At 43.4% G+C, this 57,671-nt stretch carries 47 protein-coding genes and 2 tRNA genes (1 of these 49 running past the window's edge); 29 read left to right on the top strand and 20 right to left on the bottom strand.

The window, feature by feature from the left end:
• The 3 genes from LAY57_RS11070 to LAY57_RS11060 form a co-directional block, all read right to left on the bottom strand.
• On the bottom strand, window positions 1–2,969 hold the 5' portion of the coding sequence (locus LAY57_RS11070) for an ATP-binding protein (RefSeq protein ID WP_249066480.1). The gene continues 268 nt to the left of window position 1, outside the view; the window shows 2,969 of its 3,237 coding nt (coding positions 1–2,969); its start codon is at window positions 2,967–2,969; its stop codon lies beyond the left edge, outside the window.
• A gap of 331 nt (window positions 2,970–3,300) precedes the next feature.
• Complete coding sequence (locus tag LAY57_RS11065; RefSeq protein WP_249066479.1) at window positions 3,301–5,571, bottom strand: glycoside hydrolase; 2,271 nt, start codon at window positions 5,569–5,571, stop codon at window positions 3,301–3,303.
• Between the two features lie 127 nt (window positions 5,572–5,698).
• Window positions 5,699–5,929 carry a NifU family protein gene (locus tag LAY57_RS11060; RefSeq protein ID WP_249066478.1) on the bottom strand — a complete coding sequence of 77 codons (231 nt, stop codon included), beginning with the start codon at window positions 5,927–5,929 and terminating at the stop codon, window positions 5,699–5,701.
• 15 nt (window positions 5,930–5,944) lie between these two features.
• Between LAY57_RS11060 and LAY57_RS11055 the strand changes: the two genes are divergently transcribed.
• Window positions 5,945–6,205, top strand: a complete 261-nt coding sequence (locus LAY57_RS11055; RefSeq protein WP_249066477.1) for a hypothetical protein — start codon at window positions 5,945–5,947, stop codon at window positions 6,203–6,205.
• A 282-nt stretch (window positions 6,206–6,487) separates the two neighbouring features.
• On the opposite strand, the gene LAY57_RS11050 is transcribed toward LAY57_RS11055, so the two are convergent.
• Both LAY57_RS11050 and LAY57_RS11045 read right to left on the bottom strand, forming a co-directional pair.
• Window positions 6,488–7,138 (bottom strand): DUF3386 domain-containing protein, encoded by a 651-nt coding sequence (locus tag LAY57_RS11050; protein WP_249066476.1) that lies wholly within the window; start codon window positions 7,136–7,138, stop codon window positions 6,488–6,490.
• 416 nt (window positions 7,139–7,554) lie between these two features.
• The gene (locus LAY57_RS11045) at window positions 7,555–8,844 is read right to left on the bottom strand and encodes an MFS transporter (RefSeq protein ID WP_249066475.1); all 1,290 of its coding nucleotides are present in this window, start codon (window positions 8,842–8,844) and stop codon (window positions 7,555–7,557) included.
• A gap of 476 nt (window positions 8,845–9,320) precedes the next feature.
• Here LAY57_RS11045 and LAY57_RS11040 point away from each other — a divergent pair, with 476 nt between their 5' ends.
• On the top strand, window positions 9,321–10,328 hold the full coding sequence (locus LAY57_RS11040; RefSeq protein WP_249066474.1) for a tetratricopeptide repeat protein: 1,008 nt from the start codon (window positions 9,321–9,323) through the stop codon (window positions 10,326–10,328).
• A 26-nt stretch (window positions 10,329–10,354) separates the two neighbouring features.
• A complete protein-coding gene (locus tag LAY57_RS35810; protein ID WP_275993849.1) occupies window positions 10,355–10,483 on the top strand; it encodes a hypothetical protein in 129 nt (42 codons plus the stop codon).
• A gap of 190 nt (window positions 10,484–10,673) precedes the next feature.
• Here the strand turns inward: LAY57_RS35810 and LAY57_RS11035 are convergent, their stop codons facing one another.
• The 4 genes from LAY57_RS11035 to LAY57_RS11020 form a co-directional block, all read right to left on the bottom strand.
• The gene (locus tag LAY57_RS11035; protein ID WP_249066473.1) at window positions 10,674–11,252 is read right to left on the bottom strand and encodes a hypothetical protein; all 579 of its coding nucleotides are present in this window, start codon (window positions 11,250–11,252) and stop codon (window positions 10,674–10,676) included.
• 13 nt (window positions 11,253–11,265) lie between these two features.
• The gene (locus LAY57_RS11030; RefSeq protein WP_249066472.1) at window positions 11,266–12,267 is read right to left on the bottom strand and encodes a protein kinase domain-containing protein; all 1,002 of its coding nucleotides are present in this window, start codon (window positions 12,265–12,267) and stop codon (window positions 11,266–11,268) included.
• Window positions 12,268–12,270: 3 nt separating this feature from the next.
• Entirely contained in the window at window positions 12,271–14,055 is a 1,785-nt protein-coding gene (locus LAY57_RS11025) for a hypothetical protein (protein ID WP_249066471.1), read from the bottom strand.
• 146 nt (window positions 14,056–14,201) lie between these two features.
• Window positions 14,202–14,879, bottom strand: coding sequence for a vWA domain-containing protein (locus LAY57_RS11020; protein WP_249066469.1), 678 nt, complete (start codon window positions 14,877–14,879; stop codon window positions 14,202–14,204).
• 199 nt (window positions 14,880–15,078) lie between these two features.
• Here LAY57_RS11020 and LAY57_RS11015 point away from each other — a divergent pair, with 199 nt between their 5' ends.
• The 5 genes from LAY57_RS11015 to LAY57_RS10995 all read left to right on the top strand — a co-directional run bounded on the left by LAY57_RS11015 (window position 15,079) and on the right by LAY57_RS10995 (window position 20,549).
• On the top strand, window positions 15,079–16,431 hold the full coding sequence (locus LAY57_RS11015; protein ID WP_249066468.1) for a helix-turn-helix domain-containing protein: 1,353 nt from the start codon (window positions 15,079–15,081) through the stop codon (window positions 16,429–16,431).
• A 121-nt stretch (window positions 16,432–16,552) separates the two neighbouring features.
• Window positions 16,553–17,176, top strand: a complete 624-nt coding sequence (locus LAY57_RS11010; RefSeq protein ID WP_249066467.1) for a type I restriction endonuclease — start codon at window positions 16,553–16,555, stop codon at window positions 17,174–17,176.
• A 129-nt stretch (window positions 17,177–17,305) separates the two neighbouring features.
• The gene (locus LAY57_RS11005; RefSeq protein ID WP_249066466.1) at window positions 17,306–18,058 is read left to right on the top strand and encodes a sucrose-phosphate phosphatase; all 753 of its coding nucleotides are present in this window, start codon (window positions 17,306–17,308) and stop codon (window positions 18,056–18,058) included.
• Window positions 18,055–18,681, top strand: coding sequence for a Holliday junction branch migration protein RuvA (gene ruvA / locus LAY57_RS11000; RefSeq protein ID WP_249066465.1), 627 nt, complete (start codon window positions 18,055–18,057; stop codon window positions 18,679–18,681). The genes LAY57_RS11005 and ruvA overlap by 4 nt, the downstream gene beginning before the upstream one ends.
• A 194-nt stretch (window positions 18,682–18,875) precedes the next feature.
• On the top strand, window positions 18,876–20,549 hold the full coding sequence (locus LAY57_RS10995) for an alpha-amylase family glycosyl hydrolase (protein ID WP_249066464.1): 1,674 nt from the start codon (window positions 18,876–18,878) through the stop codon (window positions 20,547–20,549).
• Window positions 20,550–20,745: 196 nt separating this feature from the next.
• Here the strand turns inward: LAY57_RS10995 and LAY57_RS10990 are convergent, their stop codons facing one another.
• Complete coding sequence (locus LAY57_RS10990; RefSeq protein WP_249066463.1) at window positions 20,746–22,656, bottom strand: ATP-binding protein; 1,911 nt, start codon at window positions 22,654–22,656, stop codon at window positions 20,746–20,748.
• A gap of 288 nt (window positions 22,657–22,944) precedes the next feature.
• Here LAY57_RS10990 and LAY57_RS10985 point away from each other — a divergent pair, with 288 nt between their 5' ends.
• On the top strand, window positions 22,945–23,142 hold the full coding sequence (locus LAY57_RS10985; RefSeq protein ID WP_249066462.1) for a hypothetical protein: 198 nt from the start codon (window positions 22,945–22,947) through the stop codon (window positions 23,140–23,142).
• On the opposite strand, the gene LAY57_RS10980 is transcribed toward LAY57_RS10985, so the two are convergent.
• From LAY57_RS10980 to LAY57_RS10970, 3 genes are all read right to left on the bottom strand, one after another.
• Window positions 23,126–24,250: a hypothetical protein gene (locus LAY57_RS10980; protein ID WP_249066461.1), complete on the bottom strand. Its 1,125-nt coding sequence runs from the start codon at window positions 24,248–24,250 to the stop codon at window positions 23,126–23,128. The two genes, LAY57_RS10985 and LAY57_RS10980, sit on opposite strands and share 17 nt — an antisense overlap.
• Before the next feature lie 62 nt (window positions 24,251–24,312).
• Entirely contained in the window at window positions 24,313–27,711 is a 3,399-nt protein-coding gene (locus tag LAY57_RS10975) for an acetate and sugar kinases/Hsc70/actin family protein (protein WP_249066460.1), read from the bottom strand.
• On the bottom strand, window positions 27,663–30,248 hold the full coding sequence (locus LAY57_RS10970; protein ID WP_249066459.1) for a dynamin family protein: 2,586 nt from the start codon (window positions 30,246–30,248) through the stop codon (window positions 27,663–27,665). Before LAY57_RS10970 ends, LAY57_RS10975 begins: the two co-directional genes overlap by 49 nt.
• 275 nt (window positions 30,249–30,523) lie before the next feature.
• On the opposite strand from LAY57_RS10970, the gene LAY57_RS10965 reads away from it, so the two are divergent.
• The 4 genes from LAY57_RS10965 (at window position 30,524) to aroF (ending at window position 33,520) form a co-directional block, all read left to right on the top strand.
• Window positions 30,524–31,351 (top strand): cyanophycinase, encoded by an 828-nt coding sequence (locus LAY57_RS10965; protein WP_249066458.1) that lies wholly within the window; start codon window positions 30,524–30,526, stop codon window positions 31,349–31,351.
• A 192-nt stretch (window positions 31,352–31,543) separates the two neighbouring features.
• A complete protein-coding gene (rpsO, locus tag LAY57_RS10960) occupies window positions 31,544–31,813 on the top strand; it encodes a 30S ribosomal protein S15 (RefSeq protein WP_249066457.1) in 270 nt (89 codons plus the stop codon).
• A gap of 5 nt (window positions 31,814–31,818) precedes the next feature.
• Entirely contained in the window at window positions 31,819–32,316 is a 498-nt protein-coding gene (locus LAY57_RS10955; RefSeq protein WP_249066456.1) for a PAM68 family protein, read from the top strand.
• A 145-nt stretch (window positions 32,317–32,461) separates the two neighbouring features.
• Window positions 32,462–33,520, top strand: coding sequence for a 3-deoxy-7-phosphoheptulonate synthase (aroF, locus tag LAY57_RS10950; RefSeq protein ID WP_249066455.1), 1,059 nt, complete (start codon window positions 32,462–32,464; stop codon window positions 33,518–33,520).
• Between the two features lie 164 nt (window positions 33,521–33,684).
• Here the strand turns inward: aroF and LAY57_RS10945 are convergent, their stop codons facing one another.
• The 3 genes from LAY57_RS10945 to LAY57_RS10935 form a co-directional block, all read right to left on the bottom strand.
• Window positions 33,685–34,038: a DUF1257 domain-containing protein gene (locus tag LAY57_RS10945; protein WP_249066454.1), complete on the bottom strand. Its 354-nt coding sequence runs from the start codon at window positions 34,036–34,038 to the stop codon at window positions 33,685–33,687.
• A gap of 140 nt (window positions 34,039–34,178) precedes the next feature.
• Entirely contained in the window at window positions 34,179–35,702 is a 1,524-nt protein-coding gene (ycf46, locus tag LAY57_RS10940; protein ID WP_249066453.1) for a stress-responsive protein Ycf46, read from the bottom strand.
• Between the two features lie 92 nt (window positions 35,703–35,794).
• Complete coding sequence (locus LAY57_RS10935) at window positions 35,795–36,142, bottom strand: slr0373 family blue light stress response protein (RefSeq protein ID WP_249066502.1); 348 nt, start codon at window positions 36,140–36,142, stop codon at window positions 35,795–35,797.
• 178 nt (window positions 36,143–36,320) lie between these two features.
• Here LAY57_RS10935 and LAY57_RS10930 point away from each other — a divergent pair.
• The 4 genes from LAY57_RS10930 to LAY57_RS10915 all read left to right on the top strand — a co-directional run bounded on the left by LAY57_RS10930 (window position 36,321) and on the right by LAY57_RS10915 (window position 40,942).
• A tRNA-Cys gene (locus LAY57_RS10930) sits at window positions 36,321–36,392 on the top strand.
• A gap of 197 nt (window positions 36,393–36,589) precedes the next feature.
• Window positions 36,590–36,838, top strand: a complete 249-nt coding sequence (locus tag LAY57_RS10925) for a hypothetical protein (protein ID WP_249066452.1) — start codon at window positions 36,590–36,592, stop codon at window positions 36,836–36,838.
• A gap of 221 nt (window positions 36,839–37,059) precedes the next feature.
• A complete protein-coding gene (locus tag LAY57_RS10920) occupies window positions 37,060–40,254 on the top strand; it encodes an HsdM family class I SAM-dependent methyltransferase (protein WP_249066451.1) in 3,195 nt (1,064 codons plus the stop codon).
• Window positions 40,247–40,942: a hypothetical protein gene (locus tag LAY57_RS10915; protein ID WP_249066450.1), complete on the top strand. Its 696-nt coding sequence runs from the start codon at window positions 40,247–40,249 to the stop codon at window positions 40,940–40,942. Before LAY57_RS10920 ends, LAY57_RS10915 begins: the two co-directional genes overlap by 8 nt.
• A 319-nt stretch (window positions 40,943–41,261) precedes the next feature.
• Here LAY57_RS10915 and LAY57_RS10905 read toward each other — a convergent pair whose 3' ends face one another.
• Entirely contained in the window at window positions 41,262–41,408 is a 147-nt protein-coding gene (locus tag LAY57_RS10905; protein ID WP_249066501.1) for a Mu transposase C-terminal domain-containing protein, read from the bottom strand.
• Window positions 41,409–41,695: 287 nt separating this feature from the next.
• Window positions 41,696–42,724, bottom strand: a complete 1,029-nt coding sequence (gene purM, locus LAY57_RS10900) for a phosphoribosylformylglycinamidine cyclo-ligase (RefSeq protein WP_249066448.1) — start codon at window positions 42,722–42,724, stop codon at window positions 41,696–41,698.
• Window positions 42,725–42,915: 191 nt separating this feature from the next.
• Here purM and LAY57_RS10895 point away from each other — a divergent pair, with 191 nt between their 5' ends.
• Window positions 42,916–45,588, top strand: a complete 2,673-nt coding sequence (locus LAY57_RS10895; protein WP_249066447.1) for a chloride channel protein — start codon at window positions 42,916–42,918, stop codon at window positions 45,586–45,588.
• 300 nt (window positions 45,589–45,888) lie between these two features.
• Complete coding sequence (locus LAY57_RS10890) at window positions 45,889–46,731, top strand: DUF4114 domain-containing protein (protein ID WP_249066446.1); 843 nt, start codon at window positions 45,889–45,891, stop codon at window positions 46,729–46,731.
• Window positions 46,732–46,949: 218 nt separating this feature from the next.
• On the opposite strand, the gene LAY57_RS10885 is transcribed toward LAY57_RS10890, so the two are convergent.
• Window positions 46,950–48,083 carry a cob(I)yrinic acid a,c-diamide adenosyltransferase gene (locus tag LAY57_RS10885; protein WP_249066445.1) on the bottom strand — a complete coding sequence of 378 codons (1,134 nt, stop codon included), beginning with the start codon at window positions 48,081–48,083 and terminating at the stop codon, window positions 46,950–46,952.
• Window positions 48,084–48,251: 168 nt separating this feature from the next.
• Here LAY57_RS10885 and fraC point away from each other — a divergent pair, with 168 nt between their 5' ends.
• The 4 genes from fraC to LAY57_RS10865 all read left to right on the top strand — a co-directional run bounded on the left by fraC (window position 48,252) and on the right by LAY57_RS10865 (window position 52,355).
• On the top strand, window positions 48,252–48,803 hold the full coding sequence (gene fraC, locus LAY57_RS10880; protein WP_249066444.1) for a filament integrity protein FraC: 552 nt from the start codon (window positions 48,252–48,254) through the stop codon (window positions 48,801–48,803).
• An 18-nt stretch (window positions 48,804–48,821) separates the two neighbouring features.
• The gene (locus tag LAY57_RS10875) at window positions 48,822–49,907 is read left to right on the top strand and encodes a DUF5357 family protein (protein WP_249066443.1); all 1,086 of its coding nucleotides are present in this window, start codon (window positions 48,822–48,824) and stop codon (window positions 49,905–49,907) included.
• Window positions 49,908–49,948: 41 nt separating this feature from the next.
• Entirely contained in the window at window positions 49,949–50,728 is a 780-nt protein-coding gene (locus LAY57_RS10870) for an ABC transporter permease (protein ID WP_249066442.1), read from the top strand.
• Between the two features lie 253 nt (window positions 50,729–50,981).
• Window positions 50,982–52,355, top strand: coding sequence for a sensor histidine kinase (locus tag LAY57_RS10865; RefSeq protein ID WP_338022391.1), 1,374 nt, complete (start codon window positions 50,982–50,984; stop codon window positions 52,353–52,355).
• Window positions 52,356–52,399: 44 nt separating this feature from the next.
• Here the strand turns inward: LAY57_RS10865 and LAY57_RS10860 are convergent.
• A tRNA-His gene (locus tag LAY57_RS10860) sits at window positions 52,400–52,472 on the bottom strand.
• A 110-nt stretch (window positions 52,473–52,582) separates the two neighbouring features.
• On the opposite strand from LAY57_RS10860, the gene LAY57_RS10855 reads away from it, so the two are divergent.
• From LAY57_RS10855 to LAY57_RS10830, 6 genes are all read left to right on the top strand, one after another.
• Window positions 52,583–52,963: a DUF4359 domain-containing protein gene (locus tag LAY57_RS10855; protein ID WP_249066441.1), complete on the top strand. Its 381-nt coding sequence runs from the start codon at window positions 52,583–52,585 to the stop codon at window positions 52,961–52,963.
• A 26-nt stretch (window positions 52,964–52,989) separates the two neighbouring features.
• On the top strand, window positions 52,990–54,408 hold the full coding sequence (locus LAY57_RS10850; RefSeq protein ID WP_249066440.1) for a serine/threonine-protein kinase: 1,419 nt from the start codon (window positions 52,990–52,992) through the stop codon (window positions 54,406–54,408).
• 256 nt (window positions 54,409–54,664) lie between these two features.
• Window positions 54,665–55,222 (top strand): DNA starvation/stress protection protein DpsA, encoded by a 558-nt coding sequence (gene dpsA, locus LAY57_RS10845; protein WP_249066439.1) that lies wholly within the window; start codon window positions 54,665–54,667, stop codon window positions 55,220–55,222.
• A gap of 133 nt (window positions 55,223–55,355) precedes the next feature.
• On the top strand, window positions 55,356–55,700 hold the full coding sequence (locus LAY57_RS10840) for a hypothetical protein (protein WP_249066438.1): 345 nt from the start codon (window positions 55,356–55,358) through the stop codon (window positions 55,698–55,700).
• A gap of 326 nt (window positions 55,701–56,026) precedes the next feature.
• Window positions 56,027–56,986, top strand: a complete 960-nt coding sequence (locus LAY57_RS10835) for a hypothetical protein (RefSeq protein WP_249066437.1) — start codon at window positions 56,027–56,029, stop codon at window positions 56,984–56,986.
• Window positions 56,986–57,330 (top strand): hypothetical protein, encoded by a 345-nt coding sequence (locus tag LAY57_RS10830; protein WP_249066436.1) that lies wholly within the window; start codon window positions 56,986–56,988, stop codon window positions 57,328–57,330. Before LAY57_RS10835 ends, LAY57_RS10830 begins: the two co-directional genes overlap by 1 nt.
• Window positions 57,331–57,671 lie beyond the last annotated feature (341 nt).

The following is a 57,671-nucleotide window of genomic DNA, read 5'->3' as shown; positions in this document are numbered from 1 at the left end:
CTTTTGAGGAGTTGAAGTGCTTCTGCTGCTGATGTAGCTCCGATCGCTTGGGCCCCGTACTGTTGGAGCATGAAAACGTGAAGTTCCAAGGTATCAGGCTCATCATCGACTACAAGTATCCGCAAACCATCGAGTTGTAGAGCATCGTCAAACGGTATCCTGGGTTCGATCGTCTGCGCCTGCACCTTCATCAGCGGCAGTTGCACTGTAAACGTTGCGCCTTTTCCCTCACCTTCGCTTTCTGCATAGATAGTGCCGCCGTGCATTTCTACCAGATGTCGTGCGATCGCTAAACCCAACCCCAGTCCGCCATGCCTTCTATTGATTGAGCCATCTGCTTGACGGAAATACTCAAAAACATGAGGGAGAAATTCTGGATTAATCCCTTTGCCTGTATCTCTTACTTGAATCTGAGCATAAGAGTTTTGAGTTAAGAATTCTGGACTATCGACTAATGAAAGTTCAACTTCGACGCATCCGCCGGGAGGAGTAAACTTAATCGCGTTGCCCACCAGATTCCACACTATCTGTTGTAAGCGGCTGGCATCGCCTGAAACGAGGAATTTTGGATTTTGGATTTGGGATTTTGGATTACAGGAAAATTCATCATATTCTATAGATACGAAGTTCTCAGGTGCATCCTCCAATCCAAAATCCTCTCTTGCGAAGGTGGGCATCGTGACGGGAACCGCCAAGACGCCCACTTCGCGCAAAATCGAAAATCTCAAATCGATTGATTTAGCTTCAGCAGCCAAACGTACAGTTTCGAGCGCTGATTCAATTGGGAATTTTAAGTTAACTGGGCAGACATTTAAGCTAATTTTGCCCTGCATGATGCGGGAGATGTCGAGTAAATCTTCTATTAGCCTAGTCTGCAACATGGCATTGCGCTCGATCGTTTCTAAAGCCTGGTCAGTCTTCACTTTGTCAAACTGACGGGTTCGCAGGAGCTTTGCCCAACCGAGAATGGGATTGAGAGGCGATCGCAATTCGTGAGAAAGCACTGCCAGAAATTCATCCTTAATGCGATTCGCTGCTTCAGCTTCGGCGCGTGCAGCTTGCTCTCTAGCCAAGATTTGAGCGCGTTCTGACTCAATTTGCTTAGCCAGAGTGATATCCGTGTGAGCGCCTACCCACTCTCGAATACTGCCATCTTCTGCAAAAACAGGTACGCCACGAGCAAAGAAATAGCGGTAATTTCCATCTGCTGTCCGCAACCGATGCTCAATCTCATAGATACTTTTCGTTTCTACTGCATCAGTCCAGCATTTTGCAGTGCAGTCTCTATCCTCTGGATGAACCGCGTTCAACCAACCCCATCCTTTAACTTCTGAAGCACTTTGACCTGTTAAACTTTGCCAAGATGGTAGGTCATCAATAATAAGTCCTTCAGCATTTGTTGTCCAAACCGCTTGCGAAGTAGCAATTACCAGAGCGCGATAACGCTCCTCACTTTCTTTTAAAGCTTTTTGTTCATGGCGCAAGTCTTCAGCCAGTAACTCAGCTTGTTGGCGTGACAAAACTTGATCGGTAACTTCAAATCCAAAAGCCATCACGCCTTCAATTTTGCCATCCAGACCGTACTTAGGCTGGTAGACGAAGTTGAAGAACCATTCGTCAATTGGTCTGTTGCCCCGCCTGTTCAGCTTGATGGGAAACTCTTTGCCTACAAATGGTATGCCAGTAGCAATCACGCCATCAAGAATTTCATAGATTTCTTGGTTTTCAAGCTCTGGAAACAATTCGCCAAGTGATTTACCGATCAGTTCTTGTTTACCCACAAGTTGATAGTAAAGTGGGTTGGCAAACTCATAAACAAGTTCAACAGCCTTACTCCCGTTTACGATCGCTATAGATGCTGGAGCCTCCATGAGTAATGAGTGCAGGTAAGTGCGCTGTAGTTCTGCCTCCGCTCGTGCTGCCTGTTCCTGTGCTAGCAGTTGGGCTCGTTCTGCTTCAAGTTGCTGGCGTTCCAATTCTGCTGCCACGCGGGTAGCAAAGATAGTAAGCAGAGATTCTGCTAGTTGGATATTCGCTAAAGGTTTTGCATCCATTATCCCCAGCAATCCCAATGGCATTCCTGTAGAGCTAAACAACGGCACAGCAATGTAGCTCTCAATTTCCATTTTTCTAAGCAGGTTAGCTTGTGGAAATTGGGCTTGAACTTCACGGGGATAGCAACATATTTTACGCTGCTTAATAACATCACTACAAAGTGTATTGCGGAGGCAATATTCAAAGTTATCTACTATCTGCCCCTCCAAGCAGACGGCAATAGTTTTGACGGTTTCGGTATCCTTATCAACTAGCTCACAAATGAAGGCGTTATCAACACCCAAGGCTTTAGTCAGGTGTTGTACCAGCGAGGAGAAAAACGCCTTTCCTGTCGCAGCGGAGACTCCCTGAGATACCTCTTGGAGCGCAGCATTCAAGTGGATAATTTGGCGAGAAGCTAGCCGTAGTTCTAATTCGTCAACTACCATCGCCGCTAAGTCAGCCAGAGTGGAGCGCTGTTCGGCACTAAAATCGTCGTGCGGCTTGGTGTCTAGAATACAGAGAGTTCCCAGATTAAAGCCATCCTGAGTGACTAGAGTAGCACCCGCATAAAAGCGAACGCCTGGTTCTGTCAGCGCCGCAGGGATGCAGGCGAAGCGAGGATCTTTTCTGGTATCTGGAACTACGAAAACATCATTAGCCAAGACAGCGAAGCTACAAATTGTGTCCTCGCGGCTGACTTCGCGGCCCTCAAAGCCGTATGAGGATTTAAACCAGGCTCGAAATTGGTCAACCAAGGAAACTAGAGCGATCGGTACATCAAACAGACGCGCTGCTAGAGTAGTGATGCGATCGAAGCTTTCTTCAGGTGGGGTATCGAGAACATTGTATCGACGCAGTGCTTCTAGCCGTTCTACTTCATTAGGAGGTAGGGGAGCAGTGGTTAAACGAACTGCAAGAGGCACTTCTGACATAGGGTTCGGGGTTGGGAAGCCTTTGATGTAGTTGTAGCAGAGAAGGTTCTATCATAGCCCGGACTTTTGGTGATTTTGGTAAAGTCGAAACTGTTTTTGCTACGACCTTGCCAAAGGTCTATTAGACATCTTCCAAAAAACCGAAATTTAGGATTTTTTTGACCACAGATATCCACAGATAAACACAGATGAAAACATAGATACATTTTACTTTTGCAATCTTGTCTATTGCCAAGAAAAATGGGCGCTGGAGGATTTCACCTCTTTCCTTTTTCTGCGCCCATTCGTGCTAACGCGCCTTTGCGGTTCTTTCAAAAAAAGCGATCGCTTCCTACGGTACTTCGATCGGAATCAGCGCATTTTCTGGCATATAACTAGAAAAACGTCCGCTCTCCGAAAGAACTAAGATCAGCCTGACCGGATAATCTGGCTCAATGTGCAAATCTGCCCAAGGTATCGCCAGCTCCAAACAACTCTCAAGTCCGACTTGAGCGCGAGTGGGGCGGGAATGCCATTGGTGATTATCTCCAGCTTCCTGAAACCAAAGTGAATTGGTCAGTAAATTAATTCCCAGATGATGGTGGAACAGATAATTTAACGGTGGTTCTTCTGGTAGATTTGCCAGCGGAATTGGACTGTTTGACATTGTTCGGTCAGGATAAAACCAGAGCAAATTTAACTCCGGCGGACAACCTTTCCCCGGCAGAATCCCGGTTTGAAAATCCAATCGCAAATAGAAATTGAGGTGATCTACCCCATACCAGATGCGCTGGATGGCACTGCTGCGGTGCATTGTACCCCTGGCTCCACCAATTTCGATGCGACCGGCTTTATCCCAGTCTTGCTCATCACCCACTCCATCTATAATCGGATGAATAAAGCTTTCGGGTCGGTGATCCCCTCGCGCTTCATGCACTTCTACTGGTCGGCGTACATTGTCTGGAACTGGTAAATTCAACGCCTGGTAAATACCCGCCAAATGTTCGCGGAACAGTTGATCGAATATGGCATCTTGATTGGAGGAATGACCTTCGCCAAACCACCAGAACCAGTCGGAACCTTCGGCGGCATATAATGCTTCCCAGACTTCTGGATTGTTCTCTTCTGTTACTTCTGGGCGGTCTGCCATAACTTGACGCGCCTCTGTCAGCAGATCCCAGGCGTGATTTTTGGCTGGGTCGCCTATCCAGGTGGTGAGATTGCCATCTACCCAGGAACCTGTGTGCAACTTCTCTGCGGTGAGGGTTGCTGTTGCAGGGAAGTTGTCGATAAATTCTGAGACGGTTACGAGTTTTATTTCTGAATGGTCGCTGAAAGTCTGATAAAGAGCTTCTAGGAAGGGCTTGCCATCGAGTTGGTAGTGTTCCCAGCAATTTTCGCCATCGAGGGCAATTGTAACCAGCCAAGGTTCTTGCAAGGCTGTTTCGCCACTAGATTGACGATGTTTCAGGGAACGTGCGATCGCTTCCAAATGGCCCACCAAGTCGGCTGCGGCCTGCTTCGGTTCCATCGACGCATAAGTAAAACCAATCAAATCGGAAAGACGGTGATCGCGAAATACGATCGCCAATTCACCTGCGGGTGTTTCCAAGCGATAGGGACGGTACAGTAACTCCGGTTCGCCAACATTACCAGAACCATCGCGGTGGAAAAAGTGGTTGATGGTATTGCCCAACACAGCTTCATCAGAAACTAGCCACTTAAATCCTTGTTTGGCTACGTAGGGCAAAATCTGGGGACTAACCGCTTCTTCCGAGGGCCACAAGCCACGAACCTCGCATCCAAAGCGTTCTGCATAAAAATCCCAGGCTTTTTGTAAGTGCCTGGGAATATCTTCTTCCCACTGGAATCGATAGCGCGGCAGATTCATGTTGGGCACCGCTACCCGTCCCACATCAGTATTGGCTAGCAGGGGCAAGATGGGATGGGTGTAGGGTGTTGTGGTTACTTCTAACTGCCCGTTCTCCTGCATTTTTCGGTGCTGGGGAACGATACGGCTGAGGATTTGTCGCTGCTTCGAGTAAATCCGCTGGCGATCGCTTAAACTAAAATCTCTCCCTCGTTCCAACCACTGAGCAATTTCTGGGTCATCCCAAAACAGCGGATCGAACCAAGCTAAGTTATGCCAAGCTAACAAATCGCTGTAATCTCTGGGCTGCCAATTTTCTCTACACCAGGACCTTCCTTCTTCTTGTCGTTGCGTGTATAGTTCGGCATAACGAGGATTGGGATCGATCAGAGTGTGGTGGTTGGCATCAAAAAAATGCTCAATGATAAATATTTTCTGCTCTTCGTTTAGCTGTTCTGTCGGTGTCAGCGCTACTGCTAGGTAAGGGTCCATCGCCGTTCCAGCGATATAATCTTCCAGTTGTAGAATCAGAGAAGGCACTAAATTGACTGTTTGATGCAGCTTGGGATAGCGTTCCAGCAGGAGTACTAAATCTAAGTAATCTTTAGTACCATGCAGCCGCACCCAAGGCAGATGGTATTGGCCCATATTAGGCACCAACGCCGTCGGATCGGCTAGAAAGTCTCTACTCCGACTTTTGTACAACGGTTGATGCTGGTGCCAAATGAAGGCGACGTATAGGGGATGAGACATAGAGGGAAGAGGGAAGGGGCTAGGGGATAGGGGCTAGGGGCTAGGGAAGAGGGAAGAGGGGGAAGATTCTGCTCCTCTGTTCCTCTGCTCCTTTTGCTTTTTGCCTTTTGCCTTTTGCCTTTAGACTTTACATGACCTGTTCGACTTCGGCAATTTCTGGGATAGCTTCGCGCAGGCGGCGCTCAATTCCCATTCTCAGGGTCATTGTCGAGCTGGGGCAAGAACCGCAGGCACCCTGTAGCCGCAGTTTGACGACGGGGCCATCCAATTCGACCAGTTCTACATTGCCGCCATCGGAAATTAAGTAAGGGCGCATTTCATCCAAAACTTCTTCGACGTTATCAATTGTAAGTTCCATAGTTAAAAACCTCGTTTGCTTGGAGAATATTTCGTTGAGTACCAGCTATCGTTGATTCTAGTGCAAGTGGTCAGTTGTCAGTTGTCAGTTGTCAGTTGTCAGTTGTCAGTGGTCAGTTGTCAGTTGTCAGTGGTCAGTTGTCAGTTGTCAGTGGTCAGTTGTCAGTGGTCAGTTGTCAGTGGTCAGTTGTCAGTTGTCAGTTGTCAGTGGTCAGTTGTCAGTTGTCAGTTGTCAGTTGTCAGTGGTAAAAATCAAGATTTCCAGAACAATCATTGACAATTTTTAGTGGTGAGTTATTTCCGCCATCCTGCACTAGGGTAGTAAACATATCGGAATGAAGAGTGCTGAGTTGAAAGTGCTGAGTGCTGAGTTAAAAGACCGCCCACTCGCTATGCGGGGTATCAACCTTCTCCTGATGATAAGATTCCGCCCACTCGCTATGCGGGGCATTTACCGAGTGCGAAAGTGCTGAGTACTCTTTTTCTTACTCAGCACGGCTTCCGTTGCACTCAGTACTCAGTACGGTAAAACTACCGCAGTTTACCTTTTGTGTTTAAGCTAAACAACGGCTGGTTCGAGCAGCTTTACGTTTGAGTAGTTAAATTCGGTTGTCGTTGGCTGACCTTGCTCCTGCGATCGCACGACTTGATGGGTCATGATGTAGTAGTTGCCAATTTTTTCGTAGGTATCCTCAAATTCTAATTGTTTAGTCACTTCATTGGTCTGAGGATTGCGAAAGACGGCATCATAACGGCTGGAAAGGTAGCCTTCAGAGGTGTTTAGACTTTGATGGGTGTCGATCGTGAAAGCTATACGGCCCATTACCCGGCTTACCTGGCAAATTTCTGTGCCTCTGATCTTGTAGTTCGATCCCATCGCGTCGCCTTTAACCAGAATTTCGATCGCATCTGTGGCGTCTTTTTCCCCCAGGCTAAACTGGTTCTTGCCATGAGACTGCTCGAATGAACCTCGTTTGCGATGGGTGACGACATCGCGCATTTGGGTATAGATGCTTTGTTGCACTTCTTCGTTTTCTATACCCGTGACTTCTACGCTGAAGTCGCCGTTAATACGAACTTTGCCGGTGTAAACTTCATCGCCTTGCTTGAGTTCAATATCGGCACTGTAGCCGGGAAAGTTGGTGTCCCATGTGTAACGGTTTTCGTAAGCGGCTCGAAATAATTGGCTAGCGCTCGTTTGCTCGGTCACAGAATTCTCCTTGATGAAGGTCATCGACCTATTTTAGGATAACACAAATACAAACACAATCTTCGATTTGCGATCGCTCAATTAGAAAGTTGGTTTTATTTATCTTGCTACCAAGATATCGCTATGGTAAAACACCGATTCAGTAATGTTATATGATAGTTATTAGGTACGTTGTTGCGCTTTAGCGCTAAAGCGCAACAACGTACCCATGAGCAGCACTAGATAAATTATCTTAGTCAATTATAACGTTAGGAATATCATCCTCAAGGCGGATGCAATAAAGATGCGATCGCTAATGCTAAAGGGATTGACTTGTGCGATCGCTTCGATTTTAAAGATATTTGTTGGTAACGTGGATTTTTTTTACCACAGATGAAGACGGATGAACGCAGATAAACACAGATGAAGATCTAGATTTATTGTGAGGTGAAAATTTTGTCTAGATATTGCAAAATCGCCACAACTATGACTACACTCAATGCTAAAGCCAGCCAAAAGCTGTTTGCTATTATTGGGGGTCGATCCATTGCCCATCCACCCAAGGGAGGCCCAATAGCGTATCCAATTGCCCAGCACAGGGAGTTGATGGAAAGGTAGACGCCGCGCAGGGATGCTGGTGCAATGTCGGCGACGAGGGCAGATGCCGACGGTGTGTAAGAGACGGTTGCGATCGCCAATATTCCCATTGCCAATATAGTCCAGTATAGTTGGCCGACCGGGACGATCGCAGTAGCCCAGATGAAACTAAATCCTACTGCCCACAGTATGGCTGAAACTGTTAAAGTCTGCGGATGGCTAAACCTTTTTAAGAAGCGGGCAATTGGTATCAAAGTAACTATCGCTATAATCGTATGCCAGGTAAATAAAGCGCTGATAGTTGTGGTGGAAAATCCTACTTTTGAGTTTCCCATTTGCACAAACTTGCTCAAGTACAAAGGAAGGGTGCTATGTAGCTGAGAAATGTAAGTTGTGAAGATAATATTGACGCAGATAAAGACTAGGAGACGTCGATCGCTTAGTGCTGTAGTCCATGAAATAGGCAAAAGAAAAAATGCTTTATTTTTTACTTTTACTTTTTTATTTTTTATTTCTTCTGCTGGTCGATAAGTTTCTGCAATCGCAAAATAAATTACTCCAAAAAATACCACAAAAGAAATCGCATCAATTATAAACAGAGAGCGATAAGCGCCGGTTGTGCCAATTAATATTCCACCCAGAATAATGCCTACTCCCAAACCGAGATTATCTGCAAATCGCACGATCGCATAAGTTTCTTGACGATGTTCGGGCGCTGTTAAATCTGCTACTACGGCTTCCGTAGCAGGCCAATACAAACCCATACCCAAGCCCATCAACAAGTTACCCGCAGTAAAGCTGGAAAAATCACTGGTTACCGCTAATACTAAAGATGCGATCGCAGATACAGCTGCCGATAATAACATAGTACGCCGACGGCCCCAAAACCGAGAATCAGCAAAAGAACCGCCAAGTATACGCCCCAGCACTCCAGAAATAGAAGCGCTACCCAAACCAATACCCACCTGGGTTGCTGATAAATGTACTTGATTAACAAAAAAGATGGGGGCGTAAAAAAGAGTGAAACCACTGCCAAGATCGGAAAGGAATCTGCCCATAGCTAGAATCCAGACTTGAGGATTTAGCTGAGGTAACCAAGATAGCCATCTGGTACGATTTGAAAATTTCATTCAGGCTTCAGAATCAACGCAAATAATTGAGGTTGTAGTCTCGATCTGTAACTGTCTAGGCATAATACTTTTTCTAGAAGTCTGCGTAGTCGCGACTTTAGTCGTCAGTCAAGCTCAGTCAAAAATAGTATAGGTCATTGGCATTTGGAACAACAAGCAGGTTTAGTTCGTCTCGATCGGCATTACGCCCAATATCTATTCTGTCTGATGGCATTAAAAAAGTCATCTACTTAGACAGTTTATGAAAGAAATTTGGCATAAGCTTGTAGCAGCTAAGTCAACAGAATTGGGTATTGCTTAGATTGTCCTTGCGATTCAGAGATGCTAGCAAAAAAGACAAGATAGTGACGCATCTCTCTGAAGAAGCCGATCGAAGTGGAATAATAGTTACAAAATTCTGATATCCTATTAGGCTACAAGAAGCGCTTTTTTTCACACCTGGATTTATACTGGCATCAAGTCAATGGACTAAAGTCATGAACCGTATTCACCGAACGATCGCAATTTTAGGCATCGCCACTACACTGGGTAGCATCTCACCTGTTGTTCAGGCGCAGTCAAAGCCAAGCCAGTCCCAGTCACCAACGCCAACCGAGGCGCAGTCAAAGCCAACTCGCAGCAACGAGTCAACCCCAACCGAGGGTCAGTCAAAGCCAACTCGCAGCAACGAGTCAACCCCAACTAGCGATCGGCCCAAACCAACCCAAGATGGGTCAACAAAACCAGCCCCCAGTACAGAGTCTACTCCAGCCGACACAGAATCAAAACCAACTCAGGCTCAGCCAACAACCCCAGCCGGGGGTGAGTCACAACCAAACAGCACAGAGTCAACCCCGCCAACTACTCCCACTACCCCAACTCCCAGCACAGAGTCAACCCCAGGAACCAATCCCGGAACGCAAATGAGTGCTGTGGACTTGTATAACCGGGGTATAGAAAAGGCTAAGCAAGGCGACTATAAAGGCGCAATAGAGGATTACACTGCGGCTATAAAGCTCAATCCAGAACTCACACAAGCCTACGTTAACAGGGGTTACGCTCGCTATTTCTTGAAGGATTTCCAAGGTGCGATCGATGACAGCACCGAAGCAATTCGGCTCGATCCAAATAATGCCAAAGCGTACATCAATCGAGGCAATGCTCGCGATGACCTTAAACAACATCAGGCAGCAATAGAAGATTACAACCAGGCAGTACGCCTCGATCCAAATGATGATAAAGCTTACTACAACCGAGGTATTGCCTACAACAAACTGCAAAAACATCAAGAAGCGCTTCAGGATTACGCTCGCGCTATCCAGATCAGACCGGACTTTGCTGAAGCTTTCTTCAATCGCGGTGTTACTTACTACAGCCTAAAAAATACCCAAGCAGCGATCAGAGATTTCCAAAAAGCAGCCGATCTTTTTCGAGAACAAGGAAATACACAAGCTCTTCAATCTACACAGGAAGCAATCAGAACCATTCAACAAACCAGAACTTGAATAAGGAATTAAAGAAGAAAAACCTGATGTTTTTCTTCTTTAATTTCGATATTGCAATTAATCGCGATGCTTGGAATCGCCAGACTCAATCAGAAGCGGTATTGAAAGAAGCACCCTCGATCGCACTTTTACCATATAAGGTGAATTGGGTATGAATTAAACATACAATCTTGACTAATAATAGAAACATTTTCAACTATAGCTTGTCCAATTAATAATCGATCGAAAGGATCGCAAGAATTTAAAAAGGGATTAGACTCATTAAAGTTGTATTTCATATTCACAAATATCCAACCTATAATTTTAAATCTTTAGTTTATGATTCATTTCCAGGCGTTCTAACTATTAGCTGTTAATTAAATTTTCTATATGTCGTTCAAATTCATCACATTGCTTTATTAACTGAGTGACTACCATACGGAAATAATCAACATCGATTAAACTCATTTCCGCATTATGAATAATGGAATAAAACAGTTTATCGCTGATCTTTTGTATGCACCAGAAACCAGCTTTATACTCAGCATTTTGGCTGAGTAGTAACGTAGATAAATGATGGGGTATCTCATCTATTTCATCGAATTTCAAGCCACTCGGACAAGAAAATTCAAGAGTTGAATCGTACTTGAGAATAAGTAAAGTTTGCGTGCTGCCAGACTCCATATCAAACTTAATTACAGCCATTTTATTATCAATAGTATAAATATTCCAGCCAATAGTTCGGCAGTAACCCTCGATCGTCGAGCGAAACTTAAATGAAGAGAATATATCTTTATCAATAGCCATAGGTTCATCTCCTGAATTAATCGGTTTACTCGTAGCTAATATTGTCCATTCTCGCCCTGTACAAACTTGACACTCAGAAGGCTTCATCAGTGAAACAACTTCATTTCCGCAACCTTTACACTGGTACGTTTTTTTCATAGGATCAAAAACTTTATAATTTAGGCTTCATATTGATGATTAACTTATTTTTACCATCTTTAGGTGGAACACCATTATTATAAAGATATTTGAGTTGTTGATGAACTTGATTGATATCAGGTCTTTCTTCATAGCTTAAAGCTAACATTTTTTTTATGAGTTTACCAACTTCTGTATCTAGTGGGTTTTTAATGAGAGTTCCGCCCAATTTAGTTGTAGTTTTAATCGGCGGTAAGTCAAGTTTTTTCCCATCAAGAACAGCTTCGTGAGCATAAGTATAGCTTCCTGATAAAACCGGACGATTCCCCGTCCAATATTGACAGAAAATCAAACCCAGAGAAAAAATATCAGATTTTTTAGTTGGTGCTGGCGTTTTTCCTGCTGTGGCAATATGTTTAGCAAATTCAGGGGAATAATATACAGGATCGCCTACTAAAGATTCCGCCGCAATTGATTCTCCTTCAATAATACTACTATCAAAATCAATAATTTTAGCAACTTGCCTTCCTTCCCATTCTTGGATCAGTACATTATCTGGTTTTAAATCCAGATGGACAATGCCATTTGAGTGTAAAATTTTCATAGCACCTGCTGCTGTTAGCATGACAAATAAACGCTTTTTTGTCTCTAGTGTATGTATCTCCTTTGATAAGGAACTGGTATCGACTTTTTGGCAGACTTTGAAGAAATGTTCACCATAGTCATCACCATATTTAAAAAAATCCACCATCACTACTACTGAACCTCCCGCACCACAAGCGGATAACGCATTTTGAATTGCTAGTTGTTTTCTAGCAAATTCTTCACACTGATCGCGCCGCTTTTGTTTCCCTTTTTCGCTCCCTGGTGCATCTTCACCGGGATAGACTGGACTGAGAAATTTTTTGACAAAATATTCATTCCCATCGTAACTATTCAGAGCAAAGCCCCATTGGCATTGCCCCCCGTTAGCACTATCAAAGTCACGAGTTACTAAATATTTGCCAGCAATAATATCACCTTTTTTATAAGACATAGTTTAATAATACCCTCTGGATTTTAATTTATTCATAATTTCTTGATACTTTTGTCGCGCTTTTTGTAGGCTTTCATACTTAATTTCCATAGGATGTGACGATCGATTATATATCTCCACTGCTGTTTGAATACTATTCCAGGCTGCGTTTAATTCTCCTTTTATTTCTTGCAAAACAGCTATAAAGTAATAAGGATAAGCATTTTTTGCGTATGGTAAATTGCTATCTAGACGCTGACAAAACTGAATTGCTATATTCGCTGCTTCGTCTCTATTAAGTATTAATCTCAGAGATGTAATGAAGGTTTCTAAGTCTTCTTCCCAATGGTCTAATTTTTCCGCTCCAGGACATTTAAAACATTCTTGATAAGAGTAAACTGCCTTGTCCCATTGCTCTAAATGATAGTAAATAAAACATAGAGTTTGTAATGATTCTATAAGTTTTTCCGCTCGATCTTTTCTAATTTCCTCCAGGTATGAGGCGGCTTTTTTGAACCACTTTTCTTTTCGAGAAGAATCTATTTCGTACAAAGCTGTTTTAGTGTAAATTAATCCTAAAATATATTTACTTTCACTTTGATACGGATCGATTTCTAAGACTCTCACACACGAATCTTCGGCTTCTTTTAGCTGATTTTTTTGATAATAATAATTAGCATTACGTAACAAATTTTTAATTTTCTCAGCCTTAGCTGCTGCTTTCTGTTTGGATGATTGAGTAATTTCTTGAAATGTATTTGTACTCAAACTAGAACTTGTTGAAGTGACTAAACTTGAGGAATGATTTTCTGAGTTTGGCGATTTATAATTAGTTGTTTGCTGAATATCTTGAATTGATGAAAAATAATGTTCATAATCAATTCGATATTTTGACCACAATCTTTGTAAGTCATCATAGCGAGTATTAGCGGTAGGAGAAATAAAGTTTTCTTGAAGATGCTGCCAACGTTGTTGATAAGTACTTTTTAAGTGTTTTATACCATTAAAACCAACGGGATAGAGAATTAAAGAAATATCATCTTGCTTAATATCAGTGTATTTTTGGCAGATTAATTTTTGCCAATTATTCGTATCCATTCGATCGCCTGTTGACTGATACAGAGTGTCTAGCAACAATTTTTCAAATTCCCAAGGGGCAGAAACATACTGAAAACAGCCGTCAGTACAAGCTAAAAAACAGCCAATTTCTTCAATTTTATAGTGCTGAAAATGAATTTGCCATCTTGGATTTATATCGGCAGTTAAATATTGAGACATCGGCGGATCTTGTCTCAGCATTTCTAAGGCATCTTTAGGAGTTACTAAGTCATCTTTGGTAAGTTGCTGTAAACCTTTAGTTGGACTGAGAAAATAAATCCGCGAATCTCCCATCCAAGCTAAGTTAACTTCAAAAATTTTTTCTTGTCCTTGTTGCTTGGGAATGCTAGCCAGCGCGATCGTCGTACAGAGTTTATGTTCCACTAAAGAACCTTTTAGCCGAGATGAAGTTCTCGGCATATTAGTATCGGCTTTAATTTTCAGTGATTGGCAAATTTCTTGTTGCAGTAAAATGACATTTTCTGGCGTTATATTACCATACCATTGTTTGATGAAGAATGTTTTGCTGATTTGAGATGCTACTTCTGAAGCAATGCGCCCTCCAGTTTTCCCATCATAACCTGCCGATCGACCTCCTAAACCGTCAAACACGCCCATCAAAAAAGTTTGTCCAAAATGTTCAGCTAAGTTAGCATCTTCGCCTTTCTCTTCGGCAACTTCTATATTTACTACTAAATTAAAGTAAGTCATAGCCATAATTTAAGTTATGATGAGGTTCTATGTTTGTCGAAAAAGTAAATTAACTTAAATAATACTAATCCAGTAGGATGCGTCAGATTTTTAAGTTAATTATTTAACAATAGCTTTTTTGTCTGACACACCCCACTGCTTAACGCTTATACACTATTGGCGATCGCATCTAAAATCTCACCCATTTCTAGTTCTTCTAATCCCTTAGCTGCTTCCGAAACATAATGAATCGTATTTTCCCAACTACTCATCATTGTCCAAGGTTCAGCATCAGGTGCAAACAGTAATAAACGCTTAGCTGATTTTGGGATCTCGTGCCAGTAGTCGGTCAAGTCATCAAAGGTTTTTGGGATATCATTAGGATAGTGACTGGGTTTTGGTTTTGGAGGTTTATCTAAACTATGAGCGCTAGCATCAGTGTAAACAACTATTACATATCTTTGCTTGCTAAAATCTCCTTTTTCCCAGTTAGATTTAAGAGCTAATCCAACGGCTTCTAAGCCATTTTCCGGTTCATCGCCGCCACCTTCAGCTTGAATTTGAGAGACAAAATTAGCAAAATCTGGTGATTGCGATCGCAAATCAAAAAACTCGGAACATTGCATCACCTGATCGGCTGGATCTGCCCAATAATCCCTAAATACAATCACTCTAGCTCTCAGTCGATCTATTTTTCTACCCTTTTCTGTTATCCTAGCTTCTAGCCGCTCATAAAACTTCAGAGCGGCTGACTTCACTTCTTCAATTAAGTGGCCCATTGAACCTGTGCCATCAATACACATCACCAAGTCCACTGCATACTTAACACTTTGACCATCAGCCATAAACTTTTACCTGTATTATCACTCGCCGATGTTGAACTTTGTCTTATCTTAAATCTACTGTTGTGAACGCTGCCAACTGAAAAAAACTGATGTTATGGCCTTTTTTGCAACAAAATATTAAGAGACGACCCGAAAAAACCTGATTTTATTGGCTGAAACTAAGCTATAATCGCTAAAATCCATACCCTACCTGAACTCTATGGTTATTACAGAAGTGTTACAGTTGGTGGATAAGTTAGTGCAGAAGCAAACAGGAAAACACCTAGACGATCTACAAAAAGCTGTCATTAAAGGACTTTGGCAAGGTAAAACTTACAGTGAAATCGCAGATGAATGTGGATATGATAGTAAAAACTATATTGGAGATGTTAGCCGAACGTTATTTAAAATTTTATCCGAACAGCTAAATGAAGATATTAATAAATCTAATTTTTGTTGGACAATTGAAAGGGTTATTAATTCTCAGTTTGTTGGTTTATTCAACAGTAATGTTACCTGGTGTAATTCTCATCCTCAAGCAGATACAAATCAATCTATCACTGATGAAGAGAAAACAACCAAAAACACGGGGTATCACGATCTAACCCTAGCCCCTAAAATAACTCATTTCTACGATCGCACTCTCGAACTCCAAACCCTATCCCACTGGTTAACCACTCAAAACCCCCGTCTCATCTCAGTTTTAGGATTAAGTGGAATTGGTAAAACTACCCTAGTTAAACAGTTTGTTGACCTAAATATACAACAATTTGATGTAGTTGTCTGGAAAAGTCTCAAACTATCCCAGTCTTTAGATGGTATTCTTACTGAAATTTTAACAGGTATCAATACCGAGCTTATTCAATCTGACAATAAATTAACTCAATTTTTTAACCTTTTACGCCAGCAAAGATGTTTAATTATCCTTGATGACGTACAAGAGTTATTTATCACTGGAGAATTTGCAGGACAATTCAAACCGGAACACAAAAATTATCAAAACTTATTGGCAATGGTGAGAGATATAGAACATCAAAGTACTTTAATATTAATCACCCAGGAACAATGTCAAGAAATGATTTGCTTAGATGCGGAGTTATATCCGATTAATTGTTTAGAATTAGGAAGGTTAGATCATATCGATATCGTAAAAGATTATGGGTTAAAGGATAAGGAAAGCTGGCAAAGACTGATTGATTTATATGAAGGCAATCCGGTTTATTTAAAAGATATCGCCAGTTTAATTAAAAATGTTTTTGGTGGTAAAGTCGCTGAATTTTTAAGAGAAGATAGTTTAATTATCACTAAAGATATGAAATCTCGCTTCACTGAATTATTCAACCGAATATCACCTATAGAACGAGTGATTATTTTACAATTAAGTAAATTCGATCGACCTGTGTTAAGAGAAGATTTAAGACAAAGTTTATCTCTATCATCAATGGACTTTATGAATGGGTTACAATCTTTGAGTCAACGTTATTTACTCAAAAGAATAGAAGGAGAGAAAGTATTGTTTGATTTATCTGTTGTTGTTCAAGTATATGTTAGAACTTGTTGTCAAGATTTATAAGCCAAAACAAAAAGCGCCCCCTTGCGGAGATAAAGCACCGCAATTAATGTCTGAGAGGTAGTTACTCAAGTAGTGGATTTTTGCAAGATATCTAATCCAAAATTGAAAAGAGAGATAAATCATGGTTGAAACAATCCAATCTCAAGATATCACTCTTGACCAGTTAATTGAAAACTTCGGTCTAGAACGCACTAACGACGATCGATTTTTTCGAGAATGGCAAGATGATTTACCGGAACTGACGGATTTGGAAAAGCAAACACTAGATGAAGTAAAGGCAGACTATCTCCATTTGTCTCGTTATACCATCCTGGAACCGATCGTCAAAATGGTAGTCTTAGGGCCATTGTTGAGATTGGCGGGTTTTTATCGTCCGCCATTTTATATTACGGCTGAAAAGTCGGTGAAAATTTCATCGGAGGATGATGGTATTATTGTAAACGGACGCCTTGACCTCTTAGTTTTTAAGCCTTCTTTTTGGGTACTCGCCATTGAAGCCAAAAGCGTAAAATATTCGGTGGAAGCGGGGATACCGCAAGCATTGGCTTATATGTTGGGTAATCCCAATTCTGAAAAACCTGCCTTTGGTTTTGTGAGCAATGGCCCGGAGTTTAAATTTCTAAAACTTACGAAACAAGGTAAGCCAAAATATGCTGAGTCCTATCCGTTTGCACTTCAGCGGGGAAATGATTTGTATACTGTTGTAAGCGTGTTAAAACGCCTCGCTCAATTGCTTGGCGAATAACTAAGGGATTCTACAGTTTTTCTTTAAACTGGTAGCACATTATGGTAGGTTGGGTTTTATTAACAAAACCCAACCTACCATAATGTGCCAGTTGCGTAAGTCCTAAAAGCATTTCAGTATAATATTGCTATGACAAAATTTTTGTTTGTGACAGATTTAGATAATACCCTTGTGGGCGACGATCGATCTCTGGCAGAACTCAACCAGCAGTTGAGCCAGCATCGCCAAGAACATGGAACAAAAATCGTTTACGCCACAGGTCGTTCTCTCATTCTCTATCGGGAACTTTTAACCGAAAAGGAATTGTTGGTGCCAGATGCTCTGATTGCGGCGGTGGGAACTGAAATTTATGACAACGACAGTGACAGCAACCCAGATCCAGTTTGGGAAAAACAACTTTCTTCAGGGTGGAACCGTGACTTGGTAGTAGCTACAGGTACTAAGTTTGTGGATCTTTTACCTCAACCAGCATCCGAACAGCGACCTTTCAAAGTTAGTTATTTTTTGACAGAACAAGCAGCCAAAGAAGTTATCCCGCACTTAGAATCTCTGCTTAAAGAACAGGGTATATACGCTCAGTTAATCTACAGTGGAGGCAAAGATTTAGATATTTTGCCCAGCAAAAGCAATAAAGGTTTGGCGGTAGAGTTTCTGCGCCAGCACTGGGAAATAGATGCAACGCAGACAGTTGTTTGCGGTGATTCTGGAAACGATATTGCTTTATTTAGTGTGGGGGAACCAAGAGGGATTATTGTAGGAAATGCTCAGCCTGAACTCCTCCAGTGGCTTGAAGCCAATCGGGCCGATTATCGGTATTTGGCAAAGGCTGCTTGTGCTGGTGGGATTTTGGAAGGTTTGTACCATTTCGGCTTTTTGTCATGATTAGTTATCTCAAAGGAACGGTAGTAGGTTTTCAGAAAAGTAGTAGCGATCGCGTCACTCTCATTCTGGAAGTTAACCAGATTGGCTACGAACTGCAAATCCCGCCGCGTTTGGCCCAGGATTTGTCCCCTGTGGGAGAAACCGCCCAAGTTTTCACTCACTTGCAAGTGCGGGAAGATCAGATAAGTTTGTATGGTTTTGCCTCAGCCGCCGAGCGAGATTTGTTTCGCCAGCTGGTAAGTGTGAGTGGAATTGGTGCGGCTTTGGCGATCGCACTTTTAGATACCCTGGGATTGCAAGACTTGGTGCAGGCGATCGTTACTGGCAATATCCGCGCCTTAGCCAAAACTCGCGGTGTCGGTAACAAAACAGCCGAACGCATTGCGCTGGAACTAAAAACCAAGCTGGCACAATGGCGACTCTCAGCTGGCGTAGCCACTGCCACCTCAAGTGGCCCAAATCCTGCCATTATCGAAGATGTAGAAATGACGCTACTAGCCTTGGGATATACCAGCAGCGAGGTAGTGCAGGCGCTCAACGCAGTCAGTCAAGATGGACTGGTGGCTAAAAGTAAAGAGGCAGAAGATTGGATTCGAGCTGCGATCGCTTGGTTGAGCAGGTGATTTTAAGAGGTTTTCGTTTTAATCTTTGTATCTTTGGTTAAAACGGGTTCTCTCAAATCTCAAACTTAACATTTTGAAAATATGCCTTAAGACTGATGTTTACTCAAGCTTTTTTATTTCTAGCGAACGATACTATAGCTGAGCTAAGAAGTGGAGAATACGGTTGTCGGCGTTTTATTACCCCAAAAAATTCTATGGCAAGCAAGAAACCTCATAAAACAAGTTCCATTGAATTTACTTTATTTGCACCCTATAACAAAGGAGCAGCTTTAATCGGCTCTTTTTCCGATTGGAAAGAAATCCCAATGGAAAAAGGTAAGGATGGTTATTTCCGTACCAAAGTTGAACTGGAAGATGGAATTTATGAATATAAACTCCGGGTTCAATCTAAAAGTTGGTTTAAAGAACCAGATGAATGGGTAGACATCATCGATCCTTATGTAACAAATGTTGATGAGAGCAAAGGAGTCGGCATCGTAACAATCAAAGACAGCGAAAGAATTGTCGATACTTATGTTTGGCAGCATGACGACAAGCCGCTACCAGCCGATCGCGAATTAGTTATCTACGAACTTCATGTTGCCGACTTCTCCGGCGGCGAACCCGATCGGTACGTTCGCGGTCAATACAAGCACGTTATTGAAAAGTTAGATTATCTCTGCGAACTCGGCATCAACGCAATTGAATTGATGCCAGTGAAAGAATATCCGGGCGATTATAGCTGGGGCTATAACCCGCGTTATTTCTTTGCCACCGAAACAAGTTATGGCACAACGGAAGAATTAAAGCACCTAATTGACGAGTGCCACGCTCGTGGAATTCGCATCATTATGGACGGGATTTTTAATCACTCAGAAGCATCTTGTCCTCTCACCCAAATTGACCACGATTATTGGTATCACCACTCTCCCCGCGACCCTGATAATAACTGGGGGCCAGAGTTTAATTACGAACATTACGACGAAAAGCTAGAAGTAAAACCTGCGTGGAAATTTATCGGCGAAACCGTGCGTTTCTGGGTTCAGGAATATCACATTGATGGCATTCGCTTCGACGCCGCGCGGCAAATGGCCAACTACGACTTCATGTACTGGATTGTGGAAGAAGCCAAAAAAACGGCAGGGCAGAAGCCTTTTTATAGCATTGCCGAACACATCCCCGAAACTACCAGCATCACGAATTTTGATGGGCCGATGGATGGTTGCTGGCACGACAGTTACCGTTTCTGTATGATCGAACACATTTGCGGGGATACTTTTGATTTAGAGCGGCTCAAAGATGCGATCGACTGCAAGCGGCAAGGCTTTATGGGTGCCACCAATGTAGTTAATTACCTGACCAACCACGACCAAAATCGCGTCATGGTAGAATTGGCAAATCGCACCATTTTTGATGGCGAAGCTTTTAAACGTGCCAAGTTGGGAGCAGCCCTATTGATGACATCTGTCGGTGTGCCAATGCTTTGGATGGGACAAGAGTTTGGCGAATACAAACCTAAAACAATCGAGCCAACAAAAATTGAGTGGGCGCTGCTAAGCAATGACTTAAATCGCGGCTTATTTGAATACTACAAAGGCTTGATTAATCTGCGTAAAAACAATCAAGCTCTTTACACTGAAAACATTGACTTTTTCCATGAGAATGAAGAGGCCAAGGTATTAGCATACACCCGCTGGAATGATGAAGGTTCTCGCGTTGTCGTCGTCGCTAATTTTTCAGACAACTATTTAGCTGGTTACACCGTTCCAAACTTCCCTTCGGATGGCACATGGCACGAATGGACTTACGACCACGATGTGGAAGCTGGCAGCGGTCAAATAGTGATTGACCTGGCGGAGTACGAAGCAAAGGTATTTGTCTGGCAATAATTCGGAAAAACCCGGTTTGTTTAAGAAACCGGGTTTTTGGCATTACAGAATTTTCGCAATCACCTTCATATAGACAGGCTTATACCAAATCCGCAACGATTACCCCTTTATGTCGAGCGGCTATAGAGACGTTTGATGAAACGTCTTTACAATGTTTATGCCAAAAATTAAACGGGTAAGAAACACGAATTTGGTATTACAGTATCGTTCCGATTTCTTTCAGATAAACCCGCGTAAATGGTTCGCTTTCTCCAAGGCTATACTGTTCTATCAAACCTTTATGTCGGATTGAGACATTGTTTCCTTCCTTAACAACCACGGTAGAATCTTCGAGGAGATCCCGCGTCAGCATCATTTCAGCTTGCGTAGGATTATCCAGGACTACAATGTTGTTGCCTTGATAAAACATTCCATCCCTTTCCAGCACATCTTCTGGGTACTCGGCAATCAGCAGATCGAGCCTGGGATTACGCAATAGATTTTTGACATTGGTGTTGTAATCCTTATTCAAAATCTTTTCCGAACGGTTGACGAAAACTGCTTCGCGACAAACAGCACCTATAGTCCAATCGGGGTGTTGTAGAAGAATATGGTCAATAGTTTCTTGAAGTTCCTCAACTGAAATTCGGTTGAAAGCGATCGTTGGTATTCTCGCATCTGCCCCAGACTTAAAGAAGGTTTCCAGAATATGCGACGGCACATCGACGCTTTCGCCAACAGCGGGGTTAAGGTGCATAAAAATGCCCGGTGCTGCATTTATTTCGAGAATGCCAAAGTTGCCAGACTTCCAAGATTGAGACAGAGTTGGGGAAATTGCGTCGATACCCAGACAAGTGAGTCGAAAATGCTGTGCAATGTCCTGCGCCAAAATGATATTATCTGGGTGAACAGTGGGCGTTGCATCTATGCTCAAACCTCCCGCTGAGAGATTGGCAACTTTGCGAAGATAAACGATGCGTCCTGTCTGAATTACGCTGTCCAATGACAAGTCTTGTTCGGATAAGAACATTTCCATTGCGTCGTCGGACTGAATCTTACTCATGGCAGAGGTTGGTGTGTCCAAACGTGCGGGTTTGCGATTTTCGCGCTTGATTAATTCAGCAATGGTTGAATAACCGTCACCAGTAACTGATGCGGGACGCCGTTCGGTAGCGGCAACAAATCTGCCGTTGACGCATAGCAGGCGGAAATCTGCGCCCTTGATGCTTTTCTCAACAATTATTGCGATCGCTTGTTCTTCTGGAATCGCTTTGAGTGCCCTACTAAAGGCAAATTCTAATTCTTGGGGGTTTTGTACATCAGCTGTCACGCCAATGCCTTTGTGACCCGCTACAGGTTTAACTGCCACCGGGTAGCCAATTCTTTCTGCTACGGCTTTGGCTTCGCCAAGGGAGACAACAACATTACCTTTTGGTACAGGGAAGCCCAGCGTGTTCAAAAAAGCTTTGCAGTCATCTTTGCGGGTGGTAAAATCGGAATCTAGATGGCTATCGCAATCAAATGTTGTTGCTACGCCGCGAATTAGTTTTTTCCCATATCCGTACTGCATTAGCCCTTCGTCCCACAAATAAAAGGCGGGAATTTTTTTCTCTTGGGCTGTGCGTAATAGGGTGTAGACTGTCGGGCCACCATAAACGCTGTATCGGAATGTGTCTTGAAGCCTGCTGATGCGATCGTCTAACTTGAAATCTTCGTCTTGAGTAATAGCTTCAAACCAGTCCCAAACGCAATAAACTACGGCTCGGCTGGTACGGAAATGAACTGATTGAGCGGCTATTGTGAAATAATCGGGATGTTGTTTCAAATTCAAACGGTTGAAGTGCAAACCCATGTCGAGTTTTCCCACTTCCGATACTGTTCGGGCGAATAGATGGGCATAGGATTCGGATGTTTCATCGCGCAGGTGCGGATAGCGATCGCTAATAATGGAGACATATTCCTCAATGGGCCGAGGCGGTAAATGCCCAGTCAGGGCAAAATCAAATACTAGCGCCCCCGTTTCCAAATATGGGTTTGGGCCAATGTAATGCTTGAGGTTGAAAATGTCGAAGGCGTCGGTTTTTCTGGCATTAACGCGCACTGTATCGATGAGTTGTTGTTGAACCATTGATTATCTCCACTTGGCTAAACACCCTTGTAACTTTGTTAAACTAACTTTATTCAACGGATTTTTCATCTATCGAAGGGCGTTTTTAATTTATTTGATGGCAAAAATTCTGTATACCTTTTCCAGGCGATCGCGCTTCTCCTTCCCTCTTTCTGAAAGCTTTGTGTTCATCTGCTAAATTAACTATAAAGACAGATTTTTTATTTATAAGATATAACTTTCGACAGGTACAGCAAAGACCCAAACTATTTGAAAATTTAAGAAAGCATTGAGGAGAGAGCGCAGCAGATGACTATTACCAAAGCTGACCTCAGAGATCGAGTTCGAGAACTGGCCGAAGAAGCTTTCCACCGCAAACTTATTTCTGGCTATGGCGATGGGGCGGATAGTAACGAGTACCAGCTTGTTTGCCAGGGCAAACCGAAGCATTTTCCCTTAGCAAAAGCACGCTCTTTTTTACGCAATTTGATTAAGCAGGCTGATTGAAAGAGCGAAAAAGTACGCGACCGGGCAATGCTTCTTCGTTGATTTTGGCATAAACCCGCAGACAAGCTAATACTTCCCCCGGTTTACTGCCACTGTCCAGTTCCAGGTCGTCCTTTGACCAAGGGCGAATATCGGCATATAGGCCCCATAACGGGCGAATTTGGACGGTATGACCGGCTTTACGCGCTTTGTCGGCGACCTGGTTAAGGGTGCGCCGCGATTCTTGCTGTAGTTTTCCCCACCAAGAATCGCGATCGCATGGCGGCAGATATACTAATGAGTGGATGGCTTCGTCTAGGTCAATTCTGGCACGTAGGGTAACGGCTGGGTCTGTATTTTCCTCAGCTGCTTTGGCCCGATCGAAACAATCTATTAAGGCTGTAATGTACTTAGACTGCTCGTCTTTCGATTCCAAAGACTTAACACCGAAGCGGTAAACGCTTTTCAAAGCATGGTGTAAATCAGTATCTATTTCGATAAATTTTATCCAAGTAGATCCCACACCAGCCAGGAAATTGAGATCGCCATCTCCGCTTGCAACTCGCGGATCTAAAGGTGTTTTAGCTGATAATTGCAAACCGGAAGCTTGGATAGTTCCGCTCAAACCGGGGTAGAGGAGTTCTTCGCGGGTGAAGGGGAGTTTGATTTGCGATCGCTTTGAGCTTTCAGCGCCAGCTTCTTTTGCAAGGGATAAAGTGCGATCGCGCCAAGACTGGGCCAAAGTTTCTGGAATTCGCAATAATTTTAGTTGAATTTCCTTCCACAAATCCGCATCGGCGGTACTTTTAAGATCGAATGCACCCAGAGAAGAACGCAACTCGTTATCGGATTCAAAAACATCCTTAAGACGGATTAATTTACTTGAATTTGCGATAACTGGTTCAAACACATCTTCCCAAGGAGAATCATTTTCGATCTGTTTGTCCGTTGGCGATCGCAAAATTTCCTCTAATTCCTTCAGCAATTCCTCACCGAACTTTGCTCCCGGATCGGCGGGTAATTCGCTTAAAGCCATCTCCAACCCACCACGCAAACCATGCAAATAAAACCGGACCGATCGGGCCAACTCAGAATTATCTATTTCTAATAATTTGCTCAGGTTTTCCATTAATATCACTTCCTCTGAACTCTTAGAAACCCGGTTTCTTGGAGAAACCGGGTTTCTGGACTTTAGTGAATCCCACAGAACGGATCGCGATTATCATCAATTTCTTTCGGTTGCAATCCCAGCGCATCCTCAAAAACGCATCCTTCTTGTTTGAGACATTCTGCATTATCCGATGTCCAGTAAGGTATTTCCCCCGCGTGAATTCGCAGAATACCTTTGGCGTCGAGAGTGACATAATATTTGCAATTGTACTCTGTTTTTCCACCCGGTCGGCTCAATTCGCCAATCCGTTCCCATCGATCGTTTATTGGATCGAGAAAATAGAAAGTCTGCTTCCCATTCCGGGGAAAATCAGGTAACGGTTTGCTAATTAACCCAGTTCCTTGTTTTTGTTCTGCATCTCCTTCATACCGAAAACCTTCGAGAGATTTACTATAGTCATCCTCAGCTTTAAATACTGGATGAGGCGTTGGTTTATCGACAGTTTGTGATTCTATGACGTAAACGGCGATATCGCAGAACAATTTACCATCATCACCAATAATTGGTTGGTTTGCGAATTCGGGGGATGATGCTGCGATCGCTTTTTTCACATCCAAACTTGCAGACTTAGCAGGAATTAAGTAATGAGGATTTCCATCACAAAAAAGTAATTTGAATTGCAGTTTTTGGTCAATTTCAAACTGAATTTTAATTTTTCGTTTAAACTCATCTTCTCCCATTCCCAATTCCCGTACCAAGTTGTTACGATTATAGTTACCCCAAAGCATCTCAATTGCTCCATCAAAATCTTCACGGTAGATAGTAATAGTTAAGGGTACTCCCCTCCAATTACTGCGAATTTTGGCAATTGAATCGCGATCGCTCAGTTGATAAAGTTGTTGTCCGTTCTGGAAAATAAGCAAATCTTTTTCGCCTTGTGTCTTCAATTTGAAGGAACAAGGTAGAAAATAAAACAAATTTTTGACATCGATATCCAGTTGATTTCCACCCAGACGCAGCATTTCCTTCGCCGCTTCCAAATCGAAACCGTATTGGCGTAGCTTTTCCGCATAGCAAGCACCAGCAGAAGTAGCCATTTTACTATATTCCGGTACAAAAGTTACCCGTTCTGGATTCCAGACAAAATAGTCATATTTGCCAAATTCCTGTTTGATTTGTTCTTCCACTAAGTAAAGTTTGCAGGTTTGTCCCGATAAAATTAACCAATCGACTTTTTCCTGAGTTTCTTTCTGGGAATCCAATCGACTTTTAATCAGTTCTTTGGCGATGCGTACTGCATCTTCAATTACAGGAGAAGCCGCATTTTCAAATTGTTCTCTGCTTATCTTCACCTTGAGGCGATCGCGATCTTGTACTTTGAATTCAATCTCGCTTTCTCTAAGTAAATCAGAAATTTGTTTCTCTTCAAGTACCACAATTTCCCGATCGCTCTTTTTGTTTAATCGAATTTTGGCCTCTTCTGCATAATCCCAAAGCGTATAAAAACTTTGCAGGCGAGATTGATTATTTTTCCAGTGAGTTGGTAAGATTTTTTCTGCATCTTTGAGAGCATCATTGTAAGCGGCGTCGCTTTCCGGGTTGGAGTTTTTCTTTTCCGCAGCTTTCAGCAGAGAACCGATTTGATATTTATCCTCTTTGCGAAAGCGATCGCTCAACAAAAGAATCTCATCTTCCAGTTTTTGACATTCCAGATAACCTTCCGTAACTGCTGTCAGCAAACAATCTGCGATCGCAACTTTCAGCAACTTAAATATCCGCAGCGTAATTAACTCTCCGCCTAATTGCAAATGACCCGAAGATCCTATAAAAGTGGGAGTCAGCACATAGTATCTTCCCCCAGCACCCCGATCTTCATTTGGCTCAAACGGGTCTTTTTCTTCCAGCGCCAAGTTAATCAAAGCTAAATCCGTCGTTCCTCCACCGATATCCAAAACCAACACATTTTGCGACCATTTTTTCCCATCCCAGTGACAGCGAGTTTTAAAAGATTCAATCCCGATACTCAAATCGCCGCCGAATTCTCGCCACAGGAAAAAGATCACCACCGATACAGCTTCATCATAATCAGTTTTGACGAAATCCATCCCCAAAGCACCCACCATCTCCTCAATTTCCCGGCGCACCACAGGCGGCGCTACCGCAGGATAAGTCACAACGGCGGTAGTGATATCTCGGCGAGAAGATCTACCAGGCGTTATGTTTTGGTAGTATTTTCTCGTGTTATTAATTAGATAACCCCAAGCAGCTTGAATTAGCTGATTAGTTGAAATTTCTGCTTCAACTCCCTCTAACTTCACTTTAATAGCATCGCGTTGCTGACCAAAATATCGTTTTGGCGAATGATGGAACTTCCCTTTAATTTCGTCTCCTTTAGTGTTAGCAAGAGTCTCTTTTCTTTTTCTGATAACGCTCTCTCCCATAATTACGTTTAAAGGATTCAGACTTTTAATTTCCAACTCGCTGGGAATTTCCTTAGCTTGACTCACACCCTCCAACGGAACTCTCATCAGATTTTGCAACGATAAAGGAGGTACGCGAAATACTTGGTGATAAATTTCGTTTAAGCGTTTGCTAGCGGCGCGGCGAAACAATTCCGGGCGATTCCCTAAAGAAGTTTCGATTTTGCGGATAGCTGCTAGCAACGGGATATCATCAAGAGTACCCGTTTCCGGTATTTCCAAATCTTTTTTAAGATCGCCGACAAACTTTTCCCATTCAGCAACACTCACACCCGGTAAAGCATTGGCGGCTGTTGAATTTAGCCATTCTACCAATAATTCCCCTAACCGTTCTTTTTGTTCTTTGGGTAAAGTATTTTCGTTAGAAACAGAAGCTGCATCAAAAAGTGTCACCGTGGAATTGGATGTTCCGAAATCGATCGCCAGCCAATCCGTAAATTCGTTGCGCTTTTCTACCGACTCTGTTTTTGGTGAAGATATTTCGCTCACTTGGTTGATTACTGGAGTTGGCGTTTCAACTTTCGGGGTAAACAAATAGCAGCTTTTAGTAACATTGTTCGCCACATCCAGCAGCGGATTACCCATTTCGTCCGAGTCAAAATACTCCACATTTACGTGCAAAGTGCAGTTAACGTTTCCCGGTAAAGGTTTATCCAGGCTGCAAGGTTCTTGTCTCAATCGTTGAGGAGCATATAATTTAATGGGTTGGCTAGTTCTGAAGGCTTTATATGCAGCTTGAATTTGCTCTCCTAGTTCTCTTGGCGTTCCCTCCACAAAGCAGGTGATGCTAGAAATATGGGGTTGATTAACTTGCGAAGTGGGAGCAAATTCAATTACTGGTAGATCTAATAAATTTTCGTCACTATTTTTGGGACGCAGTTGGAAACGATTTAAAACTCTGATTTCAACAGACATATTATTTTTGGTGATGGGTGATTGGTGAATAAGGACTAATTTGGCAAATTTATCTCGGAAATCTGCCACAAAATTTGTAACCATTGGGGAATAGAGCGGTTCCCGATCTCATCTTCAGACACGACATCTTTTAGTAAAACTTCATCTCGCAAGAGTCTTCCTAGCACGTCAATAATGTTATTTATCCATTCTCCGAGAGTATTATTAAGCTGTTGATTCGCCTTACTTACTATCTCGACAAGGTGCAAACCCGCGCTTGCAATCATTTCGTCTCGCAATCGCAATACTAGAATCTGATTATTTGCGGGTTTCTGGTCTTTTTTGTTTTCTTCCTTTCCCCAGACAAAAGCTTGGCTGCTTTCGTGACTGTTCGCACGAACCAAGGGGAACAAAGTTTCAGGATTGATGGTAGACAAACTATTTTCTTCAAGACTGCATTCTTCAAGAAGCCCTTCAAGCCAATTTTTAGGATCTATATTCCCATTTACAAAATTTTCCAGCAGGTGAGAACTTTCATAGTTTTTACTATTTGATTCTATCCACTGTAACCTTTCATCAGTCAGGATTTCTGCTATTTCATTTCGCCGATCAAGCATTCTGCTGGATAACTCATCTAACAAGTTTTTAAATGCCTGTTGTATACTTTTGTTCGCGAATTTTTCGACTTCCAAAACAGCAGTTTCAAATACAGGATAAAAATCATCACTTTTAGTGGCGATCACTTTTTTGTTGCTCTTGGAATCAAATCTGTTAACAGATTTTGGTAATTTAATAATTCCCTTCTCAGCTTGTTGAAATAGCAAATTCCACTGCGACCATTCATATATCCTAAATATTAACTCATCCTTCACCGCATCGCTTACCGCAACTTCCCGTCGATCTTTCAAAACTTTGATCGCCAAATCTTTTTGGAATTCGTCATAAGTTTTCGATAAACTCTCGATCGCATCTCGTAGCTTGACAAAATTCGGACTTTCTGCTGGAATATCTTGCTGAATTCCTTCCAGTATATTTTTCAGCACATCTTGTTGTCTTTGCAAAGCAACAGCAGCACTGCGAGTATCATCCAACAATTGCTTCAAACCATGCTCTTTGACGTGCTTCAAAATCGCTTCCCGCAGCGTAACGATACCACCATTTTGGGCAAAATCAGCTAACTGTTTCGCCAAAGTACTGCGCGGTTTAGATTGTTCTAGTTTTTCGCTTAATCGACTCCATTTTTCCCGCAGTCGCCTTGACTGCGACCATCGATCGGGCGGATAATCTAAGTCAGCGAGAAACTCTGGTGAACCAACTTGCACGTTACTCGAATTTTTGCTTAATTCCGCCAATTCCACCAGCGGCGAAACCAGAAAAATCCTGTCTTTTTGAGTTGTAAAAGCTTGCGCGGTAGCAACAGTAGTTTTCAGAACCTTCAGTTTTTCCAGAACGCTATTTTCGGTCAGCGGTTCCGAATCTAATGGTATAATATCTTCCAAAGGACTCTCATCAATCAATTCATCCAAAATTCTTTCTCCTCCCTCATTTTCCAGAGGTAGTTGATCGAATCTTCCCACTCCTACCAAGATGCGATCTTTCAGGTTAATTCCTGGTTTTTGCTGCTCCATCATCGTGAATATTTTATTCGCCGTCGCACCGCCGGGAACTCTACCGTTGAGCAAAATCAAAATTGTTTGTACTTCTGCTAATTCCCGCAAAGACAAGAAAGTATCTCTCACTCCCGAATTAGCAGCACCCAATCCGGGAAAATCCAAAAGGACGAATTCCTCTGCGCCTTCTAGTGCAGTTAAATCCCAGATTTCTTTTGATACTTTGACTTTCACATTTACTCGGCGGATTAGCGGAAAGCTACTTTGCAAGAATTCCACGGAAAGTTGTGTTGGTGAATTTTGAGATATCGCTAATGGGATATCCTCAAATTGGAGATTTTGGATATCCATTTGAGCATCACCTAACTGAAGACCTTGACGCGCCGTATCCAGATCTATATTCTGGTAATGCTTACCGCAAATATCTTCTCCCTGCGCTTTATATGTGCGAATAAATAACACCAATTCCCGCAACAGATAGCGCAATTCCAAATTTTTACTGCTATTCCACGCTGACTTGCACCAAGTCAGTATATCCTGAGAAATTCCAGGGTCGTTAGCGTTAAAATTTCTCAGCGCTTTTAATTGTGCTGGCGTTAATCTTGCATCCGTCGCTCGTTCTTCTGCTTTCTTCAACATGAAGTACAAACATTCTTTCACTTCCGAGTGAGAAAGATATTCAACTTCAAATTTTTCTACTTGCGTTGTTTGGAAACCTTCTTGCTGAATGAGGTGAATTGCAGTCACATTACCAGTAGTAGGATTCTCGCTAATCGGTAAAGCATCTGCGTAACCGATCAAACTACCCAAAAGCAAAGTTTTACCGCTGCTGAATTCACCCATCACGCCAATTTTAACTGGAGAAGTGGCCCGATCGATCGTTTTACTGGCAGCTGACCGGACTAAATCCAAACACTTAGGTAGCGTCGCTGGAATCGAATCTGGCAAAGACAAATTCTGGGATACCGATTCTAGCTTTTGAAATATAGATTCGCCATACTCTTTAAACTGGCGCAAATTTTCTGAACTCATAGATTTTAGGCATAATACAAACGCGATCGCCAAAAAAAACCAGGTTTCTGGATAAGAATATAATATCATTCCACGGACATAGACTGACCGTTTGGTAGAGGGTAAGGGTAGGACGTAGGTTTTTGAACCCGCAACTACATTAAATCGATCTGGCGGTTACCTACATTACCATAAAAACAATTGACTTTCTGTATAAATATCTACCATTTGGATGTTTTATGGGTTTGGATTGGTATGTTTTATTGAAATTACATTAACTAAAGACTGGAGCTAATATGGCGCAGAGTAAGAACCTTGGGCCGTTGGTCATTATCGGTGGAGCGGAACAGAAAGAGGGAGAAAGCAAGGTGCTTCGGGAATTCGTGCGACGCGCCGGAGGCACCAAAGCCCGAATTGTTGTGATGACAGCCGCAACCGAACTACCCAGAGAAGTGGGAGAAGACTATATCAAAGTATTTGAGCGGTTGGGATGCGAACTTGTTCGCATCCTTGACACCGTAACTCGTGAAGATGCAAGTTCATCCACTGCCCTAGAAGCTATTAACAATGCCACTGGCGTATTTTTTACGGGAGGAGATCAGGCGCGGATCACCAGCATTATTAAGGATACCGAACTGGATACAGCTATTCACAAGCGGTTTTCCGAAGGAATTGTAGTGGGAGGCACCAGTGCGGGAGCAGCTGTGATGCCAGACGTAATGATCGTGGAAGGAGACTCCGAGACGCATCCCCGCGTTAATGTTGTAGAGATGGGGCCGGGTATGGCCTTCCTGCCTGGGATAGTGGTGGATCAGCATTTCTCGCAGCGCGGACGTTTGGGACGCTTAGTCTCAGCACTCGCACAGCAGCCAGCGGTTTTGGGATTCGGCATTGATGAAGATACAGCTGTCGTAGTGCAGGGCGACGAGTTTCAAGTGGTGGGTTCGGGCGTTGTCACCATTGTCGATGTGGCAGAGATTAGCCATATCAATGTGGACGAACTTTTGAAGGATGAGGCTTTGGCGATTTGCGGAGCCAAGCTGCATATTCTTCCAGACGGATATCGCTTTAACCTGAAAACTCGAAAGCCTATCCTTGAGAAAATCGCTCAGAAAGCCGCTTAAGAGCAACTGATTCAAGTTAACTATTAATATTTGTTCATTGTACAAGTCCCTCAAACGAGAGTTTAGGGACTTTATTTTATTACAGTCTCACAACTCTGATGATTAGAGGCGTAGCGATCGACCCCAACGCAGACTCCGGGTCGGCTATGGTATGATAAAAAGCTGCTGAATTAACGTACACACACTGAAACTATGACCCTTACGCAAGAGCGAAAGCACGAGATCATTGACCAGTATCAAATCCATGAGACAGATACTGGTTCGGCAGATGTGCAAATTGCCGTACTGACGGAACGCATTAACCGCCTGAGCGAACACCTCAAAGCCAATCACAAAGACCACGCTTCCCGCCGGGGTTTGTTGAAGCTGATTGGTCAACGCAAGCGCCTGCTGTCCTTTGTTTCTAAGGAAAATCCAGAGCGCTATCAAGGGTTAATCGGTCGCCTTGGCATTCGCGGTTAAAGGTTATGGCTTCGGAACCTCAACCCAAAAGCAAAGCTGACAACACTCCAAAGGAGTCTGACCAAGCTAAGGAACGCTTACCCTTTGAACCCAAGAAAAATGCCAAAAAGCCAGCTAAAAACCAACCCGTAACGTCCGTTGGGGATAAAAAGGATAATAAACCGCGATCGGTTTCCAAAGAAGCAATGGCCATTCCAGAAGCGGTCAGCCAGCGCATGATCTCGCGGATGGCACTTTTCTCTGGTATTCCCACTTTTTTGGGAATTGCCACGTTTATTATCAGCTACTTCGTAGTTAGTCATGCCTGGTTTAACCTTCCCAACCCGGCAGTTGTCTTGGTTAGCATGGGCTTTTTCGGTCTGGGTGGCTTAGGCTTGACCTATGGCGTCCTCTCTGCATCCTGGGATGAAGAAACATCAGGGAGCAAATTAGGGTGGGAACAATTTACCACCAACTGGGGACGGATGACGGCAGCTTGGCGATCGAGTAAGCAAAAAAATTAATATTCCTGGTGCCAAAATGACGGCAGGCAATATGCCTATGCCAAAAGTGCAAGACGCGGGTTGGCTCCATTGAGGCTGATATGAGAACCTATAGGTTAGCTTTTAGCCATACTGCACCCAAAGAACTTAACAAAGGATTTTCAATATGATCGTAGTCATGAAAATCGGCTCCCCAGAAGTCGAGATTGCCCGTCTTACCGAAGAACTCTGCTCCTGGGGGCTGACGCCAGAAAAAATTGTTGGTAAGCATAAAGTGGTGATTGGTGTAGTCGGCGATACGGCTCACTTAGACCCGCTGCAAATGCAGGAAATTAGCCCCTGGATCGAGCAAGTGCTGCGGGTAGAACAGCCATTTAAAAGAGCTAGCCTGGAATATCGCCACGGCGAAGCTTCGGAAGTAGTAGTTCCTACTCCCAACGGGCCTGTTTCTATTGGTTTGCACCATCCCCTAGTAGTCGTTGCTGGGCCTTGTTCTGTTGAGAATGAGCAGATGATTGTGGAGACAGCGCGGCGGGTAAAGGCAGCTGGGGCGCAGTTCCTGCGTGGCGGTGCTTATAAGCCTCGTACTTCCCCATACGCCTTCCAAGGTCACGGTGAGAGTGCGTTGGAATTGCTAGCAGCGGCCCGTGAAGCGACTGGTTTGGGCATTATTACAGAACTGATGGATGCTTCAGATTTGGAAGTACTGGGAGAGTATGCAGACGTAATCCAAATCGGAGCCCGCAATATGCAGAATTTCTCTCTGCTCAAAAAAGTGGGGGCGCAGGAAAAGCCAGTTCTTCTGAAGCGGGGGATGGCGGCGACGATCGAAGATTGGTTGATGGCGGCTGAGTATATTCTGGCTGCTGGCAACCCGAATGTGATTCTTTGCGAACGAGGCATTCGCACGTTCGATCGCCAGTACGCACGCAATACGCTCGATTTATCGGCTGTACCCGTCTTGCGGAGTCTCTCCCACTTGCCGATTATGATCGATCCCAGCCACGGCACTGGACGCGCCGAATACGTGCCTGCAATGGCAATGGCTTCGATCGCATCAGGTGCAGACTCCCTGATGATTGAAGTTCATCCCAACCCAGCCAAAGCTTTGTCTGATGGCCCTCAATCTCTCACACCCGAACGGTTCGATCGTTTGATGCAAGAAATGGCCGTAATTGGAAAAGCAATGCAACGCTGGCCTCAAGCTGTTGCTGCTATAGCATAATGAGAAAGGCCAGCTTAAAAAGCTGGCCTTTTTTGTTTTCTAACAGGGTAGAAGATTTTTGGTTCATTACTTCCCTTTAGTGAAAAGGGGCTGACTAGAAGTGGAAGAGAAACGGGCTAACCTCCTGTCGATTAACCCGTGAGCTTGGGAACGCAACAGAGCAATTATTTTTGCACTACCAACTTAACGTTGGCGTTTTGCAAACCGCGCTGCTTCACTTCAGCCAGAGTCTTGTTAACCGCGTACTTCTGATTGATGGAATTAATCAGCTCGGTCTGGTTGTGCTTCTTAGCGACACCCCACAGGTCAGCAATCAGGTCGAAAGACCCATCGCTATTGCGAGACCAGCCCAAATCGTATTCGCCTTCCAGAACTGCAACCAAGTCAGCCCGAACTCGTTGGCCGTTGTATCCACGCACATCGGCATTGCTCTTGACGCTGATGCCCAGGTCGCGCAGAGAAGCCTTGAGGATTTCGGATTCGGTGATTTTGGTACGCAGTGTGCTAAAGTGAGACATTGGGATTTCCTCCTAGAGAAGTTACAAACAAACAACAACGTTTTTGTGACGATCGAGCCGCGTATGAGAGCGATCGCGGCATTCTCTTAACCCGCTAGCAAAAGCTAGCCTTTCCTCCTGTTGGGAGCAGGAGAAAGCTTTTAAAACTCCATTCGCTGATATTCTGCGACGGAGGATGCAGCTGGTCTAGCACGCTGTCTGGCCCAATCTCGCAAGGCCGTTACCTGTTCTGTCATTGTTCTAGACAGCGGCTGTGTCGCTTTAATTGCGGCAATAATATCCAACTGGGTGAATTCTCGTTCTTGAGCAAAGGCTTCGTACATCGAAGCAATTAATCCCTGCTCAATTTCTGCTCCAGAGAAACCATCGGAGACTTTAGCTAATTGTTCTAGGTCGAAGCGAGCTACATCTCGGCGTCGCTTACCTATGTGAATCTTAAAGATCTCCTGGCGTTCTTCGGGAGTAGGCAAATCTACGAAGAAAATCTCATCAAAGCGACCCTTCCTCAAAAATTCCCCAGGTAGGCGTTCCACTCGGTTTGCTGTCGCCATCACAAATACTGGTGAGGTTTTCTCTTGCATCCATGTGAGGAAGGAGCCGAATATGCGGCTAGAAGTGCCTCCATCAGAGTCGGCTGAGCCAGTGCTACCCGCAAAAGCTTTGTCCAACTCATCAATGAATAAGATCACTGGGGAAATAGATTCTGCCGTTTTTAAAGCATTTCTGAGATTGGCCTCTGAGCGACCTACCATTGAGCCGTCATACACGCGGCCCATGTCCAATCGCAAAAGTGGCAGACCCCAAAGGCGGGAAGTAGTCTTAGCAATCAAGGACTTGCCGCAACCCGGTACACCCAGGATTAGCATCCCCTTTGGCTGAGGCAGACCATACTCTCTGGCTCGCTCTGTAAAAGCATTGGAGCGTTGTTTGAGCCATCGTTTCAGCTCTTCTAAGCCACCGATCGAATCAATCGTTTCGTCTTCCTCAATATATTCCAGAATACCGTTGCGACGGATTAACTGTTTTTTCTCGGAAAGTATGATGTCTACTTCTGATTCGGTCAGGCGGCCATTGGTGACCTGTGCTTTACGGTACACCTTTTCTGCTTCATCCTTCGTCAGCCCCAGGGCTGCTCTCAGGAGTTTTTCCCGCGCTTCTGTCGTCAGTCTACGCGCACGACTGGGATCTAAATGCTGCGTCAACACCTGATTGAGCTCTGCCATGTCCGGCAGCGCGAAGTCCAGAACTACAACTTCCTTCTCCAGTTCAATCGGAATGGTTTGCACCGGGGACATCAGGATGATGGTTTTTTGGGTGCCTTTGAAGCTGGCGATCGCATCCCTTAACCATCGCGTCGTTGCTGGAGACTCGATAAATGGATGCAGATCCTTGAAGATGAAAATACTAGAATCTCGCTGAGGGTCTTTCTGTCGGTTCATCACCCACTCAATCGCTGCTTCCGGCGAAACGGTATTGTGCTGGGTAACGTGGCGCGGTTGGCCATACTCGACCATTCCGTGAGTCACCGTCCACACAAACACCCGTCGCGGGGGTTTCATTTGAGCGATTGTCGCTATTGCCTGCTCTGCCCGCTCTTCCTCGGATGTCACGAGGTAGATCAGAGGATATTGAGCTTGAATCAGAACGCTGAGTTCTTCTTTCATTTCGCCACGACCTACTATCGACCGAATGGAGACGGTGCAGACCTTGCTAGAATTTTTCTCAATAGTTGTCTGCTGGGATCGAGTTTGCGACTTTAGCAGGGAACCAACTCTTGCTCTTCCTGTTGATCGGTTCCAGATGTTACTGTCACCTTTTCAACCGAAAGTTCTTCTTCTGCAAGTACACCGGGCTGTTTGTTTAGGGAAACTAAATCTCCCTGTTGGATTACGACGGAACCCTTACACTCCGGACAACTGTAAACTCGATGCGTTTGCCCGTAGGATGCCTCTATCTCGTCTATCACTTCTGGGTGAGTTAGGTAGAAGATAATGGCTCGTTCGGCAATCGATGACATCGGCTCTGAGTCAATTGCGGCTCGAATCTTGAGTTGACGATGCAGCTCTGGTGAAAGATACAACGTAACCTTTTGTTTATCTTGCATATGACTCATCAGTCGTTCTACCCGGGTATGTATATCACCTTATCGATTAGATAGCCCGCTGTCAAGACATTAAAACGCTTTGACTGCATTATTGTTACATTTATTTACATTGTGAGATTTGTTTGGATCTAGCTTTTCAAGGAGAGGGAAATTTGTTATATTGGTATTCCTGAGTTACGGCGGTATAGCCAAGTGGTAAGGCAGAGGTCTGCAAAACCTTTATCCCCCAGTTCAAATCTGGGTACCGCCTTTAAAGTTGTATAATGTCAAGTTATTTGTCCGTGTTGACAGATTATTGTCAACACGGACAAGTCCATCGGGCGGCGGAGATAGCGGGCTGTACGTTACTTCAGTCGCAGTATTGGCGTTGTTGTCCCTGCGATCGCGGAAACGGGGACGGGGAGGAGTATTTACTACTCTGAGGGAAATTTGCTGGAATTAGGGGCGATGGTTTATTGGCGTTTTACCTTTGAGGTGGCACGGGAGGTGCTGAAGACGCTTAAGGAGCAGTATCCGGGGCTTTTGAGCGATCGAGCGCCAAAGCGGTTAATTTTTGTCAAAGAATCACAGGAAGGAGCGGCTAAGTTGGTAGAGTTCGATGGGGAGAAGGTAGTAGCAGCTTGGGCTGAGGGTAAGTTTGTTGTGCCGGTGTGGTTGGATGTGATTTATGGGCGATCGCGTGAGAGGGTGAAGTAGTAGAGCGCGATCGCTCCAAGTGGTAGAGTTTGAGAGGGAGAGTGCGATCGCTTACGTAGTGGAAGGTAAGCCTGTGATTCCAGTGTGGTTGGATATTATTTATCAAAGGTTAATTAGTAGATTGGGAGATTAATACTAAAGTCGCACGATATTGTATATTGTGATTATCAGTGTGATGGTTGAAATGTGAAACTATACTTTAATGCAGCGTAAAAAACGGAATGTCACAGTCTGGACTACTTGAACTAGCACATGAAAAGCTTCACTGGCCAACTCCACAAGAAATTTTGGAGCCATCTGGTGCTGGTCCAAGTGTTTATGCACGAATCGCTAGGGAAAAATTAGGTAGAACTATCAGCAAACTTTCAGGTGGTGATGGTGTGCAAATAGGCGTGCTGTCGGCAAATCCTCAAGGTGACTCGACAGAAACACCTATTGCTCTGGTGTGTGACTTTCCCACAGAAATATCAGAAGAAACACTGAGGAAAACTTATCAACTTGCTTGGAGTTTTTCTCGTACACCATCACTAATTACAACAGAACCTAATCGCTTAAGAATTTGGACGTGCTACGAAGAACCTCCAAAAGAAGATGATATTATCAATCCTGTAGTTAACGTTTCTAAACGGGAAATAGAGTCATTTAATCAGGTGTCTCTTTCAGGTCAAGCTGCTGAAACTTTGCGGTTACACTGGGCTGATTTAGTATCAGGTCAATTTTTTCAAGAACATAGCCAGCGATTTCAACGAAAACAAGCCGCTGACCAGATGCTATTGAAAAATCTGAAAAGTGTTAGGAAAATACTTCAAAAAAATGAACTTGATGATGATACAATTCATGATTTATTAGCAAGAATTATTTTCATTCAATTCCTTTTTGACCGTCAAGAAGCTGAAGGTAATCCTGCTTTAAATGAAAATTTACTAGATCATTTATATAGAATTGGGGAATTATCGGCTAAATACTCTCATTTAGCTGACATATTAAGAAATCATAGAGATACTTATAAATTTTTTCGTTGGCTTAATAGCAAGTTCAATGGTGATTTATTCCCAGGTAAAGGAGCTACCAAAGAAGAACGTGAAGCAGAATGGCAAACAGAAGAACAAAAAGTTAAAGGAACTCACTTAAATATACTGGCTTATTTTGTTAGTGGTCATGTAGACATTGAAACTGGACAATTAAGTTTATGGCCATACTACCATTTTGACGTTATACCTTTGGAGTTTATTAGCAGTATATATGAGGAGTTTGTTAGTAAAGAATCTGGCACAGGAGTTCATTACACACCAGAACATATAGTTGATTTTGTCCTAGATGGTGTTTTACCTTGGGATAGTCAAGAATGGGATATCAAGATTCTTGATCCTGCTTGTGGTTCAGGAATTTTTCTGGTTAAAGCATTTCAGCGTTTAATTCATAGATGGGAACAAGCTCATCCAAAAACAATTCAGCCAAGTGATTTAAAAAATTTACTAGAAAATAATTTATTTGGTGTTGATGTAGATGCTCAAGCAGTAAGAGTAGCATCTTTTAGTCTTTATTTAACCATGCTAGATAAAGTTGAACCTCAAGATTATTGGGAGAATGAGTTTCGCTTTCCTAGATTACGTCAACGTCAATTAATTGCTGCTGATTTTTTTGAAGAAGAAAAAGAAGGTTTTCGTTCTGTTCAGGATGCTGGTAAATATGATTTAGTCGTAGGTAATGCACCTTGGGGTAAAAATACTATAAAGAAATCTTTATACATAGATTCTTGGAAGAATAGACCTGAAAATCGGAATAAATGGAATACATCTTATGGTAATATTGCTCTTTTCTTTCTACCAAAAGCTGCTTCTTTAACCAAATCTGGTGGACAGGTCGCAATGATGCAACCAGCAATGGCTTTGATTTTTAATCAAAATAAACCTGCTAGGAAATTCCGTAAAACTCTCTTTTCAGAGTTCAAAATTGAAGAGATAGTTAATTTGTCAGCATTGCGTTTTGGACTTTTCAAAGATGCTATTTCTCCAGCTTGTGTTATCACAATGTCAGTCACACATCCTGACGGTGAACCTTTAACATACATCTGTCCAAAACCATTAATGACTAATGAGGATGACTATCATATAGTAATTGAGCCACACAATGTTAATACAATTTACCCACAAGAGGCGATCGCAGATCCATTAGTTTGGACAGCTTTAATGTGGGGAGGGAGACGTGATCTATCCTTGGTCAGAAGATTGAATCAAGAATTAAGTATTGACAAACTTGAATCCCGTAGCATTGCTAAGACCCGTCAAGGAGTAAAAAGAGGTAATAGAAGAAAATTACAAAATGATGTAGTGAATAAACGAATTTTGAAATCAACCAAATTTCCGAACCAAAGTTTTCTTTACCTAAACGCTAAAATACTTCCTATAAATAATGATCCATACATTGACTCTGGTACTGGTTTAAGTAGCCTATCTGCATTTCAATTGCCACAAATGATTGTAAAGCAAAGTTGGCAGAAAAAAAGCGGTAGATTTTGTTCAGCAATAGTTAATCCTAATAGTACAAATCAAGGAATTATCTGCTCTGAAAGTTATGTGAGCATACATATTCCTGAAGAGTATACTTCACTATTGAATGCTGCTTGTCTAGTATACAACAGTAAGTTAGCTGTCTACTATCTACTGCTTTCAAGTGGTTCATTTTCTGGATATATTCCTAAAGTTAATGTAGATGATTTACTGCGTGTGCCAATACCTGAATTATCGGTAGGAGATTTGCAGAATATAAAAACAATTGATGATATAGATGCGCGCATACGACAAGCTTTTGAATTTAAAGATAGTGAATGGGTGCTAATTAATGATCTATTTAATTACACTGTGCCAGATTTTAAAGGAGATGGTGCTTCTCCAGGACGCAAAAGAACTCACCGTATAGATAATAGTCAATCTCAGAATAATACTGAACCTGAACTTACGGCATATTGTGAGTATTTTTTGCGAGTTCTTAAAGCAGGATTTGGACAAGATAAACAAGTTTGTGCCACCATATTTCAGGAACAAACTAAGACTCTTCTTCCTGTCCGTTTAGTTGCAATTTATCTTAATAGACCTAACTGTAAAGGAGTATATATCGAACCTATTGACTCCCCTGATTTACTGGAACGCTTGGAGAACCTAAATCAGTTGTATCTGGAAAGAGGAAATATAGAAGACGGCGGCATCTTTTATCAGTGTGTTGCCAGGATTTATGATTCTGTAGAATTGAATGGAGTAAAAATTCCTACTATTTATTTAATCAAACCTGACAAAGTTCGTTATTGGACTCGCTCTATGGCTTTAAGAGATGCTGATGAAGTAGCCGCAGATATTATGACATGGCGGACAACATTTGATATAGAATCAGATGTTATGGAGGAGTTGTATAGTGGCTAGAAAAGGAAACATTTTTAATAAGAGATATCCAATTACAGGTAATTTTGTGGAATTAGCAAAAGTATGGAATCCTGATGCAATATCAATTTTGATAAAACTTGTTTGGGAAGGCTATGATTTGCTGGTTTCTGAGTTTTTATCACAAATTAATTTTGATGGAAATGAGGAGCAGTTAGAAAGGAGCATCACTCAATCTCTTGAGCGCAGAATTCGCAAAAATATGACGGGGGATGAGCCATTTGATGTTCAACATGAAGTCTATGAAATAGAAAGTAGTCAATCAGCACAAGCGCAACCACCACAATATGATATTGCATTTTATCTAATCTCTAATGAGAGGATTATCTGGCCTTTAGAAGCTAAGGTTTTGAAAACAGATGGGGCAGTAGGTGAATATATAAAAGAGATAAATGAAAATTTTATAACTTGCCGATATGCACCATTTTCTAGTCAAGGAGGAATGCTAGGTTATCTTTTTTCTGGTGATTCAAACAAAGCTTTTACCAATATTGCAAGCAAAGTACCATGCACATTAAGCGAGCATCCAGATTTTCCAAACCGTGACCACAAAACCTCAGATCACCAGCGGGTAGTTCCATCAGGAAAATCATATCCTGCTGAATTTCGTTGTCACCATTTACTATTAAAAATAATTGCTTCAGTTCCTACTAATACATCTTCAGTATAGATCCAAAACTCGCAATTACTTAATCAGTATCTATACTAAATTAGCTAAGTTTAGCTTGTAAAGTAATTGCAAAATAACTTCATCTAAATTGGTAGATATATCAGCAAGCCAAATTTATTCTTTTAATATTTCTATAGGCTTCTGATACTTTAACATCTCAGCAAATGTCATAAAACAGCTCTGACACTACCCATCCACCCAAAGCGCCGGCACCTTAAATCTCGCCCCACACTTGGGACACTCAGAGAGCAACCTCAACCCATGCCGATCGCACCCCGTTGTTGTCTTAAACTGCCACTCAATCTTATGGCAAGGGGACTCAGCATAACAAGCCCCACACAGCCGAATCGGTTCCAACTTCATCCCCACTTTCCCCGGCGTAACCTGCCAAATATTCACCACGATACATCAAGTTTTCAAATTGTAAGTAGCCACCCCTTTGAATCGTTCGCCTAGACTGCTTCATTAAGTAGATATCCAAAATCTCTTTCTGCAATTAAAGGTGGCACAGCTAGCAGACCAGATTCCCACCGTTGAAACCTTGTTCGGTCGCCCATACGAGCATCAATTCGTTGGTTGTAGTTGTCAACGATATAACGGACTAAATACTGCTCTAACTGTCGTAGCGTCAGGCAAGCTGATTTTTCCGCATCTTCTGGTCTTTTTTGTACATTTGACCCCGTATATCCTGGCTATTGTCCCACTCTCCCACTCCCCCCTTGATTTGACCAGGTTTGATTGGCAACAGCATCATTAATCTGGTAGGCCGAGGACGCCACCCTCTCCAGCGATCGCGTGACCGATCGCAAAAGCGGGTATATTATGGGACGAAAACCAGTTGATAGCTTGACTAGCTTCGTCTGGTGGCACCAACAACATATATCCAATTCCCATGTTGAAAGTGTTAAACATAGCATTTGGACTAACCTCACCAGCGGCAGCTATCCAGTCAAAAATAGGTGGAAGCGGCCAAGTGCTAGTGTCAATCTGGATAGATTGGCCTTCAGCCAGACAGCGGGGTAAATTTTCTGGCAATCCCCCACCAGTTACATGAGCCATACCATGAATTTGAAGACCGGCGGTGAGTGCGGCGAGAACCGGCTTAACGTAAATTTGAGTAGGCGTCAGCAAAACTTCCCCTAAGCTTTGGCCCCCCAACAATTCTGGACGATCGGTCCAGCTTAATTTATAGCGATCGACAATTTTGCGAATCAAACTAAAACCGTTACTGTGGACACCAGAAGAAGCTAGCCCGATCGCAATATCCCCAACTTGCACCTGAGATCGATCGAGCAGCTGACTCCTTTCTACAATGCCTACACAAAACCCAGCTAGATCGTACACACCCGCTGGATAAAATCCAGGCATTTCAGCCGTCTCGCCTCCCAACAGCGTACAGCCAGCCAGCTGACATCCCTCAGAAATACCGGCAACCACTTGGGTCAGTTCCGCTTGATTGAGTTCCCCAGTAGCTAAATAGTCCAGAAAAAACAGAGGTTCTGCCCCGGATGTCAGAACATCGTTCACACACATCGCCACCAAATCAATCCCAACTGTATTATGACGGTTGAGGTCATGAGCCAGTTTTAGCTTCGTGCCAACGCCATCTGTACCTGAAACCAAAACAGGTTCCTTAAACCCCCCCGGCAACTGAAAGTAACCGCTGAAGCCACCCAGTCCGCCGATCACTTCAGGTCTATGGGTGCGATGCACCAAGTTGCGGATTTGCTCCACAAAAGCACGACCCGCTTCAACATCAACACCTGCTTCTCGATAATCCATAACTAAAGCTCTAGCCCGCTACGCCACCGTGTACTTAACTGCATATCACTGCACGATGTATTCTACCCGCTAGGGGCTAGGGGAATTTCAGATTTTAGATTTTAGATTTAGGACTTACGCTTTTCCCCCCCCTCTTCCCTAGCCCCTAGCCCCTAGCCCCTAGCCCCTCTTCCCTAGACCCTCATAAAATTATGCCCACTATCCCGAAGCGCCTACGGCAGATATTGCGGCCCAGACGACGACTGGCGATCGCAGAAGCTTGCTTAATTGGTTTAGTTGCAGGTTTGGCATCAGTCTTGCTGAAAGTTGGGGTGGGTACATTGGGAACCATGAGGGTTCAGATCTCCTCCAATTACCCGCCCTACTTAGTACTACCGGCGATCGGACTTTGCTTTGGTTTCGCAGCGGGCTTACTGGTAGAACGCCTAGCACCGGAAGCGGCAGGTTCCGGTATTCCTAACGTCAAAGCTGCACTCGCTGGAGTGCCCATAGAACTTTCTTGGCGGGTCGCATTTGTAAAGTTAGTCAGCAGCACGATCGCGCTGGGTTCGGGCCTAACAGTAGGGCGGCAAGGGCCAACCGTACAGGTGGGGGCTGCATTGGCGGCTCAACTCAGTCGCTGGCTTCCCACTTCCCCGGATCACCGACGCCAGATGATTGCTGCTGGTGCGGGTGCTGGATTGGCTGCTGCTTTCAACGCACCTCTAGCAGGTGTCCTGTTTGTGGTAGAAGAACTTTTACACGATGTCTCTGGCTTCACCCTTGGCACTGCTATCTTGGCTTCCTTTATCGGTGCGGTAGTTTCCCGGCTGTTAGGCGGTCGCAGCCTAAATCTCAATTCTTCCCAAAGCTTCGGCCCAGACCTGGGTTCTACTGCGGTTCAAATTAGCTTTTCTATGCCAGAGATTCCCTGTTATTTGGTGTTGGGAATATTGGCTGGTATCTTTGGGGCGCTGTTTTGTCGCGGTATTTTTGTCAGTCTGGCTTTCTACAAACGTACTATCCGTATAGGGTTGCCTTGGCGAATCGGGCTGGCAGGGCTGGTTTCTGGAATGGCGATCGCGCTTTTGCCGGATAGCTTTCGGGATAACACGGGACTGCGAGAGTTTTTGCTCAACGGCGATGCTACTTGGCAGATGGCGGCGATCGCTTTTGCAGCTCAGTTCATTTTAACGCTAATTGCCTTTGGCTCCTTAGCACCGGGAGGATTGTTCGCTCCCTCTTTAATTTTGGGGTCGGCTTTGGGTTATCTGGTGGGACTTCTAGCAAGCCATTTCCTGGGATTGGGTACACCAATTACCTATGCGTTAGCGGGAATGGGAGCCTTTTTTAGCGCGGTTTCCAAGGTGCCGATTACAGCGATCGTGATCGTGTTTGAGATGACAACCAATTTCGATCTGGTGCTACCGTTAATGATTGCCTCGGTGACCTCTTATTTAGTCGCTGAAATGATCGCGCCCAGATCTCTTTATGACCAATTGCTGGAGTGGAATGGCATTTATTTAGACAAAGAAACGCCCAAAGGAGGAATTTTAGGAGAGATCAAAGCGCTAGATGTGATGCAGCGACGGGTGGAGACTCTAAGTAGCCAAATGATTCTCGATGAAGTTGTGCAGGCATTCTCCCGTTCTCATCATCGTGGCTTTCCGGTGGTAGACGATGGCAAGCTGATTGGCATTGTCACTCAGACAGACCTTGCCAAAATGGGTCAACTTCAGTTATCGGGGAATACACCACTGTCAAAAATTATGACGGCGCAACCAGTGACGATCGGCCCGAAAGCTTCTTTGGCAGATGTACTTTATCTTTTAAATCGATATCAACTCAGCCGATTACCAGTGATTGAAGGTCGAAAGCTGATTGGAATTATTACTCGTGCCGATATTATTCGGGCAGAGGCAGACCAAATGGAAGGTAAGGGGATAGCCTCTAGGCCGGAAATATCTTATGTAGTGTATCAAACGCGATCGCCCGCTGTGGGGAAAGGACGTTTGCTGGTGCCTCTGGCTAATCCCCAAACGGCACCATCGCTGCTACGATTGGCAGGTGCTATTGCTCTGAATCGGGACTATGAATTAGAGTGTCTCCAAGTAATGCTGGCACCCCGCCACAGTTCTCCATCCGAAACATCTGTGCGGACTGCCAAAAGCCGTCGTTTACTGCGTCAGGCGGAAATTTTGGGACGTCAGTTGGGGTTGTCGGTTCATACGCAGGTAAGGGTTGCCCACGATGCGGCTCAGGCGATTTTGGAAACAATTAAACAAGAACATATAGATTTGATTGTAATGGGCTGGAATGCGGAGCCGCCTACCCCTGGCCGCATCTTCGGCAGTGTGGTTGATACAATCATCCGCCAAGCTTCTTGCGACGTGATACTGGTGAAATTGGGAGGGGAGCGGGAGAGTGGGGGAGTGGGAGAGTGGGGAAGTCCTGGAATGGGAGAAAGTATACATAGAAACTCTCCTCTCGAATGGAATCGGTGGCTGGTGCCGATGGCTGGTGGCCCGAATGCTCAACAAGCAATTCAACTGTTACCTGCTTTGTGTAGTTTGTCCGATCGCAGTGAAATCAGACTTACTCAAGTTTTTCTACCTTCTCAAACTCTATCAAATACTGATGAGCTAGAACAAGCCGCTCATTTTCTGCGCCGCAAAATCAGATGTCCCGTAATTATTGCACCTGTTTGCGGGCGTTCTGTCCCGGAGGCTGCGATCGATTTGGCCGAGAAGGAACAATGCGATGTGATTGTTTTGGGTGCCAGTCGGGAGGGGATGTTGCAGCAGGCGATTAGAGGAAATATTCCAGAAGCGATCGCTCGCGGTTGCAATTGCACAGTCATTTTAGTGCGGAGTGCGATCGCCTAGTCTGGGTAAAGTCGATCGGTAAAGTAGTGCTAGTATAAATACGGTGAGGTTAATCTAAATAGGAGAGAGCGAACCAGATACACGCATAAAAACGTAGGCAATAACAGTTTTGACTTATAAATATATGGTCAAGCGTTCCGTATAATCTGGGTGTTCGCTCCGAAAAAGGTCTATTTCGTTTTGATTCTTAGTTAAAGCACTTGATTTTACTGATGTGGGATCTACGGTGATGGCGTTTGCCGAATCAGAATAAGTGCGATCGCCATGTTCCAAATTTCGTTTAAAAAACCAGAGGAAGTTATGAAAAAATTCTTGACTCAGACGGCAGCAATAGCGTGTATCGCTCTAGGCACAACGATCTCTTCCGGCGCTTCAGCGGGAGCCGTTAGTTTCGGTACTTCTTCCGATGGGCCAGGTAAATCGCTCCAAGAGCAGTTGAACAACCTCACTAAAAGTGGGCCAAACATCGATACAGTAGGAGGTCAAACAGGTTACGATCTGTTCACGAACACTGCCAGTGGCGGATCTGTAGCCACCTTCATGTTCGAGATTGCAGGTTTTGCCTCCACTAATAAGTTCGGGATATACAATTCAAGCGGCGTCAAAGCTCAACTTTTTGGCGGCGCTAATGATGTGTCGGATCAAGCTTTGGTGAGCTACAACGACGGCGACCTCTCGGTGATCACCAAGGGTTTTTTACCAGGTTACACGGGAAACCTTACTTCGGCAGACTATGAGGACTTTGGCAACGTTTTCGGTTTTTACTTAGAAAGACAAGACGGCCAAGTTTTCTATACTGAGAATGGCCGCAACCAGAACGGCTCTCAACAGGCTGTGGTTTATCAGGGCAACAATCAGACTAAACTTCAGATTCCCGGTAAGAGCGCGGGGACATTTACAGATAACGAGTTTATCATTGCTTTTGAGGATTTGTTGCGTGTAGGTGGTAATTCCGACAGCGACTTTAATGACTTGGTGGTTATGGTAGAATCTGTCGAGCCGACGAAGGTGCCCGAACCAGATACGGTGAGCGGTCTGTTAGTATTTGGCTTGTGCGGTATCGGTTTAATGTTGAAACGTCAACGCCAACAAAATGCCAAGCTGACGCTTTTGGCTGTGCCAAATAAAAGTAACGACGCTTGAGCTAGAAAAGGCAATTTTTTAGTTCATGAAGCGAACTAAAATCTCCCTGGCTTGCAGCCAGGGATTTTTTTAGTTTATAACCCAAAACTATAGCAACCGCCAGGGCGATTAAGCCAACTCCAACTGTTACATGAAGTCCATAATCCCTTACGGAGTAACCTCTTCCCTCTTCCCTCTTCCCTAGCCCCTAGCCCCTAGCCCCTAGTCCCTAGCTATAATTAAAAATCTACTCCTCGTTTGAGTTCTACGCCTTTATCGGCATAGTGCTTGTGACAAATCATTTCGGAGTGAACGCTAGCGAGGTCAAAATAAGCAGGCGTATTGAGGCATCGACCTGTGATAATTATTTCGGTATCGCGGGGTTTACGCAGGAGTGCTTGTACGATCGGTTCTTGGGGTAGTAGTTCTAAGTCAACGGTGGGATTGAGTTCATCGAGGATAATGGTTTTGTATAGACCGGAGGCGATCGCAGTTCTGGCAATTTCCCAGCCTCGTTCTGCTTCTACATAGTCTATCTCTCGCTGCTGTCCGCGCCAAACGATCGCATCCCCTCCACACCGTTGATGATCGACTAAATTGGGGTAGCTTTGCTGCAAGGCGGCGATCGCAGCATCTTCTGTATAGCCAGAGCCACCTTTAAGCCATTGTAAGATTAAAACGCGGTGTGACCGATCCTGACTAATGCCTCTGCCGATCGCCTGCAAGGCTTTACCCAAGGCGCTTGTAGATTTTCCTTTACCTGCACCAGTATAAATTTCTATACCCTCGATTCCTTGTTCTATGGCGATTGGATGGTAGTGGGGTTTCATTTCCGAATGCAAATCTGCGATCGCAAGCAGTGCTGGCGGTGCTGCTCTACCTGTGGCGATGATTTCCAACTCCTCTGGTTTATGCTTTAGGGTATGGATAACTTCATCGACTGGTAGCAAACCTAAGTCTAGCAGTGGGTTGAGTTCGTCTAAGACGATGACTGAATACAAGCCGGAAGCGATCGCACCTTTTGCTACGTCCCAACCTCGTTGCGCTTCTAGTCTGTCAAAGCGGACAATTTCATCAGGCCCGAAAAATTCGGCTCTTCCTGTGCGAACTTGGTCTATTAGATGGGGAAAGCCTTGCTGTAACGCTGCGATCGCTCCATCTTCATCATATATTCGTCCTGGGCCTTTGAGAAAACGCAGTAGCAATACTCTATTGTGCGTTTTTGCATTAATACCTAGCCCGATCGATCGCAAAACCACCCCCAAAGCTGCTCTGGATTTTCCTTTACCTACGCCATCGTAGACGTGGATTTGTCCGACTATACGTTCCAAACGCATCTGAGCCGTGCGAATGCCTATTCCGGTTCTAGTCATATTTTCAGTAGTCGAGCCTATGGTGAATAAGTACTATATAGATAATGATGTCATTGATTACGTGAAAATGACAGTCCAAACAATTTTAGATTTGAGATTTATTAAATTGGCAATCTAAAATCTAAAATTTTAAATTACCCCAAATCCTTTTGATTTCAAGGAGCATTTATGCTGGTAACTGTGTTGCCTTTGCGGGCAATTATGTTCCAAATTTTATTTTTGCTGATTGCGATCGCTGTAGAAGCATTTATTATCCAAAAAAGAATGATTATACCCCGTAAAATTAGCATAGAGTATTCAGCATCTCTTAACTTAATTTCTACCATAGTCGGTTGGTTAATTTTCTTTTGTTTTCACCCATTACTTCCATTAGATTGGCAAAAGAAATTGATAATTTTTATTCTGTTTGGTAATTTCGCTACCTCATCAGGATTACCGTTAATTATAATGTTTTTTGATTTATGGTTATTCAGCTTATTAATATTTTTATTAATTATTTTAATTGAATTTATAGTCCTAGAGCTTTTAATGAACTTAAACTCAATCAGTAAAAATGACGAAGCAATTATTTTTAACTCTGATTCTGGTAGAAAAAATACTGTTAAACGAGAAAATATTGACCATTATCTTGAGCGCAACAAATCAAAAAGCCTTCTTATAGCTAATGTTTATAGTCAAACATTAATATTAATTGTTTCTTTTTTAATCCAAAAGATATAGGAGGTTAGCGGTGTGATCATGAAACAAATCATCAATTTTTTAATATTTATTATAAAATTAGTCAAACCCCCTCAATTATTTTCGTGGAAAACCGGAATTTTAATTAGCTTTTTGATTTGGGTAATAGCCTTGTTTGCAGCGGGAGAATTAAAAAATATCCTGGCTTTTTTGAGTTGGCTATTTTTAATTATAGGCACTGTTTGGTTCGCGGTAGAAAACCCTCTCATGGTAAGTGGCATTTCTATAAGTTCCTGGCTCCCAGGCGGATTGATATGTATTTTTATGTTTGGTAGTTTGAGCAATCAAATACCTTCGATTGCTTTAGTAATTTGGCCAACAGCGTCAGGAGCGATCGCGGTTATGCGTGAATTTGTACAACCTGGAGCAAAATTTAAAATTCCGCCGCTACGAGTTTCCCAAAAACTGATAATTTTGTTTTTAAGTCACGTCCTCATTAGTTGTTGGTTGCAATTTAACTTCTTTATTCAAAATTGGTTAGAGCGTTATCCAAGTTTACTGGCGGATGATTTTAGTAAAAGTACTTTTGTAGTAAAAATAGAAGTTTTATCCAAGGCAAATTCAAGAGGGGCAGTAATTTTAAACTCAATGGAGTCACTGCTGAAAACTCAGATCGATGAAAAACCTTGGTCTGAAGTAGAAAAATGGAGAATGAATGCTTCTAAAAAGATCCAAATACTGGGAGAACAAGCTAAGAAACAACTTCCTAGTGTTGAAGAAAATGCTATTTGGAAGTTTGGCGAGGTGTTTTTGCCAAGCAATTCAGGCTATAATCTAGAATTGTTAGTCAAGTGGCAAGGTCTGGGTTCTATGTCTGATGGGTATCATCTAAAGAAATCCTGTAAGATTATCCCAGTTAGCAGACTTGAGCCTACCCGACCAGAAAGGCTGCGTACCGCGTTCCGTCAGCAACGGAAGGATATCAGAAGAACAAAATCTCGTTTTGTTAGGCGCGGAGGTTCTCCCGCAACTGCTGCAATTACACCAGCAGAGTTAGCAGCGCCGTCGCCAGTGACTCTGAGTCAGGTAAAATGCGGGCCGGTGAGCGATCGCATAAACGGACAGCCTAAAACCGCAAAGCCATAGTAATATAATTTTAAACCTAAAGCTGAAAATCTAAAATTGATATGAGTCTGGGTAGAATATTGGTCATTGCGACTCATGTGTTTAGAGAAGTAATTCGCGATCGCGTCCTCTATTTAGTTGGCTTATTTGCCATTTTGTTTATTGCTGCGGCAGCGCTATTACCCCAAGTAGCAGCCAGCACAGAAGCCAAAATTACTCTCGATCTAGGTCTGGCAGGCATTGGTTTATTTGGCTTAATCGTCGTTATATTTGTCGGCACCGGACTGGTTAACAAAGAGATTGAAAAGCGGACGGTGCTAGTATTAATGGCAAAACCAGTCAGTCGCGCAGAATTCATTATTGGCAAACATCTGGGATTATCGGCAGTACTGGCAGCACTGCTAGGTTCGATGACAGTAATTTATGTGGTAGTTCTGCTTCTCAATGGTATTTCTTTCCCGTTCTGGAGTATTTTAATCGCAGTTTTCTACCTGTTCGTCGAATTGTCTTTACTCACCGCTGTAGCAATTCTATTTGGTGTATTTACCAGTTCGCTACTAGCCACTTTCCTCACCTTGGCAATCTATGTGATGGGACACCTGAGTCCAGATATAGTCAAGTTGGGTCAAATATCCAAAAACCCCAATATTGAGAGTTTGACGCGAGCAATTTATCTGGTATTGCCAGATTTATCACGACTCGATTTGAAAAATGAGGCAGTTTATGGTATACAACTACTGCCTCATCCAGGAGTCCTGGCGATCGATCTTATCTATGGATTGGTTTATATTGTCCTGTTGTTAGCGATCGCTATCCTCGTTTTCTCGCGGCGTCAGTTTTAACTTTGAATGAGAGGTTAGCGCCGAGGCGATATCTATATGACAAGGAACTTTACAAAGCTAAGGAGCGACAGAGAAATCAATACTGTGGGTATATAACCCTCTTCTCTACTAGCGTCCCAACAGGTATATTTTCTGTCAAGGGAACTGTTAAATGGGGGTGAATAAGTATATATTATCAATCAGATAAGCATTTATAACATAAGGTGCTAATTATATTGTTGAGGCTGGTAGTGCTAGGGGCGTTTGCTCCATCGTGCCGAGTTCATTAGCATTTTTGGAGATAACTTTTGGCAACATGAATCCCGATCGGACAGATACTTCAAAAGAAAACATTTTGGTGGTCGATGATACACCTGATAACTTACGTCTTTTGTCCGCTATGCTGAGCGAACAGGGGTACACAGTTCGCAAAGCCTTAAATGGTCAGATGGCTTTAACTGCGTGTAAAACACTCTTACCAGATCTAATTTTACTAGATGTGATGATGCCTGGGATGGATGGCTATCAAGTTTGTCAAAAGCTGAAAGCCGATGACAAAACTCGCGGGGTTCCGGTGATTTTTATTAGCGCCCTTAATGATGCTCTAGATAAAGTAAAGGCTTTTGATGTTGGGGGAGTTGACTATATTACTAAACCTTTTCAATTGGCGGAAGTTTTATCGCGAATTGGAAATCAGATTAAAGTGCGATCGCTACAAATTAAACTTCAGGAAAAAAATATCTTGCTGGAACAGACTCTGAGCGAACTAAAGAGCGCTCAAATCCAACTCATCCAAAATGAAAAAATGGTGGCGATGGGGCAGTTGGTAGCAGGAATTGCCCATGAAATTAACAATCCTGTTAATTTCATTTATGGCAATCTTACTTATGCGAGTCAATATATTGAAGATTTGGTGAATCTGATCGAAGTTTACCAAGAAGAATTTCCAAATTCTACACCAAAAATTAAGGAAATAATTAATGATATCGACTTAAATTTTTTACTGGAGGATGCACAAAACATTATGGGTGCAATGCACAGAGGGGCAGATCGCATCCAACAGATCGTTGTTTCTTTACGCAACTTCTCTAGACTTGACGAAGCTGAAGTGAAGCTAGTCAACATCCATGAAGGTATCGATAGCACAATCCTGATGTTGCAGCATAGACTTAAGCAAACAGAAATTCGTCCTGCGATCGAAGTAATCAAAGATTACGGAAAACTACCTTTAATAGCTTGTTATGTAAGTCAGATAAACCAGGTTTTCATGAACTTGTTGAATAATGCGATCGACGCCTTAGAACTTGGGTGTGGGGAATATACTCCGTTGACACCTCACACCCCTGACCCTAAACCCTGGATTAGGATTAGTACGGAACTGACAGACTTCGATACTGTCAGAATTCGGATTGCAGATAATGGCCCTGGTATTTCAGAGTCAGCCCGATCGCGTTTATTTGACCCATTTTTTACCACAAAGCCGGTGGGGAGCGGTATGGGATTGGGATTATCGATTAGTTATCAAATCGTCGTGCAAAAACATCACGGACAACTAAGGTGTTGTTCTTCACCGGGTCAAGGAGCAGAGTTTGCGATCGAAATTCCAGTGCATCAGACTATGCGATCGAGCTTTTCCGGGGGGTACTGAGACTTTCCCTAACCAAAGTATACGATTGCTTTTGACAATAAAAGGGCGAACGAGGGGACTTGAACCCCCGGATGGTGGAATCACAATCCACTGCCTTAACCACTTGGCTACGCCCGCCGTTGCATTAACTACTATAGCACTTATTTAGGAAAGAGATCCACAGGATTGGTTGGATTTACAGATTTTTCTCGGCTAACCTGGAATTTAGGCACCATTGAAGGTCGGCAATGAAAAGCTTAAATATTCTCAAATCTGTGGGCCTTGTGGCTCTGGCTGGGTTGGGACTGTCGATGGCTCTAGGCAATCCCAGTCAGTCTGACTACGAAGAGTACGCCCTGGCCCAGCTAACCGTATACTTAAAGAATAACGTCTGTACCGAAGCTCCGAAAGGTCTCAATAACTTTTTAGCGCGTCAATGCACCATACTGGTCGATACTGGGCGTCCTAAACTTAAACGGATCGTTGCCCAGAATACCTACCAGCTAAATTTTATATTTTTCAGCATTTATCGGACAGAATTGTCTATCAGCCCGTTTTTGCCTGCTTATCGGTTTGAAACCGTGGGAGCTTTTCAAAATTTCTATATTTATCAAGCCGAAATGCAATAATCTACTGCAAACTATATAACCAACCTATGAGTTACTGTGTCATCCCTGGATGCTTCAACCCCCAATCCCCAGACAATGCTCGATTTTGCCTGAGATGTGGCTCGCATTTGTTGCTACAAAACCGATATCGCCCGTTACAACCTATTGGCAAAGGGGGTTTTGGGAGAACTTTTTTAGCTGTTGATGAAGACGATCCTGCCAAGTTGCGTTGTGTAATTAAGCAGCTCTTTTTGGAGGGTCAAAACACTTTGGTTTTGAAAAAAGCGACGCAACTATTTCTCCAAGAAGCCGTGCGGCTAAAAGAGTTGGGCAAGCATCCCCAAATTCCAGCGCTACTTGCCCATTTTGAACAGCAAAAGCAACTTTATCTGATCCAGGAATTTATAGAAGGGCAAACATTACAGCAGGAGTCGCGGCAAAAAGGGGTTTTTGAAGAAACGCAGATTTGGGAATTGTTGGGAGATTTGCTGCCGGTGCTGAAGTTTGTCCACGACAATAAAGTGCTGCACCGGGATATCAAACCAGCAAATATTATGCGAAGAAAGATCGATCGCAAACTCGTTCTGATTGATTTTGGTGTTGCTAAACAGATTACCGATAGCGCCCTGTTTCGCACTGGTACTGCGGTGGGTAGCCCAGAATATATGTCTCCCGAACAATTGAAGGGCAAAGCTTTGCCTGCTAGCGATCTTTACAGTTTGGGGGTCACCTGCATTCACTTGCTGACCGGGGTTCCTCCCTTGGATTTGTTCGATCTCGTGGATAATCGCTGGGTGTGGCGAGATTTTTTACCTAGCGGTACGCAAGTGAGCGATCGCATGGGTCGAATTCTCGATAAACTGCTCAAAACTGCTCTTAGTCATCGCTATCAATCTGTTGGGGAAGTTTTGCAGGCAATAGCGGCACCTATTCCGTCTCCTCAGCCGCAAACACCCGCACCCAATCGCGTAAACTTTTTTACCAAACTATTACATCCCCAAGCTGCTAAACCGTCGGGGGGAAATCTAATTTCCGAAGCGGGGGTTGATTATGGCAAATTGCAACATTTCCTAGCTGTCGGTAAATGGGAACAGGCAGATCGGGAAACTTGGGCCTTGATGTGTCAAATATTGGGCAAGTCACCCAGCAGTTACGTACAGTGTGGCGATATTGACAAGTTGCCTTGTGAGGATTTGGAGATCATTGATCGATTGTGGGTAAAGTACAGTAAAGGGCGCTTTGGTTTGAGCGTGCAAAAGCAAATTTTTGAGCTTGTTGAGGAAGATTACGCTAAATTCTGCGATCGCATCGGGTGGCCCTCCCACGACGTTCGCACTCCTTACTTAAAATTTAGTTTATCAGCGCCCTTGGGACACCTGCCCTCCCGCAGTTGGGTTGGTGGATATCAGTGGTGGCGTCACGCCGCTATCATGGCGTCCAAGCTAGCCCAATGTCAAATTGCTTGAAACGAATATTGCTGGTTTGCTGATTCTTAACAAAATTTTTATTTGTTTGCTTACTGTGAATCGATCTCAACTGGCTTCCAGGCACAGCTATTGAGAATATTGTTACTTAATAGCTTGTTGAATCTCTAGCTTAATCTGTCATTAATTATTGAGAATTACTGTTATTAACTGGAAAACTCTATGTTGACTCAAAAGGTAATAGTGATAAATTTACAGTAGCTGCAACCGAGTCTCGTAAGAAAAAGAGAGGAAAACCATGACTCAAGCTCAAGGTTTGTTACGGTCTGCCGATCGGGTGTATGACAATGCAGTTTTGTTCGAGCAATCTGTAACTACACCGATCTGCGAAGGCTTCAACATTTCACTGGCTAGTTTTCAGGCGCTGTACCTGCAATACCAGAAGCATCATTTTGTAGTTGAAGGTGCCGAATTTTACTCGCTGCACAAATTCTTTGAAGACAGCTACGAAGAAGTACAAGGGCACGTGCATGAAATTGGCGAACGCTTGAATGGATTGGGAGGCGTTCCGGCAGCTAGTTTCACCAAACTAGCCGAGTTGTGCTGTTTCACTCCAGAAGCGGATGGCGTCTATACTTGCACAGAGATGGTGCAACACGATCTCGAAGCAGAACAAGCAATCATCAAGCTGATCCGCAGTCAAGCGGCACAAGCAGAAAGTTTAGGCGATCGGGCCACTCGTTATCTGTACGAAAAAATCCTCTACGAAACTGAAGATAGAGCATTTCATCTCGCTCACTTCCTCGCTCATGATAGCCTTACCCTGGGCTTTGTCCAAGCTCGTAACGGCAACTAGCTGATATGTCCGCTAGTCCAATGTTAGGGAAGCATTTCCACTAATTGCAGAACCTTAACTATTGCCAAACTGGGTGCCACCTGGCACTTTTTTTATGGGCTTTTTCGGCTGATTTTATACATAGAGAATACTTATGGCAAAATTACCAGAACCAACCACAACAATAATTTTTGAATTAGAGCGACGTATGTGGGATATCATCTATTATACAACATCAGCCAAATTAAATATATTCGATCGGTTTGGCGAGACAGGGGAAACGATTGAGCAACTAGAGGAACTCGATAATATTGTACGAAATACAAACGCTTTATCCTCTGGATTTGCCACGCTCCTGTTAAAAATAGCTCAAACTCAGCCGACGCTTAGTTCTGAGATTTTAAATTTAGTGGAACAAATAATAGAACAGGCAGAGGAGATTATATTTGCCACAGAAGGAAGCGTTCAAGAAATTATCAGAAATTGGAACTTACCATGAACAACGATCGAAAACGCAGATGCCTAAACAAGAGCGCAAAGATAATCTAAATATCCTGTCCGGTAGCATCGGTCACCTAAAAAATTACCCTTCTTATCTGCGTTCATCTGCGTTCATCTGTCTTCATCTGCGGTTAAATTTAACCAATGATTCCTACAGACAATGCCGATGTAACCGGATATGATATAACTAGGAAATTAAATGACGCGACAGAATAACTAAATTATCCTCGTGACTAGGTTCAACCTGGTCACCAAATTACTGTGGCTCTGCCTCTTGTTAAATATAATGCTATATATTTAAGTTAATCTAACTTGGGTAATTAGATGACGCGACAGCTTCACGACCAATTTGCTAAAGAATATCTGGAGGAATTATTAGCACCTTTGGGACAGGTGGAAACGAGTCGGGATGTATCGCCGGAAATCCGCCAAGTGGATGTTTGGTTTGTACCAACGGCGTCGCCTTCGACAGAAGCACAACTTTTGGGTTTGTTGGGACAAATGGCATCTTCTGCTTGTTCGTTTGAGCCTTTTCGGAATCAGCCCAAACCTGTTGACGTGCGTAACTGCTTGCTTAAATTGTATTCGCTGCACGGCGAACTTTTACGTAAGGCGCGACGAGAGAACGATTCTGTTTCGGAAGCGGAACTGCCAATTTTGTGGATTTTATCACCTACCTGTTCGGCAAATTTGCTGAATGGTTTTGGCGCAAAATTGGATAGTTCTGGAAATTGGGTTAAAGGTGTTTACTTTTTGCCAGAATATCAGAAAACGGCACTGGTAGCGATTAATCAGTTACCAAAGACGGAAGCAACTTTGTGGTTGCGAATTATGGGACGGCGCGAGACTCAAAAACAAGCAGTGCGGGAAATAGAAGCGCTACCCAGTAATCATCCTTTCCGAAAGAATATTCTGGAAATTGTTGGGAAGTGGTACATCAACTTGCAAATGAGTCAAAATTTAGATGAAGAGGACAGGGAAGTACTTATGAACTTATCACCAGCTTATCTGAAATGGCGGGAAGATACTTTACTGGAAGGTCTTCAACAAGGTCTTCAACAAGGTCTTCAACAAGGTCTTCAACAAGGTCTTCAACAAGGTCTTCAACAAGGTCAGATCCAAATGGTGGAAAATCTGCTAAGGGTTCGATTTGGTGCGCTGGATGAGGTGTTAGCTGGGGCGATACCTTCGATGTTGCGGCTACCATCAGAGGAGTTGATTCGTTTGTTGTTGACGCTTTCTCGCGAGGAGTTATTGGAACGGTTTGGAGGAGGGTCTAACTGATGTACAAGCACAACGACAAGCCAAATAGCAAGGAGGCGATGGACGCTTTTTGGCGCGAACAAGAAGAACTTATCAAGCGAGAAGGGCGAGATGCTGTAGTAAATCTATGGTTTAACGGTTGGGTAGCAGGATTGCATGAAGGAAGCTATCAGGGACAATCGGAAATAGTTAGCCTCGTACTCGAAGAACGTTTCGAGGCGATCGATATAGATGGATTATGCCGTATTGTCGATCCCCTGCTAGAGTTACCTGAAGCAGAAATGGCCCGTCTGATTCTTACCGCTTCTCGCGAGGAACTGTTGGAACGGTTTAAAAAGGAGATTCTAGATTATATCGATGTGTAGGAGAATTTCTGCGGTTTACGATCGAACATCGTCTGGGTAAGGGATAGGACGATCGCGTTATGTTAGAGCGCGATCGCTTCCCATCACGTCTAAGTGAGTGGTTGTCAAAAAAGCATTCGAGTCAAAAAATGTGATATTAAACCTAGTATACCAGGTTTACTTTGCTCGCATATAAGTATGGTAAAAACGCACTCAATGGGGTTTAATTAATTTAATAGTCGTCAGTTTAATTTATGAAAAAACAGCCATGACCATCTATTTTGAAGTTCTCCCTAAATTAGGTAATACAAATAGCTCAAAACAAATAGCAGTACTCTCTAAAGTATTGCCGTTATTAAAGA

This window comes from Argonema antarcticum A004/B2 (assembly GCF_023333585.1).
Classification (GTDB): domain Bacteria; phylum Cyanobacteriota; class Cyanobacteriia; order Cyanobacteriales; family Aerosakkonemataceae; genus Argonema; species Argonema antarcticum.
The sequence above is the reverse complement of the archived record's forward strand: the minus strand, read 5'-3'. Positions and strand labels throughout refer to the sequence as shown.

Bases quoted from the DNA above. Each gene is read 5' to 3' on its own strand.
- LAY57_RS11065 (WP_249066479.1), bottom strand. From the start codon at position 5,571: ATGTCTCATCCCCTATACGTCGCCTTCATTTGGCACCAGCATCAACCG.
- LAY57_RS11060 (WP_249066478.1), bottom strand. From the start codon at position 5,929: ATGGAACTTACAATTGATAACGTCGAAGAAGTTTTGGATGAAATGCGC.
- LAY57_RS11045 (WP_249066475.1), bottom strand. From the start codon at position 8,844: ATGAAATTTTCAAATCGTACCAGATGGCTATCTTGGTTACCTCAGCTA.
- LAY57_RS11040 (WP_249066474.1), top strand. From the start codon at position 9,321: ATGAACCGTATTCACCGAACGATCGCAATTTTAGGCATCGCCACTACA.
- LAY57_RS35810 (WP_275993849.1), top strand. From the start codon at position 10,355: ATGTTTTTCTTCTTTAATTTCGATATTGCAATTAATCGCGATGCTTGG.
- LAY57_RS11035 (WP_249066473.1), bottom strand. From the start codon at position 11,252: ATGAAAAAAACGTACCAGTGTAAAGGTTGCGGAAATGAAGTTGTTTCA.
- LAY57_RS11030 (WP_249066472.1), bottom strand. From the start codon at position 12,267: ATGTCTTATAAAAAAGGTGATATTATTGCTGGCAAATATTTAGTAACT.
- LAY57_RS11025 (WP_249066471.1), bottom strand. From the start codon at position 14,055: ATGACTTACTTTAATTTAGTAGTAAATATAGAAGTTGCCGAAGAGAAA.
- LAY57_RS11020 (WP_249066469.1), bottom strand. From the start codon at position 14,879: ATGGCTGATGGTCAAAGTGTTAAGTATGCAGTGGACTTGGTGATGTGT.
- LAY57_RS11015 (WP_249066468.1), top strand. From the start codon at position 15,079: ATGGTTATTACAGAAGTGTTACAGTTGGTGGATAAGTTAGTGCAGAAG.
- LAY57_RS11010 (WP_249066467.1), top strand. From the start codon at position 16,553: ATGGTTGAAACAATCCAATCTCAAGATATCACTCTTGACCAGTTAATT.
- LAY57_RS11005 (WP_249066466.1), top strand. From the start codon at position 17,306: ATGACAAAATTTTTGTTTGTGACAGATTTAGATAATACCCTTGTGGGC.
- ruvA (WP_249066465.1), top strand. From the start codon at position 18,055: ATGATTAGTTATCTCAAAGGAACGGTAGTAGGTTTTCAGAAAAGTAGT.
- LAY57_RS10995 (WP_249066464.1), top strand. From the start codon at position 18,876: ATGGCAAGCAAGAAACCTCATAAAACAAGTTCCATTGAATTTACTTTA.
- LAY57_RS10990 (WP_249066463.1), bottom strand. From the start codon at position 22,656: ATGGTTCAACAACAACTCATCGATACAGTGCGCGTTAATGCCAGAAAA.
- LAY57_RS10985 (WP_249066462.1), top strand. From the start codon at position 22,945: ATGACTATTACCAAAGCTGACCTCAGAGATCGAGTTCGAGAACTGGCC.
- LAY57_RS10980 (WP_249066461.1), bottom strand. From the start codon at position 24,250: ATGGAAAACCTGAGCAAATTATTAGAAATAGATAATTCTGAGTTGGCC.
- LAY57_RS10975 (WP_249066460.1), bottom strand. From the start codon at position 27,711: ATGGTTACAAATTTTGTGGCAGATTTCCGAGATAAATTTGCCAAATTA.
- LAY57_RS10970 (WP_249066459.1), bottom strand. From the start codon at position 30,248: ATGAGTTCAGAAAATTTGCGCCAGTTTAAAGAGTATGGCGAATCTATA.
- LAY57_RS10965 (WP_249066458.1), top strand. From the start codon at position 30,524: ATGGCGCAGAGTAAGAACCTTGGGCCGTTGGTCATTATCGGTGGAGCG.
- rpsO (WP_249066457.1), top strand. From the start codon at position 31,544: ATGACCCTTACGCAAGAGCGAAAGCACGAGATCATTGACCAGTATCAA.
- LAY57_RS10955 (WP_249066456.1), top strand. From the start codon at position 31,819: ATGGCTTCGGAACCTCAACCCAAAAGCAAAGCTGACAACACTCCAAAG.
- aroF (WP_249066455.1), top strand. From the start codon at position 32,462: ATGATCGTAGTCATGAAAATCGGCTCCCCAGAAGTCGAGATTGCCCGT.
- LAY57_RS10945 (WP_249066454.1), bottom strand. From the start codon at position 34,038: ATGTCTCACTTTAGCACACTGCGTACCAAAATCACCGAATCCGAAATC.
- ycf46 (WP_249066453.1), bottom strand. From the start codon at position 35,702: ATGAAAGAAGAACTCAGCGTTCTGATTCAAGCTCAATATCCTCTGATC.
- LAY57_RS10935 (WP_249066502.1), bottom strand. From the start codon at position 36,142: ATGCAAGATAAACAAAAGGTTACGTTGTATCTTTCACCAGAGCTGCAT.
- LAY57_RS10925 (WP_249066452.1), top strand. From the start codon at position 36,590: ATGGTTTATTGGCGTTTTACCTTTGAGGTGGCACGGGAGGTGCTGAAG.
- LAY57_RS10920 (WP_249066451.1), top strand. From the start codon at position 37,060: ATGTCACAGTCTGGACTACTTGAACTAGCACATGAAAAGCTTCACTGG.
- LAY57_RS10905 (WP_249066501.1), bottom strand. From the start codon at position 41,408: ATGAAGCAGTCTAGGCGAACGATTCAAAGGGGTGGCTACTTACAATTT.
- purM (WP_249066448.1), bottom strand. From the start codon at position 42,724: ATGGATTATCGAGAAGCAGGTGTTGATGTTGAAGCGGGTCGTGCTTTT.
- LAY57_RS10895 (WP_249066447.1), top strand. From the start codon at position 42,916: ATGCCCACTATCCCGAAGCGCCTACGGCAGATATTGCGGCCCAGACGA.
- LAY57_RS10890 (WP_249066446.1), top strand. From the start codon at position 45,889: ATGAAAAAATTCTTGACTCAGACGGCAGCAATAGCGTGTATCGCTCTA.
- LAY57_RS10885 (WP_249066445.1), bottom strand. From the start codon at position 48,083: ATGACTAGAACCGGAATAGGCATTCGCACGGCTCAGATGCGTTTGGAA.
- fraC (WP_249066444.1), top strand. From the start codon at position 48,252: ATGCTGGTAACTGTGTTGCCTTTGCGGGCAATTATGTTCCAAATTTTA.
- LAY57_RS10875 (WP_249066443.1), top strand. From the start codon at position 48,822: ATGAAACAAATCATCAATTTTTTAATATTTATTATAAAATTAGTCAAA.
- LAY57_RS10870 (WP_249066442.1), top strand. From the start codon at position 49,949: ATGAGTCTGGGTAGAATATTGGTCATTGCGACTCATGTGTTTAGAGAA.
- LAY57_RS10855 (WP_249066441.1), top strand. From the start codon at position 52,583: ATGAAAAGCTTAAATATTCTCAAATCTGTGGGCCTTGTGGCTCTGGCT.
- LAY57_RS10850 (WP_249066440.1), top strand. From the start codon at position 52,990: ATGAGTTACTGTGTCATCCCTGGATGCTTCAACCCCCAATCCCCAGAC.
- dpsA (WP_249066439.1), top strand. From the start codon at position 54,665: ATGACTCAAGCTCAAGGTTTGTTACGGTCTGCCGATCGGGTGTATGAC.
- LAY57_RS10840 (WP_249066438.1), top strand. From the start codon at position 55,356: ATGGCAAAATTACCAGAACCAACCACAACAATAATTTTTGAATTAGAG.
- LAY57_RS10835 (WP_249066437.1), top strand. From the start codon at position 56,027: ATGACGCGACAGCTTCACGACCAATTTGCTAAAGAATATCTGGAGGAA.
- LAY57_RS10830 (WP_249066436.1), top strand. From the start codon at position 56,986: ATGTACAAGCACAACGACAAGCCAAATAGCAAGGAGGCGATGGACGCT.